At 66.9% G+C, this 53,659-nt stretch carries 58 protein-coding genes and 1 pseudogene (2 of these 59 only partly in view); 14 read left to right on the top strand and 45 right to left on the bottom strand.

The genetic code is table 11. The annotated features are described in order from the left end of the window. Positions 1-501, bottom strand: the 5' portion of a protein-coding gene (locus ACSFB7_RS29535) for an FAD-binding oxidoreductase (protein WP_435475884.1). It extends 939 nt beyond the left edge of the window; 501 of the gene's 1,440 nt are visible here — the first part of the coding sequence; the start codon lies at positions 499-501; its stop codon lies beyond the left edge, outside the window. Further along, positions 498-905: a DUF2069 domain-containing protein gene (locus ACSFB7_RS29540; RefSeq protein ID WP_435475885.1), complete on the bottom strand. Its 408-nt coding sequence runs from the start codon at positions 903-905 to the stop codon at positions 498-500. The genes ACSFB7_RS29535 and ACSFB7_RS29540 overlap by 4 nt, the downstream gene beginning before the upstream one ends. A gap of 61 nt (positions 906-966) precedes the next feature. Between ACSFB7_RS29540 and ACSFB7_RS29545 the strand changes: the two genes are divergently transcribed. Beyond that, positions 967-2,178 carry a YihY family inner membrane protein gene (locus ACSFB7_RS29545; RefSeq protein ID WP_435475886.1) on the top strand — a complete coding sequence of 404 codons (1,212 nt, stop codon included), beginning with the start codon at positions 967-969 and terminating at the stop codon, positions 2,176-2,178. A gap of 10 nt (positions 2,179-2,188) precedes the next feature. Here the strand turns inward: ACSFB7_RS29545 and ACSFB7_RS29550 are convergent, their stop codons facing one another. Beyond that, positions 2,189-2,527 carry an Mpo1-like protein gene (locus ACSFB7_RS29550; protein ID WP_435475887.1) on the bottom strand — a complete coding sequence of 113 codons (339 nt, stop codon included), beginning with the start codon at positions 2,525-2,527 and terminating at the stop codon, positions 2,189-2,191. Positions 2,528-2,629: 102 nt separating this feature from the next. Here ACSFB7_RS29550 and ACSFB7_RS29555 point away from each other — a divergent pair, with 102 nt between their 5' ends. From ACSFB7_RS29555 to ACSFB7_RS29565, 3 genes are read left to right on the top strand one after another with little or no spacing between them, the layout of a single operon-like run. Beyond that, positions 2,630-3,016 carry a thioredoxin family protein gene (locus ACSFB7_RS29555; protein ID WP_435475888.1) on the top strand — a complete coding sequence of 129 codons (387 nt, stop codon included), beginning with the start codon at positions 2,630-2,632 and terminating at the stop codon, positions 3,014-3,016. 14 nt (positions 3,017-3,030) lie between these two features. Further along, positions 3,031-3,693: an NAD-dependent epimerase/dehydratase family protein gene (locus tag ACSFB7_RS29560; protein ID WP_435475889.1), complete on the top strand. Its 663-nt coding sequence runs from the start codon at positions 3,031-3,033 to the stop codon at positions 3,691-3,693. Positions 3,694-3,751: 58 nt separating this feature from the next. Next, complete coding sequence (locus ACSFB7_RS29565) at positions 3,752-4,747, top strand: Bug family tripartite tricarboxylate transporter substrate binding protein (RefSeq protein WP_435475890.1); 996 nt, start codon at positions 3,752-3,754, stop codon at positions 4,745-4,747. 24 nt (positions 4,748-4,771) lie between these two features. On the opposite strand, the gene ACSFB7_RS29570 is transcribed toward ACSFB7_RS29565, so the two are convergent. Both ACSFB7_RS29570 and ACSFB7_RS29575 read right to left on the bottom strand, forming a co-directional pair. Then, the gene (locus tag ACSFB7_RS29570) at positions 4,772-5,587 is read right to left on the bottom strand and encodes an alpha/beta fold hydrolase (RefSeq protein ID WP_435475891.1); all 816 of its coding nucleotides are present in this window, start codon (positions 5,585-5,587) and stop codon (positions 4,772-4,774) included. 1 nt (position 5,588) lies between these two features. Further along, complete coding sequence (locus tag ACSFB7_RS29575; protein ID WP_435475892.1) at positions 5,589-6,899, bottom strand: O-acetylhomoserine aminocarboxypropyltransferase; 1,311 nt, start codon at positions 6,897-6,899, stop codon at positions 5,589-5,591. A gap of 144 nt (positions 6,900-7,043) precedes the next feature. On the opposite strand from ACSFB7_RS29575, the gene ACSFB7_RS29580 reads away from it, so the two are divergent. Further along, positions 7,044-7,499 (top strand): CBS domain-containing protein, encoded by a 456-nt coding sequence (locus ACSFB7_RS29580; protein WP_435475893.1) that lies wholly within the window; start codon positions 7,044-7,046, stop codon positions 7,497-7,499. A 25-nt stretch (positions 7,500-7,524) separates the two neighbouring features. Here the strand turns inward: ACSFB7_RS29580 and ACSFB7_RS29585 are convergent, their stop codons facing one another. The 3 genes from ACSFB7_RS29585 to ACSFB7_RS29595 form a co-directional block, all read right to left on the bottom strand. Continuing rightward, entirely contained in the window at positions 7,525-8,508 is a 984-nt protein-coding gene (locus ACSFB7_RS29585; protein ID WP_435475968.1) for a nucleoside hydrolase, read from the bottom strand. Positions 8,509-8,623: 115 nt separating this feature from the next. Continuing rightward, a complete protein-coding gene (locus ACSFB7_RS29590; RefSeq protein ID WP_435475894.1) occupies positions 8,624-9,601 on the bottom strand; it encodes a Bug family tripartite tricarboxylate transporter substrate binding protein in 978 nt (325 codons plus the stop codon). A gap of 11 nt (positions 9,602-9,612) precedes the next feature. Continuing rightward, the gene (locus ACSFB7_RS29595) at positions 9,613-10,710 is read right to left on the bottom strand and encodes an adenosine deaminase family protein (protein WP_435475895.1); all 1,098 of its coding nucleotides are present in this window, start codon (positions 10,708-10,710) and stop codon (positions 9,613-9,615) included. Between the two features lie 101 nt (positions 10,711-10,811). Between ACSFB7_RS29595 and ACSFB7_RS29600 the strand changes: the two genes are divergently transcribed. Further along, positions 10,812-11,768 carry a LysR family transcriptional regulator gene (locus ACSFB7_RS29600; protein WP_435475896.1) on the top strand — a complete coding sequence of 319 codons (957 nt, stop codon included), beginning with the start codon at positions 10,812-10,814 and terminating at the stop codon, positions 11,766-11,768. Between the two features lie 15 nt (positions 11,769-11,783). Here ACSFB7_RS29600 and ACSFB7_RS29605 read toward each other — a convergent pair whose 3' ends face one another. From ACSFB7_RS29605 to ACSFB7_RS29620, 4 genes are all read right to left on the bottom strand, one after another. Continuing rightward, positions 11,784-12,410 (bottom strand): N-acetyltransferase, encoded by a 627-nt coding sequence (locus ACSFB7_RS29605; RefSeq protein WP_435475897.1) that lies wholly within the window; start codon positions 12,408-12,410, stop codon positions 11,784-11,786. Positions 12,411-12,417: 7 nt separating this feature from the next. Next, a complete protein-coding gene (locus tag ACSFB7_RS29610) occupies positions 12,418-13,326 on the bottom strand; it encodes a universal stress protein (RefSeq protein ID WP_435475898.1) in 909 nt (302 codons plus the stop codon). 205 nt (positions 13,327-13,531) lie between these two features. Beyond that, positions 13,532-13,666 carry a hypothetical protein gene (locus ACSFB7_RS29615; protein ID WP_435475899.1) on the bottom strand — a complete coding sequence of 45 codons (135 nt, stop codon included), beginning with the start codon at positions 13,664-13,666 and terminating at the stop codon, positions 13,532-13,534. Positions 13,667-13,759: 93 nt separating this feature from the next. Next, positions 13,760-14,977, bottom strand: a complete 1,218-nt coding sequence (locus ACSFB7_RS29620; protein WP_435475900.1) for a polyhydroxyalkanoate depolymerase — start codon at positions 14,975-14,977, stop codon at positions 13,760-13,762. Positions 14,978-15,056: 79 nt separating this feature from the next. On the opposite strand from ACSFB7_RS29620, the gene ACSFB7_RS29625 reads away from it, so the two are divergent. After that, positions 15,057-15,713 carry a glutathione S-transferase gene (locus tag ACSFB7_RS29625; protein ID WP_435475901.1) on the top strand — a complete coding sequence of 219 codons (657 nt, stop codon included), beginning with the start codon at positions 15,057-15,059 and terminating at the stop codon, positions 15,711-15,713. Positions 15,714-15,739: 26 nt separating this feature from the next. Here the strand turns inward: ACSFB7_RS29625 and ACSFB7_RS29630 are convergent, their stop codons facing one another. After that, entirely contained in the window at positions 15,740-16,561 is an 822-nt protein-coding gene (locus tag ACSFB7_RS29630; protein WP_435475902.1) for a helix-turn-helix domain-containing protein, read from the bottom strand. 109 nt (positions 16,562-16,670) lie between these two features. Between ACSFB7_RS29630 and ACSFB7_RS29635 the strand changes: the two genes are divergently transcribed. Continuing rightward, positions 16,671-17,657, top strand: a complete 987-nt coding sequence (locus ACSFB7_RS29635; protein WP_435475903.1) for a Bug family tripartite tricarboxylate transporter substrate binding protein — start codon at positions 16,671-16,673, stop codon at positions 17,655-17,657. A 13-nt stretch (positions 17,658-17,670) separates the two neighbouring features. Continuing rightward, positions 17,671-18,996 (top strand): Rieske 2Fe-2S domain-containing protein, encoded by a 1,326-nt coding sequence (locus ACSFB7_RS29640; protein WP_435475904.1) that lies wholly within the window; start codon positions 17,671-17,673, stop codon positions 18,994-18,996. Here ACSFB7_RS29640 and ACSFB7_RS29645 read toward each other — a convergent pair whose 3' ends face one another. From ACSFB7_RS29645 to ACSFB7_RS29670, 6 genes are all read right to left on the bottom strand, one after another. Then, positions 18,997-19,344 carry a DOPA 4,5-dioxygenase family protein gene (locus ACSFB7_RS29645; RefSeq protein ID WP_435475905.1) on the bottom strand — a complete coding sequence of 116 codons (348 nt, stop codon included), beginning with the start codon at positions 19,342-19,344 and terminating at the stop codon, positions 18,997-18,999. A 7-nt stretch (positions 19,345-19,351) separates the two neighbouring features. Next, complete coding sequence (locus ACSFB7_RS29650; protein WP_435475906.1) at positions 19,352-19,993, bottom strand: DUF4166 domain-containing protein; 642 nt, start codon at positions 19,991-19,993, stop codon at positions 19,352-19,354. Next, positions 19,993-21,042 carry an SRPBCC domain-containing protein gene (locus tag ACSFB7_RS29655; RefSeq protein WP_435475907.1) on the bottom strand — a complete coding sequence of 350 codons (1,050 nt, stop codon included), beginning with the start codon at positions 21,040-21,042 and terminating at the stop codon, positions 19,993-19,995. The genes ACSFB7_RS29650 and ACSFB7_RS29655 overlap by 1 nt, the downstream gene beginning before the upstream one ends. A 322-nt stretch (positions 21,043-21,364) precedes the next feature. Beyond that, positions 21,365-22,321: an SAM-dependent methyltransferase gene (locus tag ACSFB7_RS29660; protein WP_435475908.1), complete on the bottom strand. Its 957-nt coding sequence runs from the start codon at positions 22,319-22,321 to the stop codon at positions 21,365-21,367. A gap of 71 nt (positions 22,322-22,392) precedes the next feature. Further along, on the bottom strand, positions 22,393-22,827 hold the full coding sequence (locus tag ACSFB7_RS29665; RefSeq protein WP_435475909.1) for a thiol-disulfide oxidoreductase DCC family protein: 435 nt from the start codon (positions 22,825-22,827) through the stop codon (positions 22,393-22,395). Positions 22,828-22,887: 60 nt separating this feature from the next. Then, positions 22,888-23,481, bottom strand: a complete 594-nt coding sequence (locus ACSFB7_RS29670) for a GbsR/MarR family transcriptional regulator (RefSeq protein ID WP_435475910.1) — start codon at positions 23,479-23,481, stop codon at positions 22,888-22,890. Positions 23,482-23,601: 120 nt separating this feature from the next. Between ACSFB7_RS29670 and ACSFB7_RS29675 the strand changes: the two genes are divergently transcribed. Continuing rightward, the gene (locus ACSFB7_RS29675) at positions 23,602-24,696 is read left to right on the top strand and encodes a PA0069 family radical SAM protein (RefSeq protein WP_435475911.1); all 1,095 of its coding nucleotides are present in this window, start codon (positions 23,602-23,604) and stop codon (positions 24,694-24,696) included. A gap of 31 nt (positions 24,697-24,727) precedes the next feature. On the opposite strand, the gene ACSFB7_RS29680 is transcribed toward ACSFB7_RS29675, so the two are convergent. The 7 genes from ACSFB7_RS29680 to ACSFB7_RS29710 are packed head-to-tail and all read right to left on the bottom strand — an operon-like array spanning position 24,728 to position 30,748. Continuing rightward, on the bottom strand, positions 24,728-25,714 hold the full coding sequence (locus tag ACSFB7_RS29680; RefSeq protein WP_435475912.1) for a Bug family tripartite tricarboxylate transporter substrate binding protein: 987 nt from the start codon (positions 25,712-25,714) through the stop codon (positions 24,728-24,730). A gap of 8 nt (positions 25,715-25,722) precedes the next feature. Further along, positions 25,723-26,475 (bottom strand): amino acid ABC transporter ATP-binding protein, encoded by a 753-nt coding sequence (locus ACSFB7_RS29685; protein ID WP_435475969.1) that lies wholly within the window; start codon positions 26,473-26,475, stop codon positions 25,723-25,725. A gap of 2 nt (positions 26,476-26,477) precedes the next feature. Further along, positions 26,478-27,230 (bottom strand): amino acid ABC transporter permease, encoded by a 753-nt coding sequence (locus ACSFB7_RS29690; protein ID WP_435475970.1) that lies wholly within the window; start codon positions 27,228-27,230, stop codon positions 26,478-26,480. A gap of 12 nt (positions 27,231-27,242) precedes the next feature. After that, positions 27,243-27,941, bottom strand: coding sequence for an amino acid ABC transporter permease (locus ACSFB7_RS29695; protein WP_435475913.1), 699 nt, complete (start codon positions 27,939-27,941; stop codon positions 27,243-27,245). Between the two features lie 27 nt (positions 27,942-27,968). Continuing rightward, positions 27,969-28,787: an ABC transporter substrate-binding protein gene (locus tag ACSFB7_RS29700; RefSeq protein WP_435475914.1), complete on the bottom strand. Its 819-nt coding sequence runs from the start codon at positions 28,785-28,787 to the stop codon at positions 27,969-27,971. Positions 28,788-28,825: 38 nt separating this feature from the next. After that, positions 28,826-30,022: a pyridoxal phosphate-dependent aminotransferase gene (locus ACSFB7_RS29705; RefSeq protein ID WP_435475971.1), complete on the bottom strand. Its 1,197-nt coding sequence runs from the start codon at positions 30,020-30,022 to the stop codon at positions 28,826-28,828. Between the two features lie 60 nt (positions 30,023-30,082). Further along, positions 30,083-30,748 carry an RraA family protein gene (locus ACSFB7_RS29710; RefSeq protein ID WP_435475915.1) on the bottom strand — a complete coding sequence of 222 codons (666 nt, stop codon included), beginning with the start codon at positions 30,746-30,748 and terminating at the stop codon, positions 30,083-30,085. A 125-nt stretch (positions 30,749-30,873) separates the two neighbouring features. Between ACSFB7_RS29710 and ACSFB7_RS29715 the strand changes: the two genes are divergently transcribed. Beyond that, positions 30,874-31,779, top strand: a complete 906-nt coding sequence (locus ACSFB7_RS29715) for a LysR family transcriptional regulator (RefSeq protein WP_435475972.1) — start codon at positions 30,874-30,876, stop codon at positions 31,777-31,779. 27 nt (positions 31,780-31,806) lie between these two features. On the opposite strand, the gene ACSFB7_RS29720 is transcribed toward ACSFB7_RS29715, so the two are convergent. The 5 genes from ACSFB7_RS29720 to gnd all read right to left on the bottom strand — a co-directional run bounded on the left by ACSFB7_RS29720 (position 31,807) and on the right by gnd (position 40,226). Further along, the gene (locus ACSFB7_RS29720) at positions 31,807-33,297 is read right to left on the bottom strand and encodes an efflux transporter outer membrane subunit (RefSeq protein WP_435475916.1); all 1,491 of its coding nucleotides are present in this window, start codon (positions 33,295-33,297) and stop codon (positions 31,807-31,809) included. Then, entirely contained in the window at positions 33,294-34,553 is a 1,260-nt protein-coding gene (locus ACSFB7_RS29725; RefSeq protein ID WP_435475917.1) for an efflux RND transporter periplasmic adaptor subunit, read from the bottom strand. Before ACSFB7_RS29725 ends, ACSFB7_RS29720 begins: the two co-directional genes overlap by 4 nt. Before the next feature lie 4 nt (positions 34,554-34,557). After that, positions 34,558-37,779: an efflux RND transporter permease subunit gene (locus ACSFB7_RS29730; protein ID WP_435475973.1), complete on the bottom strand. Its 3,222-nt coding sequence runs from the start codon at positions 37,777-37,779 to the stop codon at positions 34,558-34,560. 469 nt (positions 37,780-38,248) lie between these two features. Then, positions 38,249-38,797 carry a GNAT family N-acetyltransferase gene (locus tag ACSFB7_RS29735; RefSeq protein WP_435475918.1) on the bottom strand — a complete coding sequence of 183 codons (549 nt, stop codon included), beginning with the start codon at positions 38,795-38,797 and terminating at the stop codon, positions 38,249-38,251. Between the two features lie 7 nt (positions 38,798-38,804). After that, entirely contained in the window at positions 38,805-40,226 is a 1,422-nt protein-coding gene (gene gnd, locus ACSFB7_RS29740) for a decarboxylating NADP(+)-dependent phosphogluconate dehydrogenase (RefSeq protein WP_394476242.1), read from the bottom strand. A gap of 130 nt (positions 40,227-40,356) precedes the next feature. Between gnd and ACSFB7_RS29745 the strand changes: the two genes are divergently transcribed. Continuing rightward, complete coding sequence (locus ACSFB7_RS29745) at positions 40,357-41,328, top strand: AraC-like ligand-binding domain-containing protein (RefSeq protein WP_435475919.1); 972 nt, start codon at positions 40,357-40,359, stop codon at positions 41,326-41,328. 18 nt (positions 41,329-41,346) lie between these two features. Here ACSFB7_RS29745 and arsH read toward each other — a convergent pair whose 3' ends face one another. From arsH to ACSFB7_RS29765, 4 genes are read right to left on the bottom strand one after another with little or no spacing between them, the layout of a single operon-like run. After that, positions 41,347-42,066 (bottom strand): arsenical resistance protein ArsH, encoded by a 720-nt coding sequence (gene arsH, locus ACSFB7_RS29750; RefSeq protein ID WP_435475920.1) that lies wholly within the window; start codon positions 42,064-42,066, stop codon positions 41,347-41,349. Continuing rightward, positions 42,050-42,481, bottom strand: coding sequence for an arsenate reductase (glutaredoxin) (gene arsC / locus ACSFB7_RS29755; protein WP_435475921.1), 432 nt, complete (start codon positions 42,479-42,481; stop codon positions 42,050-42,052). The genes arsH and arsC overlap by 17 nt, the downstream gene beginning before the upstream one ends. Before the next feature lie 29 nt (positions 42,482-42,510). After that, positions 42,511-43,797, bottom strand: a complete 1,287-nt coding sequence (locus ACSFB7_RS29760; RefSeq protein ID WP_435475922.1) for an arsenic transporter — start codon at positions 43,795-43,797, stop codon at positions 42,511-42,513. A gap of 21 nt (positions 43,798-43,818) precedes the next feature. Further along, entirely contained in the window at positions 43,819-44,142 is a 324-nt protein-coding gene (locus ACSFB7_RS29765) for an ArsR/SmtB family transcription factor (RefSeq protein WP_435475923.1), read from the bottom strand. A 136-nt stretch (positions 44,143-44,278) separates the two neighbouring features. Here ACSFB7_RS29765 and ACSFB7_RS29770 point away from each other — a divergent pair, with 136 nt between their 5' ends. Continuing rightward, entirely contained in the window at positions 44,279-45,007 is a 729-nt protein-coding gene (locus tag ACSFB7_RS29770; RefSeq protein ID WP_435475924.1) for an alpha/beta fold hydrolase, read from the top strand. A gap of 14 nt (positions 45,008-45,021) precedes the next feature. On the opposite strand, the gene ACSFB7_RS29775 is transcribed toward ACSFB7_RS29770, so the two are convergent. From ACSFB7_RS29775 to ACSFB7_RS29820, 10 genes and pseudogenes are all read right to left on the bottom strand, one after another. Then, positions 45,022-45,633, bottom strand: coding sequence for a 3'-5' exonuclease (locus tag ACSFB7_RS29775; RefSeq protein ID WP_435475925.1), 612 nt, complete (start codon positions 45,631-45,633; stop codon positions 45,022-45,024). Then, positions 45,630-46,052 carry a TfoX/Sxy family protein gene (locus ACSFB7_RS29780; RefSeq protein WP_435475926.1) on the bottom strand — a complete coding sequence of 141 codons (423 nt, stop codon included), beginning with the start codon at positions 46,050-46,052 and terminating at the stop codon, positions 45,630-45,632. Before ACSFB7_RS29780 ends, ACSFB7_RS29775 begins: the two co-directional genes overlap by 4 nt. 19 nt (positions 46,053-46,071) lie before the next feature. Next, complete coding sequence (locus ACSFB7_RS29785; protein ID WP_435475927.1) at positions 46,072-46,461, bottom strand: VOC family protein; 390 nt, start codon at positions 46,459-46,461, stop codon at positions 46,072-46,074. A gap of 34 nt (positions 46,462-46,495) precedes the next feature. Further along, entirely contained in the window at positions 46,496-46,990 is a 495-nt protein-coding gene (locus ACSFB7_RS29790; RefSeq protein WP_435475928.1) for a GNAT family N-acetyltransferase, read from the bottom strand. A gap of 36 nt (positions 46,991-47,026) precedes the next feature. Further along, positions 47,027-47,905: an S-formylglutathione hydrolase gene (gene fghA / locus ACSFB7_RS29795; protein ID WP_435475974.1), complete on the bottom strand. Its 879-nt coding sequence runs from the start codon at positions 47,903-47,905 to the stop codon at positions 47,027-47,029. Between the two features lie 498 nt (positions 47,906-48,403). Continuing rightward, positions 48,404-48,829: pseudogene (locus ACSFB7_RS29800) on the bottom strand (alpha/beta fold hydrolase); the annotation flags it as partial. Between the two features lie 21 nt (positions 48,830-48,850). Beyond that, on the bottom strand, positions 48,851-49,957 hold the full coding sequence (locus tag ACSFB7_RS29805) for an S-(hydroxymethyl)glutathione dehydrogenase/class III alcohol dehydrogenase (protein WP_435475929.1): 1,107 nt from the start codon (positions 49,955-49,957) through the stop codon (positions 48,851-48,853). Positions 49,958-50,009: 52 nt separating this feature from the next. Further along, the gene (locus tag ACSFB7_RS29810) at positions 50,010-50,660 is read right to left on the bottom strand and encodes a glutathione S-transferase family protein (RefSeq protein WP_435475930.1); all 651 of its coding nucleotides are present in this window, start codon (positions 50,658-50,660) and stop codon (positions 50,010-50,012) included. After that, entirely contained in the window at positions 50,657-51,499 is an 843-nt protein-coding gene (locus ACSFB7_RS29815) for an aromatic ring-hydroxylating dioxygenase subunit alpha (protein WP_435475931.1), read from the bottom strand. Before ACSFB7_RS29815 ends, ACSFB7_RS29810 begins: the two co-directional genes overlap by 4 nt. 11 nt (positions 51,500-51,510) lie before the next feature. Further along, positions 51,511-52,188, bottom strand: coding sequence for a Rieske 2Fe-2S domain-containing protein (locus ACSFB7_RS29820; RefSeq protein ID WP_435475932.1), 678 nt, complete (start codon positions 52,186-52,188; stop codon positions 51,511-51,513). 542 nt (positions 52,189-52,730) lie between these two features. Here ACSFB7_RS29820 and ACSFB7_RS29825 point away from each other — a divergent pair. Beyond that, a protein-coding gene (locus tag ACSFB7_RS29825; RefSeq protein WP_435475933.1) for a LysR family transcriptional regulator crosses the window boundary here: on the top strand, positions 52,731-53,659 show its 5' portion. It continues 40 nt past the right edge of the window; 929 of the gene's 969 nt are visible here — the first part of the coding sequence; the start codon lies at positions 52,731-52,733; the stop codon falls past the right edge of the window.

Here is a 53,659-nt window from a genome sequence, read left to right on the forward strand (position 1 = left end):
GCGCGTGTTGCCGTAGCGCACGACCTGCGTGCCGCCTGCGTTGGTCGCGAGATTGCCGCCGATGGTGCAGCTGCCTTCGGCCGCCAGGCTCAGCGGGAACAGGTAGCCGGCTTTCTCGGCCGTCTCCTGCAGCGTTTGCAGGATGCAGCCGGCCTCGACGGTCATCGTGAGGTTGGCGGCGTCGATGGCGCGGATGGTGTTCAGCCGCTGCAGGCTCAGCACGACCTGCGTGCCGCTGTCGTCGGGCGTGGAGCCGACCGCCAGGCCGGTGTTGCCGCCTTGCGGCACGATGGACGTGCCGGCCGCTGCGCAGGCCTTGACCACATCGGCCACCTGCTGCGTGTTGGCCGGCCGCACCACGGCCAGCGACTTGCCGCGCGAGCGCTTGCGCCAGTCCTGCTCGTAGGCGGTCAGGTCGCCCTCGTTCAGGACGTGCGATGCGCCGACGATGGCGCGCAGTTGGTCGATCAGGGCGGCGGAAGAAGAAGTGGTGGTCGTCATTGGGCGGGAGCCTCCAGGGGGCGGGCAGCGTCTTTGGCATGGCGCAAGCGCAGGCGCACATGCCAGGCGCAGGCGGCGAAGAGCACGAGGCACAGCAGCACCTCGATGAGCGCGAGGATCTGCCCCACGACATTGGTGTCGCTCCACGCGCGCACCACGCCTTCGGTGAAATAGAGCCAGATCATCAGGCTGACCCAGCGGTAGGTGTACATGCGGTTCTTGTAGAGCCCCGCCAGCGGAATCACCAGCGGCAGCACCTTGAGCGCGAGCAGCGAGCCGCCCGGACGCAGCGGTGCCAGCCACAGCTCCCAGGCCAGGCCCAGCACGATGAGGCCGACGAGGCTGCCCACTGCAAGCCATCGGGTGGCGCGGACGGAAGAGGGCGGGAGTGGAGTGGCGGACACGGTGGGCGGCAAGGGAGGGCGCCCGGTGGGCAGAAAAGGGGGCAATGAAAGGGCGGATGGCATGATACCGGCCATGAATCGCAGGCAGCTTTGGAGGGATCTTTCGCGCTTTCCGTGGCGCAACACCGCGGCGGTGCTGGGCGAGCGTTTTCGCGAAGACCGGCTCGGGCTCACGGCCAGCAGCCTGACCTTCACCACCACCATCGCGATGGTGCCGTTCTTCACGGTGGCGCTGGCGCTGTTCACCGTGTTCCCGATGTTCGCCAAGATGCAGGGCCGCCTGCAGCGCTGGCTGATCGAAAGCCTGATTCCCGACAACATCGCGCGCCAGGTGCTCGGCTACCTGAACCAGTTCGCGAGCAAGGCCAGCGGGCTGGGCATCGCCGGCCTGATCGTGCTGCTGATCACGGCCATCGCGCTGATCCTCACGATCGACAAGACGCTCAACAACATCTGGCGCGTGCGCTCGCCACGGCCTCTTGCGCAGCGGGTGCTGATCTACTGGGCCACCATCACGCTGGGGCCGATCATCCTGGCGGTGAGCCTGTCGACCACGTCCTATGTGTTCTCGGCCTCGCGCGACGTGGTGGGCGGCACCATGGTCAAGCTGGCCTTCGACAGCCTCGAATTCGTGCTGCTCGCGGCGGGCATGGCGTCGCTCTATCACTACGTGCCCAACACCAACGTGCGCTGGTCGCACGCGTGGGCCGGCGGCATCTTCGTGGCGGCCGCCATCGAGATCGCCAAGCGCGTGCTGGCCTATTACCTGAGCCTGGTGCCGACCTACTCGGTGCTGTACGGCGCCTTCGCCACCTTCCCGATCCTGCTGGTGTGGATCTACGTGGCCTGGGTGATCGTGCTGCTGGGCGCGGTGATCGCGGCGTACCTGCCGAGCCTGCTCACGGGCGTTGCGCGCCGTGGCGGCGCTGCCGGCTGGCCGATGCAACTGGCGATGGAAGCATTGCAGCACCTGGCGCGTGCAAGGGCCACGCCGGCCAAGGGCATGGGCGCGACCGAACTGGTGACGCGCATGCGGGTCGATGCGCTGCAACTGGCGCCCGTGCTCGAAACATTGGTGGCGCTCGACTGGATCGCGCCGCTGGCCGAAGAGCCCGCCGACCAGGACCCGCGCTACGTGCTGCTGGCCGACCCGTCGACGCCCATCGAACCGCTGCTCAAGGAACTGCTGATGCCGCAGGCCGAGCCGCTCGAAGACCTCTGGCAAAAAGGTCCACTACGTACGCTGCGCTTGGGTGACGTGCTATTGATCTAGTAGCAACTAACTAGATCTTGACCCGGCCCAGCCAAATGTCGCGGTACATCGTCCAGTCGCCCATGAAGGAATAGAGCGGCCGCTTGAACGACGCCGGCTTGTTCTTCTCGAAGCCGAAGTGCCCGACCCACGCAAAGCCGTAGCCCGCCAGCAGCCCGGCCAGCAGCCACCAGGGGTTGAGCGTGACCACCAACGCCACCAGGCACAGCAGCGACAAGGTCGAGCCCGCGAAGTGCAGCCGCCGGCAAGTGCGGTTGGCGTGCTCGGTCAGATAGAACGGATAGAACTCCGCAAAGCTCTTGAAACGGCGCGGATCGACGGCAGATCCCGTGGCAGTCGTGGTGTTCATCGTGCGAGTCTCCTGTGCCCCTGGAGGGGCTTTGTCCATAATAGCCACGACCTTCCGGCCGCACCACCCCGGCCTTCCATTGACACCTTTGCCGCATCCGCCTTGAGCGCTCTTCCCGCCGTCCTCGAATCCGCCGAATCGCCCGGCAGCGATGCGCCCTGGGTCGTGTGCCTGTGCGCCGAATGGTGCGGCACCTGCCGCGACTACCGGCCGCTGCTGGAGCAGGTGGCGCGCGCGCATCCGCAGTTCCGCTTTGCCTGGGTCGACATCGAGGACCACGCCGATATCGCCGATGCCTTCGATGTCGAGACCTTCCCGACCCTGCTGGTCGCCGGTGCCGACGGCACGCGGTTCCTGGGCCCGCTGCTGCCGCATGCCGAAACGCTCTCGCGCATGCTCTCGGCGCTGCAGCAGCCCAAGCCGTCGAGCTTCGACGTCGACCTGCTGCTCGCCGTGCTCAACAAGAAGCCGACCGTCTTCACGGTCTGACCGGAACCTCCTCCATGAACATCCTGATCTTTGGCGCCACCGGCATGGTGGGGCAGGGCGTGCTGCGCGAGTGCCTGCTCGCACCCGACGTGGAGCGCGTCGTGACGATCGGGCGCAGCGCCACCGGGAACACGCATCCGAAGCTGTACGAGCTGGTCCACAAGGACATGTACGACTACACGGGCATCGAGTCGGAGCTGAAGGGTTTCGATGCCTGCTTCTTCTGCCTGGGCGTGTCGTCCGTCGGCATGAAGGAGCCCGACTACAAGCGCGTCACCTACGACCTGACGCTCGCGGCCGCCACGGTGCTCGCGCAGCTCAACCCGGGCATGACCTTCACCTACGTGACGGGCGCCGGCACCGACAGCACGGAGCGCGGCAGCAGCATGTGGGCACGCGTGAAGGGCGCGACCGAAAATGCCTTGCTGCGCCTGCCGTTCAAGGCGGCCTACATGTTCCGCCCCGGCGTCATCCAGCCGCTGAACGGCGCACGCTCCAAAACGCCGCTGTACAACGGCATCTATGTCGTCATCGCGCCGCTGCTCAGCCTGGCCTACCGGCTCTGGCCCGACAGGATGACGACCACCGAGCAGGTCGGCCGCGCCATGCTGATCGTGGCGCGACGCGGCGCCCCCAAGGTGCTGCTCGAAACGCCGGACATCAACGCGCTGCGCTGACTGAGCTTTCTCGGGCGCACCCGGCCGCTGTGCGAGGCTTGACTGCGCGCCATCCGCCATGAAATTCTTCGCCAACGCCTACGTTTCTCGCCGCCAGCTTCTTCTTGGTGCCTCAACCGTCCTGGCCGCTCCTGCCGTGGCCGCTGCAGAGGATGCGTGGCCGCGCCAGGCGATCCGCCTCGTGGTTCCCTTTTCACCGGGCGGCGGCACGGACATCGTGGCGCGGATGATCGGCGAAACCTTGTCGCAGCGGCTGGGGCAGCCCGTCGTCATCGACAACAGGCCCGGCGCGTCCACGGTCATCGGCACCGACATCGTGGCGCGGGCCAGGCCCGACGGCTACACCCTGCTGCTGTCGGGTTCCACCAGCTACAGCGTGAACCCGGCGCTGCGTGCCACGAGTTCCTACAACCCGTCGCGCGACCTCGTGCCCATCGCCATCGTTGCGCACGTGCCGCTGGTGCTGGTCGTGGGCAGTGCGACGACGTGGCGCTCGCTGCCCGAACTGATCGCCGAAGCCAGGGCCAGGCCCGGCCGCATCCGCTACGCCACCTTCGGCAACGCCTCGGGCCCGCATTTCACGGGCGAGCTGTTCGCGCTGGCGGCGGGCATCGCGCTGCAGGACATTCCGTACAGGGGCAGCAACCAGGGACTGATCGCGGTGATCGGCAGGGAAGTCGATCTGGGCATCGACACCGTGGCCTCCGTCGCGCCGCTTGTGCGCTCAGGCAAGCTGAGGGCGCTCGGCATTGTGGGCGCCGCGCGCTCCGGCCTGCTGCCTGGCGTGCGGACGCTGGCGGAGCAGGGGCTGCCCGAAGCCAGCTTCGACGCCTGGTACGGCTTTGCCGCGCCGGCACACACGCCGGTGCCCGTGCTCGCCAGATTGACGCGCGCCATCACCGCGACGATGTGCGACCCCGCGCTGCAGGCGCAATTGCGCGCGCAGGGCATGGAGCCGGTGGCCATCGGCGCGGCGGGATTTCGCCGCCAGATCGACAGCGAGATTCCGCGCTACCGTGCGCTGGCCCACCGCGCGGGCATCGTCACCGAATAGGTCGGTTGGCCGCCTCAGGCCACTTCAGGCCGCAGGGGCGCTGACGAAATCGCGCAGCGCGAACAGCACTTCGTCGGGCGCTTCGCTCATCAGCGCATGCCCGGCATGCACCGTCACCACCTTGCCGCGCCGTGCCTTGCCGGCCAGCGCCTTGATGGCGCGCGGCGGCGTCATCTGGTCGGCGTCGCCCAGCAGGAACAGCACCGGGCATTGCACCGCTTCCATCGCGGCGTCGCCGTTGGCGTAGTCGTTGCAGGCCTTGAAGCCGATGTGGAACACGTTGTGCTCGCGGTTGCTCGCCAGCACGCGGCGCATCAGCGCGCGCGAGCTGCCGTAGAGCCAGGTGCCGGGGCCCAGCGATGAGGGCGGCGGTGCCATCAGCGAATGCGAGAAGGTGTTGACCATCGCGATGGCGCGTTGCGGATCGCTGACCGAGCTTTCGAGCAGCGCGGGCGACACCACCATCGGATAGGCCGTGCCGACCATCGCCAGGTGCGTCACGCGTTGCGGCGCGCGGGCGGCGGCTTCGAGCGCGATCAGCGAGCCGAAGCTGTGGCCGATCAGCGCCGCCTTGTCGACGCCGGCCGCATCGAGCAGGGCGATGACGAACTGCGCCGCTTCTTCCACGCTCGCGGGTGGCGGGCCATCGCTCTTGCAATGGCCGGGCAGGTCGACCGCCAGCACGTTCCAGCCGTGGTTGGCGAACCAGCGGCTTTGCAGGATCCACACGCTGTGGTCATTGAGCACGCCGTGGATGAAAACGACCGTGGGCTTGGCCGCGTCGAAGGGCTTGCCGGCGGTGTAGCAGTAGGTGTTGTGGCCGTTGACGGTGTAGTTCATTTCAGGCCCCCGCCTTTTCCGCCGCCTTCAGCGCCCGCTTCAGGTCGTCGATCAGATCGGCCGGATCTTCGAGGCCGATCGACAGGCGGATCGTGCCTTGCGAAATGCCCGCCCCCGCCAACGCCTCGTCGGTCATGCGGAAGTGCGTGGTGCTGGCCGGGTGGATCACCAGGCTGCGGCAGTCGCCCACGTTCGCCAGGTGGCTGAAGAGCTTCAGCGCCTCGATGAAGGCCTTGCCCTGCGCGCGGCTGCCCTTGATGTCGAAGCTGAACACCGCGCCGGCACCACGCGCGCCGTGGCGCAACAGCTTCTGCGCGAGCGCATGGCTCGGATGCGATTCGATCAGCGGATGTCCCACGCGCGACACGAACGGATGCGTGGCCAGGAATTCGACCACCTTCTGCGTGTTGCCGATGTGCCGCTCCATGCGCAGCGGCAGCGTCTCGATGCCCTGCAGGATCAGCCATGCCGTGTGTGGGCTCATCGAGGCGCCGAAGTCGCGCAGTCCTTCGCGGCGGGCGCGCAGCAGGAAGGCGCCGACGGTGCTTTCCTCGCTGAAGACCATGTTGTGGAAGCCGTCGTAGGCCTGCGTCAGCTCGGCGAATTTGCCGGACTTTTCCCAGTCGAAGCTGCCGCCGTCGACCACCACGCCGCCGATCACCGTACCGTGGCCCGACAGGAACTTGGTCGCCGAGTGATAGACCAGGTCGGCACCCCAGTCGAAGGGCTTGATCAGGTAGGGCGAGGTGAGCGTCGAGTCGACCAGCAGCGGCACGCCGGCCTCGTGGGCGATGTCGCTCACGGCCGGGATGTCGAGCACGTCGAGCCCGGGGTTGCCCACGGTCTCGCCGAAGAAGAGCTTGGTTTCGGGCCGCACCGCCGCGCGCCAGCCGTCGAGGTCGCCGGGCTTCACGAAGGTGGTCTCGATGCCGAAGCGCCGCATCGTGTAGTGCAGCAGGTTCTGCGAGCCACCGTACAGCGCCGTGCTGGCCACGATGTGCGAGCCCGCGCCCATCAGCGTGGCCACCGACAGGTGCAGCGCCGCCTGTCCGCTGGCGGTGGCAATGGCGCCGATGCCGCCTTCGAGCGCCGACACGCGCTGCTCCAGCACCGCGTTGGTCGGGTTGCTGATGCGCGAATACACATGGCCCGCGCGTTCCAGGTTGAAGAGCGCCGCCGCGTGGTCGCTGGACTCGAAGACGAAGGAGGTGGTCAGGTGGATCGGCACCGCCCGCGCGCCGGTGGCGGGGTCGGGCGAGGCGCCGGCGTGCAGCGCAAGGGTGTCGAAACCGGGGTCGGAATAACCGGGCATTTGGGCCTTTCTGTTGTCTCTCGCAATGCCCCGTTACGCCTGCAAAAGCATGCGTGCGCGACAGGGGCGTTCAGGTCGGCGTCGATTGTGGGCTATATTCAAAAACGGCACGCCGCCGAGATAGAGTCCCGAGAGGAGCACACGATGAAAGTCAGCGACATCCTTCGCGTCAAGGGCAACACGCTCTTCACCATCACACCCGACGACCAGCTGGCACAAGCCGCCACCACCATGGCGGAGAAAGACATCGGCTCGCTCGTCGTCATGGAACACGGCGATCTGGTCGGCATGCTCACCTTCCGCGAGGTGATCGTGGCCATCGTCAACAACGGCGGGCAGGTCGGCACCACGCTCGTGCGCAAGGCCATGGACGACGCCCCCGTCACCTGCACGCTCGAGACCGACCTCGACGAAATCCGCCGCATCATGCTGGAGCGCCATGCGCGCTACATGCCCGTGATGGACAAGCGCATGCTGATGGGCGTGATCAGCTTCTACGACGTGGCCAAGGCCGTGGTGGACAGCCAGAACTTCGAGAACAAGATGCTCAAGGCCTACATCCGCGACTGGCCAGCGGAAGACGAGAGCAAGACCGGCTGATCCCGGCCCCGCCGTCGTTGTTCATTCAGGGCAGCCGCGCGATCTGCGTGCGCAGCAGCGCGTAGAAGCCCTCGGCATCGGCCTCGCTGATCCACAGCGTGTTGGGCGTGCGGCGGTTGTAGCCGCGAAAGTCGACCACCGTCGCGCCGGTCGTGAACTCGCCCTTCGTTTCCACATCCACGCTCACCTTCGCGCCCTTGAACAGTTCGGGCTGCAGCAGGTAGGCGATGACGCAGGGGTCGTAGATCGGCCCGACCGCCACGCCCCGGCGGCGCAGGCCGTAGGCCATCATCGAATCGAAGATGTCCGCCACCACCTTGCCGGCGTTGTTGCCCATGGCGCGGAAGGGCCCGATGCGCTCGGGCGTCAGCAGCACGCGACGCGCCGCGTCGTGCGACAGGGCCGTCACCGGCACGCCGCTGCGGAACACGATCGATGCCGCCTCGGGGTCAGCGTAGATGTTGAAGGTGGCCGCCGGCGTGATGTTGCCGCCCACGCCCCATGAGCCGTCCATCACCACGATCTCGGCAATGGCGGGCTTGATGTCGGGCGCCGCATTGAGCGCGGCTGCGAAGTTGGTGAGCGGCGCCAGGCCGACCAGCGTGATGCTCTTCGGCGCGGCGGCGCGCAGCGTTTCGATCAGGTACTGCACCGCATGCGTCGGCATGAGCGGGCCGCGCGGCGCGTGCAGCGTGGGGCCTTCCATGCCGGTCTTGCCATGCACGTCATCGGCAAAGATCGGCTCGCGCACCAGCGGGCGCGGGTAGCCCGCGTACACCGGAATGTCGGGCCGATTGGCCCAGTCGCGCACGATGCGCGTGTTTTTCTCGGTCACGCTGAGCGGCAGGTTGCCCACGCTTACCGTCAGCGCCTTGATGTCGAGCCTGTCGGTTGCGGCCATGGCCATCAGCAGCGCGATGGCGTCGTCCTGGCCGGGGTCGGTGTCGATGATGACCCTGCGCTTGCCCGGTTCGGCGCGTGGCAGTTGCGTGGCCGGCGTGCCGGCCATGGCCTGTGCCAGCGCGGCCGGGGAGCTGGCCTGCGCGAAGGCCATGCCCGCCAGGCTGGCGGCGGCGGAGGCGACGAGCGCGCGGCGGGACAGCAACAGGGTCTTCATGGCGCACTCACTCCTTGATGTTGGCGGTCTGCACGATCTTCTGGTTGCGCGCGTACTCGGCCTGCACGAATTTTCCGAACGACTCTGCCGTGCCGCTGCCCGGCAGCGCGCCTTGTTCCATCAGCTTGCTGCGCACGCCTTCTTCCTGCAGCACCGCGTTGAGTTCGTGGTTGATCTGCGCGACCACGGCCGGCGGCGTCTTCGCGGGCGCGAAGATGCCGGTCCAGCTCACCATGTCGAAGCCCTTGAGGCCGGGCATTTCGTCGAAGGTGGGCACGTTGGGCAGCGCGGCCAGTCGCTTGCTGCTGGTGATGCCCAGCGCCTTCAGCCGCTTGCCGTTCACATGCGGAATGGCGCTGGTGCTGACCAGCATCGCCAGGTCGACCTGGTCGCCGATCACGTCGGTGGCGATCTGCGCGCCGCCGCGGTAGGGCACATGCGTCACGAAGATGCCGCTGCGTTCCTTCAGCAACTCCATGGCGAGCTGCAGCACGGTGCCCACGCCGGAGGTCGCGTAGTTGTATCGGCCGGGCTTGGCTTTCGCGAGCTTCACGAAGTCGGTGAAGGTCTGGGCTTCGAGGCCGGGCCGCGCGACCAGCACCATCGGCGCGGTGTTGAGCAGGCCGACCGGTGCCAGGTCTTTCAGCGGATCGAAGCGAAAGGCGGTCGGGTTGACCAGCTTGCCGATGGCAATGGCGCTGTCGGGGCCCACCACCAGCGTGTAGCCGTCGGGCGTGGCGTTCACGGCCTTGGCCACGCCGATGGCACCGCCCGCGCCGCTCACGTTCTCGATCACCACCGATTGCTTGAGCCGCTCGCCGAGCCGCTGGGCGACGAGCCGGGCGTTCACGTCCACGCTGCCGCCGGCGGTGTAGGGAACGATCAGCGTGATGGGCTTGGCGGCGGGCCATGCCTGCGCGAGCGCAGCGGTGGGCAGTGCTGCGCAGAGCGCGGCGGCGAGGAGCAGGCGGCGGGGCGTATTCATGGCGTGGGCAATCAAAGAGGAGAGGAAGTGGGTTCTGTGTCGAGGCGGGCGCGCAGCGTGTCGAACGCCTCGCTCCACTGCGTGCGCCACGTGCGGCGCTGCGTGTCGTCGATCCACGCGCCATCGAGGCCGTTGTGCATGAAGCCGCGCAGGTCGTCGAGGTTGAAGCCGAAGTCGCGCACCATCATCAGCCAGGCCTGCGTGGGCGTGACCTTGTGCAGTGTCGGATCGTCGGTGTTGGGGTGGATGCGCAGGCCCAGGCCGGGCATCTTGCGGATCGGATGGTCGAGCGCCCAGCGCTCGGGCGGCAGCGTGCGCAGGTAATAGGAGTTGGTGGGCACCACCGTGAAGATCACGCCGCGCTCGGCGCACTGGCGCGCGAAGTCGGGCTGGTCGACCACCGTGTAGCCGTGGTCGATGCGGTCCACCTGCAGCACGTCGAGCGCGGTGCGCACGTTGGTCCAGGGCATGCCGAACTCGCCGGCATGCGCAGTGGTCTTGAGGCCGGCTTTCTTCGCATCGGCATAGGCCTGCGCGAAAAGCTCGGGCGGCCGGTCGTTCTCGCGGTAGTCGATGCCGATGCCGATCACTTCGTCGCAGCGGTGGGCCTTGACCCACTCGACCATTTCCACGGCCGCCTCGGCGCTGGCTTCGCGGTCGATGGCGGCGATGAGCCGGCCCGTGATGCCGAACTCCTGCTGCGCATCGTGGATCGCGCGGACGATGGCGCTTTGGGCCATGGCGTAGGGAATGCCGGAGCCGTGCACCGTGCCGGTCGGGTTCCAGAAGAACTCGGCGTAGCGCACGTTGTGCGAGGCCGCGTCCTGCAGGTATTCGAGCGTGAGCTGGTAGAGATCGCCGGCGCCGCGCACCAGTTGCGCGTCGAGCGCACGCAGCACGCGCAGCACGCCCACCGGCTTTTCTCCGCGCGTGTAGAAGCTTTCGATCTCATCGGCGGCCAGCGGCGCGCCGGCGCGCAGGTTGAGCTGCTTGAAGGTCTCGTGGCGCACGGTGCCGAACAGATGGCAATGCAGCTCGGCCTTGGGAATCGCACGGAGCATGGATTCCAGCGTGAGAGGTGCAGAGGTGGGGGCGGTGCTGCTGGTCATGCTGACCAGTCTAGGGAGGGATGCGCCATAAGGAAAATTTTGAATTTCTATAATTTGATTCACTGAATCAATAACCGGACTCGACAACCGGAACGACGCCCATGGCCACCTTGCCCCTGCGTGCGCTCACGCTGCGCCAGTTGCAGTTCTTCTCGGTGCTGGTCGAGGAAGGCCAGTTCGGGCGCGCCGCGCGGCGACTGGCGATCACCCAACCCGCCCTGAGCAATGCCATCAAGCAGATGGAAAAGCTGCTCGGCGCCGAGCTGCTGACCCGCTCCACCCACCGGCTCGAACTCACGCCCGTGGGCGCCGAAGTGCTGGCGCGCACCGACTTTCTCGTCAACACCTTCGAGGTGGCGCTGCGCGACATCGAGAGCACGGTGCAGCGCGGGCGGGCCTTCGTGCGCATCGGCGTGATTCCCTCGGCCAGCGCCCGCGTCGCGGCTGCGGCCAGTGAATTCCTGAAAGGCGGCCAGCGCGACGTGGAACTGGCCTGGCGCGATGCGCCCTCGACCACGCTGCTGGCCGAGCTGCGCAGCGGCCAGCTCGACATGGCGGTGGCGGCCATCACCGAGCCGCCGGGCGGGCTGACCTGCATCGACCTGTTTCGCGACCCGCTGGTGCTGGTGGTGCGGCGCGACCACGCACTGGCCGCCGCAGGCGACGCGAACTGGGAAGCCATCGGCAAGGAGCGGCTGGTGTTGTTCGAAAGCGGCAGCATGCCGGCGCTGGGCAATCCGGCGCGCGCCCAGTTCGCACAGGGCGCGGAGCCCTACCGCGTGAGCTATTCCGAAACCCTCTATGCACTGGTGCGCAGCGGGCAGGCGCTCGGGTTGATGCCGCGCCTGTACACCTCGTCGTTGCGCGACGACCCCGAACTGGTGGTCGTGCCGCTGCTGAAGCCGCTTGTCGAGCGCCGCGTGGTGCTGGCCTACCTGCCGGGGCCGATGCGCAACGTGGTGGCGCAGGAGCTGATCGCCTTCTTGCGTGAGCGGCTGCCGCAGGCCGGCGAGGTGACCGTGCGGCGCATGACCAAGGGCACGCGGGCGAAGCGATAGGCCGCCTCGGACGGTTCAGGTCATCTGCACCTCCTGCCTGAATCTCTCCAGCGTCCAGCCGTTGCCGAGCAGAAACATCCGCGTGTGAAGTTCGCCGAGCGTGGCATCGTCGATCTCGGTCCCGAGGTAAGTCAGGCGCTTGTTGCGCAGGTCGACGAACCCTGCCTCGTGGTTGCGGGCAAGGCGCTGCCAAAGCGCATTGGCACCCGGTGATTGCCGCGCGCCGCTCATCAGGCAGATGCCGCTGCCGAGCGCCCAGCGATACACCGCCGTGGCGAGCCCGCGCCGCCGATAGGCCGGGTCGTACTGGGAGTGCGGTGCCCTGACGTGGCGGTCGGCCCTGCGGCCCAGCTCGATCAGCCGGTTGAACACGGTGTAGCCGACGAGGCGTTCGTGGCGAACGTCTTCGATGTAGACATAGAGCTCGCCATCCGCTTCGCGGTAGCGGGCGCGCAGGTCGGGGTCGTCCTGTGTCGGCAGGTGCAGCGGCTGCAGGCGATCTTCCAGCGCGCGCATGCGTTCGTGGACGGGCGTCAGCGGCTCGCTCGGCCTGCCTTTGCCGGGATCGACGTCGATGCGCAGCTCGGCCGGCTGCATGGTCCGGGAGGGGCGCGAAGCGAAGAGGGGCAATGCAAATGCCATGCTGCCCTCACTGCTTCAAGGCCGGCGGCAACGCACCCTGCGTTGCCGGTTCCGCATTGGCGGGCAATGAGATGCCGCTGCCGCGCGGCACGACCAGCACATCGCTTGCGGACCACTTCAGCACGCGCTGTGCCACGCTGCCGAACACGAAGTCGGCGATGGCCGAGTGCCCGTGCTTGCCGACCACCAGAAGCTCCGCTTTCGAGTACTGCTGCTGGACGGCCGCCTGCCGTGCCGGGTCGCCCTGGCCGATCGCGGAGACGACGCGGTTGCGCCGCGCCGTCGACGAGTCGGACAGCGACAGCATCCTCTCGCGCGCATGCCGTGCGCAGGCGTGGCGCAGCGACTTGATGGTGTAGTCGGACACGTCCGCGTAGCGCAGCTTGCCCTCGTGCAGGGTGTTGAGTGCGTGAAAGAGCTCGACCTCGGCGGTGCTGTCGAAGGCCCAGGCCAGCTCGACCAGATGCCTCGATGCATCCGTGAGGTCGACCGCCACCAGAATCCGCTGGTAGCGCGTGGCCGCATCGAGGCGCGCGACCAGGACCGGCTTGCGCACGGCGCGCAGCAATCGCTCCACGGGCTGTCCGTGAAAGACGGCGAGCGTGCAAGGGTCGCGCGCGTCGCCGACCACCAGCAGGTCGGACCAGCGTGCCTCCTGCGCGATGGCTTCGAGGCGGCCGCTCAGGTCGTCAATCTTCTTGACGAGGATGCCGAAGCCTTCGGCCATCTCGATGGCCAGGCCGGCCAGATGGCGCGCGGCATGCGCGCCCGTTTCGGTCGCACCGGCGAATGCCATGGGCGCGTACATGATTTTCAGCAGCGCGCCGTGCGCCGCGGCAATCGATGCCGCGCGGAGAACCGTGCGATGGCCCCGCGCGGACAGGTCGGTGATCGCGAGGATGGATTGGATATGCATGCTTCTGTTCCTTCCGCAGGAGAAAGCAGGCCGCGCGGCCACAGCGGTGCTGCGGCGGCGAGCCGGAAGATCGGAGGGCGAGAGCGCGACCGTGCTGTGCGCGAACGCAACCCGTCGCGAGGGGCGGGCGGGTGCTACCGAGCGGGGCTGTGGTGGCCCGGCGGTCGGTGGATGGCGCTGTAGAAGGGGAGGCTGACCGCCGGGCTCAGGGATGTGCGAGGGTCAGCTCTGACCCTGCCATCACCGCCGCATGTGCGACCGCGCGCGATTCGCTCCACGCCGGCGACTCGAGGTCGACCGGAGAGCGGTTCTTGCTGCGGATGAAAGCCTTGCGTTGCATGGGGCCCGAGTGTAGGAAGGCCTGCGCCTGTCTGCAATCAAAGGCCCCGCACCCTCTGCCAGATTGCGAGGTTGAATGAAAGGGGCCGTGGCCTCAGTGCAGCTCGGCCGCGGCGTAGATGGTCTCGCGCACCCGCGGATAGATCTGCGCGTTCCACTTGCTGCCGCTGAACACGCCGTAATGGCCCACGCCGGCCTGCAGGTGATGGGTCTTGAGGTAAGGCCGGATGCCCGTGCAAAGGTCCTGCGCCGCCACCGTCTGGCCGACCGCGCAGATGTCGTCGCGCTCGCCCTCCACCGTCAGCAGCGCGGTGCGGCGGATGGCTGCAGGGTTCACCGTGCGGTCGCCCACGGTGAGCACGCCGCGCGGCAGGTCATAGGTCTGGAACACGCGCTCGACGGTCTCCAGGTAGAACTCGGCCGGCAGGTCGTTCACCGCAAGGTACTCGTCGTAGAAGGTGCCGATGGTGCGGGCCTTCTCGATGTCGCCTTCGACGAGGTGGGTGAACATGTCCTGAAACTGCTTCTTGTGGCGCTCGGGGTTCATGCTCATGAAGGCCGAGAGCTGCAGGAAGCCGGGGTACACGCGCCGCATCACGCCCGCATGCGGCCACGGCACATGGCTGATGAGGTTGCGGCGGAACCATTCGATGGGCTTGCTGGTGGCCAGCGTGTTCACGCCGGTCGGGTTGATGCGGCAATCGACCGGCCCGGCCATCAGCGTGAGGCTGCGCGGCGTTGCGGGGTTGTCGTCTTCCGCCATGAGGGCGGTGGCGGCGAGCGCGGCCACGCAGGGCTGGCACACCGCGACCATGTGCCCGCCCGGGCCGATGGCTTCGAGAAAGCGGATGAGCTGCAGCGTGTAGTCATCGAGGCTGAAGCCGCCATGCCACAGCGGCACGTCGCGCGCGTTGTGCCAGTCGGTCAGGTACACGTCGTGGTCGCGCAGCAGGGTGCGCACGGTTTCGCGCAGCAAGGTCGCGAAATGGCCCGAGAGTGGTGCAACCAGCAGCACAGGCGGGTGCACGGCCTTGATGTCCTTGCGGAAATGCAACAGCGTTCCGAAAGGCGAGATGAGGGTTTTCTCTTCGTGGACAGCCACTTGCGCGCCGTCGACCGTCACGGTGTCGATGCCGTAGGGCGGCCTCGAATGGGTCAGCCGCATGCGCGAGAACACCTCGAACTGGGCGGCCATGCGCCGCATGATGGTGCGCTCGGTGCCGTCCTGCCAGAGTGCCTTGCCCAGGTACTGCGCCGTGAGCCGCGAGGGCGAGAGAAGGTCGGCTTGGTTCTGATAGGCCCGGTACAGCATGCAAGGGGTGCAGGCAAGTTGCGGGCCAGCCGGGTGGCATGGCGCTTGCACGCAGCCTTGCATCGTCAAGGAGCGTCCGATGGCCAAACCCGTTCTCACCATCAGCAGCAAGAACTACGGCGCGTGGGCGCTGCGCGGCTGGCTGATGTGCAGGCTGGCCGGCCTGGACTTCAGCGAGAAGATCATCCCGCCCGACGATCCGGCCATGAAGGCCGAGATGCTGCTGCTGTCGTCGTCGATGCTGGTGCCCTCGCTGCAGCACGGCAGCGTGAAGGTGTGGGACACGCTGGCCATCGGCGAGTACCTCAACGAGATCAAGCCCAAGGCCGGCTTGCTGCCGGCCGACATTGCGGCCCGCGCTCATTGCCGCGCGATCTGCGGCGAGATGCACTCGGGCTTTGGTTCGATGCGCGGTGCGCTGCCGATGAACATCAAGGCGCATTTCAAGAGCTTCAAGGTGTGGTCGCGGGCGCAGGCCGACATCGACCGCATCGTCGCGATCTGGCGCGAATGCCTCAAGGCCTATGGAGGGCCTTTCCTGTTCGGCAAGCAGCCGGGCATGGCCGACGCGATGTACGCGCCGGTGGTCACGCGTTTCCTGAGCTACGACGTGGCGCTCGACAGCGTGTGCGCCGCGTATTGCAAGCGCGTGATGGAACTGCCGGCCATGCAGGAGTGGGTGGAGGCTGCGAAGCGGGAACCCGAAGAGATCGACGAACTCGACGCGGAGTTCTAGAAGGCCTTCTCAAGAGTCCTAAAGCCTCAGGCAGGCGGTGGCCCGAAGCCGGCCTGCTGGAGCTTGCGCTCGATGCCCTGCGCCGCCCGCTGCATGTCGGCCAGATGCGCCGCCACGATCTCGCGTTCGCTCTTCACGGCTGGTAGCCATGCGCAACTGAGACAACCCACGACGAGGTCGCCAAGACGCACCGGCACCGAGACCGCGCCGAAGCGGTCGGGTGAGTCCATGCGCGTCGAGGTCGGATCGCGCGCGACGTACCCGAGGTCGCGCGCATGCGCCACCATGCGGCGGACGTTCTCCGGCCGCCGTGCGTTGCGGTCGAAGTCGTTCGGCGAACGCGCCAGCGCCGACAGTATCTTTCGCCGCTCGTCTTCGGGGCAGAACGCCAGGTAGCAACGCCCCAGCGACGACAGCAGCATCGGCGGGCGAAAGCCCAGCACCCGGTAGTTGACCGCCAGGCCGTTGCGAGGCCGGTCGGTATCGAGGATCAGCATGGCCGTGCCGTCCCGCACGCCCAGGTCGATGGGCCACGGCACCACGCGCTGCAGCGTGGCGCGCGACTGCGCGGCGAGCGCTGAAAGGCGCGTGCGCCATGCCACGGCTGGCCCCGATTCTCCCGTTGCCGAAGTGGGCACATAGCGCTTGTCGATTTCGCTGCGCTCGGTCCATCCGGCCTGCTGCAGTGTCTTGAGGATGCGCAGCAGCGTGGCTTTCGACAGCCCGGTCTGCCGGTGCAGCTCGGAGAGCGTGACGGCCGACGAACGCTGGATCGCCAGCATCACGTCGAGCCCGCGACGCAGCGCATCGATGGACTTGACGCTCTGTGCACCGGTGATGTCTGACATGCCGTCTCCAGAAAAATGGTTCACCTGGTGAAACTATATCTTCTGCCTTCAAAGCCGCGTTCCTACAGTGCGTCGACCCACCACAGTCGTTCCCACAGAAGGAGACAACATGAAGTTAACCCGTCGAAACGCGGTTTGTGCCGCTGCTGGAGCCGGTCTTTCGTTGCTGCTTGCCGGCACCGCCATCGCCCAGCCCTGGCCGGCCAAGCCCATCACCATCGTCGTGGCCTATCCGGCGGGCGGCGACACCGATGCCATTGCGCGCACCTATGCCGAGAAGCTCTCGCAGCGTGTCGGCCAGCCCGTGCTGATCGACAACCGGCCCGGTGCGAGCGGCATGATCGGCAACGTCTGGGTCGCCAAGGCACCGGCGGACGGCTACACGCTGCTGTTCACGCCCAGCACCTTCCCCATTGCGCAGCACGTGCTGCGCGTGGGCAGCGGCGTGGCGCACGACGTGGTGAAAGACTTCACGCCCATCGTGAAGACCGGCAACATCCCGCTGCTGCTCGTCACCGCGCCGTCGACCGGCATCAAGAGCGTGGCGCAACTGATCGCCGACGCAAAGGCCGGCAAGGTGCTGACCTACGGCACGCCAGGCGCGGGCTCGCCGATGCACATCGCGGGTGAGCTGCTGAACAAAGATGGCGGCGTCGCGATCACGCACGCGCCGTACCGCGGCGTGGCACCGGTCGTCAACGACGCGCTGGGCGGGCACGTCAGCGTGGGATGGATCACGCCGGGCGCCGTGGCGGGCCAGATCGCCACCGGCAAGCTCGTGCCGCTCGCCGTCGCGGAACGGCAGCGAACGAAGCTGATGCCCACCGTGCCCACGCTCATCGAGCTGGGCTACAAGGACGTGGACGTGAGCGCATGGATGGGGCTGCTCGGCCCCAAGGGCATGCAGCCCGAGGTCGTGCAGCTGCTGAACCGGCACTTCAACGACATCCTGCGGATGCCCGACGTGCAGGCCAAGATGGCCGCGCTCGGCATCGAGCCCGTCGGCGGTGCGCCGTCGGTGTTGGCGCAGCAGATCGTGGACGACGACCAGCGCTTCGGCAAGCTGGTGCGCGAGTTCGGCATCCGTGCCGATTGAAGGGAGACCACGCATGCTGAGCGAAGAAAAGAACCGCCTGCTGACCGAAGTGGGCCCCGGCAAGCCGATGGGCGACTACCTGCGCCGCTACTGGCACCCGATCGCGGGCGCGAGCGAGTTCGACGACAAGGCGGTCAAGCCGTTGCGAATCCTGGGCGAAGACCTCGTGCTCTACAAGGACCTGAGCGGCAACTACGGCCTGGTCGATCGGCGCTGCCCGCACCGCAATGCCGACATGTCCTACGGCTATGTCGAGCAGTGCGGCCTGCGCTGCAGCTACCACGGCTGGCAGTACGACCAGAGCGGGCAATGCATTCACCAGCCCTTCGAGGAAACGCTGGACCCCGATGCGCGCATGCGCAAGAACACGAAGATCAAGGCCTACCCGGTGCAGGAGAAGGCCGGGCTGCTGTGGGCCTACATGGGCCCGCAACCCGCGCCGCTGCTGCCCGACTGGGAGCTGTTCAATGTCAGGAATGGCTTTGCGCAGGCCGTGTTCGCGCAGATCCCGTGCAACTGGTTCCAGTGCCAGGAAAACTCCATCGACCCGGTGCACTTCGAGTGGACGCACAACAACTGGACCACGCGCCTCCAGGGCGAAGAAGGCCCCTACGTGCCCACGCACCTCAAGCTCGCCTTCGAAGAGTTCGAGCACGGCTTCGTCTACAAGCGGCTGCGCGGCGGCGAGCGCGAAGACAACGTGATGTGGACCACCGGCCGCGTCACGCTGTGGCCCAACGGCTTCTTCCTCGGCCATCACTTCGAATGGCGCGTGCCCATCGACGACCACCACACGCTGAGCGTGCTGTGGGTGCTCAGCCGCGTACCGACCGAGCAGGAGCCGTATGTGCAGCCGCGCATTCCCTCGTGGTACGGCCCCATCAAGGACCCGGTCACCGGCCGCTGGATCACCAGCCACGTGGCCAACCAGGACTTCGTGGTCTGGGTCGGGCAGGGCACGGTGACCGACCGCACGCGCGAGAAGCTGGGCCAGAGCGACAAGGGCGTGGTGATGATGCGCCGTCGTTTCTTCGAGGAACTCGAGGCGCTGCAGGCCGACCCGGCGCACGAGCCCAAGGGGCTGATTCGCGATCCGGAAAAGAACCGCGACGTGCATCTGCCATCGGCCTGCCGCGACGAGATGCTCCACGGCCTGCCGCGCGCGGAACTGGCTGCGCATCCGCTGCTCGGTCCCTACCTGAAGGACTTCTTCGGCCAGGCCGGGCAGCCCGACGATGTGCGCGCAGCCTACGAAGAGGCGATCGGCCAGAAGGTCGAGGGCGCGCGATTCTTCAAGGTGCACGGCGCGCCGGCCGGGGAAGAGCAGCAGACGGGCTAGTTAGTGCCGGAACATCCGCAGGTCGAGCACGCTTTCATTGCCCAGCCACATCGCATGGGTGGTGTGGTCGGCAAAGTCGTCGCCCGTCACGCCGTGCACGAAGACGTCGAGGCCGTCGCGGTTGGCTTCAAGCCAGCCGATGACCTGGTCGAACTCGGCGGCATCGAAGGCCAGTTGGCAGCTCCAGTGCGGATGCGGCCCCACGAGCCGTTCGTGCACGCGGCCCACGACCACCATCAGTTCATGGCCCGCCCGCTCGCAGAGCGCGCGGGCCTGCGCCAGCGTGGCGGGGGCGAAGTAGACGTGGGCGTGGTATTGGGCGTAGAGGTTTTCAGGGCGGCGCGGCATGGTGCGCTCATTGTGGCCCCAAGCGCGCCAATCGGAATCGCCCGCTGTAGCGGAAGACATCGCCGAACCAGCGATGGCGCAGCAGCATCTTCATCGTGAAGTGGTCGGGGTCGGACGGATCGGGCCGTTCCTCGACGTAGGCCGTGCCCAGTAGCAGGCCCAACGGCAGCGGAATGCGCAGGCCGGCGATGCGCCAGATGTAGCCCAGGTCGCGGAACACCAGCGCGCCTTCTTCGGCGCTCACCGCCAGCCGCATGCCGATGCCGAAGCGCACGTACTCGATCACCTCGCTGCCCTGCGCGGGCGTGTGCTCCATGTGCGAGCGGAAGTGGAAGTCCGGGCGGCCCTTGAAGTGGAAGACGCGGTCCCAGTACAGGTGGGGGTTGTCGGGGTGGCAGCGGTAGTGCACTTCGATCGGCACGTCGGTGCCGGTGTGCGGCACCAGCGCGCCGAAGATGCGGCCGAACGGCATCAGCAGCGCGGCCCAGGGTGCGTGATGGACTTCGCTCATCGTGCCGCGAACGCACACATGGTCGTCGGAGAAGGGCGCCATCGTGTAGTGGCGCCGGATCACGTCGCCGAGCTGGTCCCATCCCGGGCCCAGCGCCTGCTGGAAGACGGGTTGCGTGTTGTTGTTGTTCTTCGTCATCATCCTGCGGCTGCCATGGTGCTTTCGCTGCGCGCCTTGTAGAAGCGCAGGATGTGTTCCGCGCCGTCACCCAGCAGGAACTGCAGGACCGGGTCGGCATACCAGTTGAAGCGCGTGCTCACCCGCCATGAGACGTCGATGCGCAGCTCGGTGCCGCCGTTGCGTGGTGTCAGCGTGTAGGTGGAGTCGCGCAGGTCGAAGTACTGGCCGCCGATCATCACGTGATCGTCGAGCGCGCCGGCGGGGAAGGAATCAGGCGTGAAGCGGTAGCGCCACTTCAGCACGCGGCCGGGCTGCCAGTCGGTGATGAGTTCGTCGAAGTGCACGTTCTTTTGCCACTGCACCTGACGCACGCGGCCTTCGGGCGTATCGACGGTCACGCCGGACACCGGCATCGGCACGCCGATGCGGTAGGCCCAGGCATCGCCGACTTCGCTCGGGCGGATGTCGCGTGCATCGTTCAACTCGTGCCACACGCGCTCGGCGGGCGCGGCGATGAAGAGCGTGCGCGAGGTGTAGGAAAACTGGTCGGGGTCGGGCAGTTGCGGCTCGATGGCGCCGAGTATCAGCGGCAGCATCGCGAAGCTGTACAGCGCGGGCTTGGGCCAGTTGGTGATGCGGCACACGATGCCCATTGCAAGGCCGCCGACGCTGCCCATGATGGCGAACAGCGGGATGATGACGATCGCGCAGATCAGGCCTTCGATGAAGATCGCGAGGGTGCCGGTGACGAACAGCGCCGTGGAGACCCAGGGCGCCCAGAGGTAGTAGCCCCAACTGCGCCGTTCGATGCGCTCGGCCATGTAGACCGTGACCGCGCCGCAAAGCGAGGGCACGAAATAGACGAAGGCGCCGAGCATGGGCGAGAAGCGATGGCCCGGTCCGCCGCTGAAGGCGATGCGCAACAGCAATGCCACCGCTGCGCCGGCCAGCAGGGGCCAGAACCAGGCGAAGGGCATGCGGCGGCGGGGTTCGTCGGTCGGCTCACTGTCATCGGGTGTGGCGGGCGCGAGTTCGGACAGGCGGGTGTCTTCGTGTTCTGTGCTCATGGGCTTTTGTGCTCCTTTGTCGTCTGTTTTGTTGCGTTGTGTTTGACGGTTGTTGTTCAGGGCGACGCTCCCGCCGACACGGTGCTCTTTTTCGCGAATGTCCCCCGCTTCGCTCCTCCTTTATTTCGCGAAAAAGAGCCCCGTATCGGCGCGAGCGTTGGACAGAGCGGTTGTTGATCGGCTGCACGCCAGCAGCGCGTCCATGTGCGAATGACACCAGGTGCTCCCCGCAGCGAAATAAAGGAGGAGCGAAGCGGGGGACATTCGCGGAGGGGAGCACCTGGTGTCATTCGCACAAGCCTTGAACGACAGCACCAAAGACTCACGCGCTGCGAGTAGCAGTCACCATCCCGTAGTCGAAGTCGCGCCAGAACATGCCCAGCGCCAGCGCGCAGTAACTCGCCACGATGTGCTTGCGGCGCCAGGGGCTCAGCTGGCCGCGCGCCTTCCAGAGTTCGGCCAACGTGAAGCGCGTGGCCAGCACGGGAATGTGCAACGCACTGGGCGCGATGCGCCAGCGCAGCGACTTGAACTGGATGTCCTCGAAGCCGTTGTTGCGCAAGGCTGCAGTGAAGTCTTCACGCACGGCCAGCGTCGGCACGGCCCAGCTGTCGGCCCACAGGCGATGCAGCCAGCCGGCGACGCGGCCGGGCTTCTTGCGCAGCAGGAAACCGTCGATCACCACCAGCCGCGCGCCGGGCTTCAGCAGGCGCGCGGCCTCGCGCACGAAGTCGACCTTGGCGGTGCCCTCGGCGTAGCAGGCGCTTTCGAGGGCCCAGGCGCCATCGGCCTGCGCGGCGGGCAGGCCGGTGCGCGTGTAGTCGGCCTCGATGTGCGCGACGCGATCGGCCACGCCGGCCCTGGCGTCGAGCCGTGCGGCGATGCCGTTCTGCACCGGCACGTTGGTCACGGTGACCGCGTAGAGCGAAGCGTCGTCGCCGACCAGCGTGCGCGCGGTGGCGCCGGCGCCGCAGCCCAGGTCGAGCACGCATCGGCGCTGCGAATGGCTTGCCGGTTCATCGAGCCTGAGCGCCCGTCCGACCATGCGGTTCATCTCCACCAGCATGCCTTCGCGCCGCAGCGGGTTGAGGCCCAGGCGCCAGAAGCCGAAGTGCATGTTGTAGCTCGGGCTCCAGGCGCTGTAGTCGACGGCGACCTCGGTGAAGTAGTCCTGCGTGTCTTCGCGTGTGATCGACGAAGTGGCCGACGAGGCCATCGCGGGCCGTGCTGCTTCGGACGTGCCGGGCATGCGGAAGTCGGGCTGGAAGACGTTGGGCATCGAGGCTCCTTCGGACGTTGGTTTCTTGTGATTCCCTGGGGGCGTGACAGCGTGATTCGTTCGTTCGCTTTTCAGATGCGGCAGTTGCTGTCATCTGCGCAGGTGGCCGGCGCGATGGCGCCACGCCCCACGAGCCGTGCGACGAGCCAGCGCGGCAACCGGTAGCGGTTGCGCGCGAGCCCGGCATAGGCGCGGTCGGCCAATGCGCCGACGAGCGGCAGGTCGAGCAGGAAGCCGCCGGCCGGCAGGCCCACCGCTGTGCGGCAGGCGCGAATGGCACCGACGCCGGACAGCACGCGGCCGCTGGCATCGACTGCATGCATCGCCGTCATCAGCGCTTCACGCGAGGCCGGGCCCCCGGAGAAATCGGCGGGCGAGCAATCGATGAGATCGAGCCGGCCGGCCGCATCGCGTGCCTTCATGGCACCCATTTCGGCCACGCAGAGCGGGCAGGTCGCGTCGAAGTAGACGGTGAGCGGGTACGTTGTGAGGGCGGCGCTGGACATGATGTTCTTTGTTCTCGATATTTCAGTTGAAACAGAAATTGATAGGCAAAAAAAGAGAACTCAGATCATCGGCAGGCTGGCGTGGTGCGCGTCCGGGTCTTCGCCCTTGCCACCCTTGTCCGTGGGTGCCGCATCGCCGCGCACGAACTTCTGCACGCTGGCACCCAGCGTCAGCACCTTGTCGAGCGTGCCGGGCGACAGCCGCAGCATCTCGTCGGCCCAGGTCGCGAGCTTGTCCATGAGTTCCATGGTGGAGCGGATGCGGTCCTGCGCGTCGGCCGGTTCCTTCTGGAAGTCGGGGCTGGTGACCAGCTCGCGCAGCATGCGGACCGTGGGGTCGAACTCGCGTTCCTTGCGCTCGCGCACGACCGTGCGGAACAGCTCCCACACGTCGACGCTGGTCTCGAAATAGTCGCGACGGTCGCCCATGATGTGGGTGATGCGCACGAGGTTCCAGGCCTGCAGCTCTTTCAGGCTGTTGCTGACGTTGGAGCGCGCAACGCCCAGCGTGTCGGACAGCTCTTCGGCATGCATCGGCTTGCCGTGGGCGAAGAGCAGGGCGTGGATCTGCGAGACGGTACGGTTGACGCCCCACATGGACCCCATTTCGCCCCAGTGCAGGACGAACTTGCGTTGAATGTCGGTGAGTTCCATGGCCGCGAGTTTAGGATTTCCTATATTTCTGTCAATAGAGAAATGTAAAAACGCAGTGGTGTTGGTGAATCGGTGGAATACTGTATGAATAAACAGTAAATTCCATCCAAAGGATTTGCCATGCCCGCTGCCCAGGTTCCCATTCACATCATCAAGGGCCGTGGTGCGGCCACTCGGCTGGCGCACCGTTTCTCGAAGGACGAGCGCAATGCCTTCGACGACGGCTGGGGCACGCTCGAAGAAGGCGTGGCCGAAGCCGAAGAGCTGATGCCGATTGCGACCGAAGTGCGCTTCGAGGACGTGAAGTCGGTGCTCACCGAGAACGACTCGCCCGACATCTACTTCGACCGCGCGCTCAACCCTTATCGCGGTTGCGAACACGGTTGCATCTACTGCTTTGCGCGCCCCACGCACAGTTACCTGAACCTCTCGCCCGGGCTCGACTTCGAGACCAAGCTGATCGCCAAGCGCAACATCGTCGAGGTGCTGCGCGCCGAACTCGGGCGCAAGAACTATCGGCCGAGCCAGATCGCCATCGGCACTGCCACCGACTGCTACCAGCCCATCGAGCGCGAACTGCGGCTCACGCGCTCGGTCGTCGAGCTGCTGAAAGAAGTGCGGCATCCCTTTGCGTTGGTCACCAAGTCGAGCGCGATCGAGCGCGACCTCGACCTGATCGCGCCGATGGCGGCCGAGCATCTGGCCGCCGTGTACATCACGATCACCACGCTCGACGGCGAGCTGGCCCGCAAGCTGGAGCCGCGCGCGGCCGCGCCGCATCGGCGACTGCGCACCATCCGCACGCTGGCCGAGGCCGGCGTGCCGGTGGGCGTGAGCGTGGCGCCGCAGATTCCCTTCGTCACCGAAGACATGGAGCATGTGCTCGAAGCGGCGTGGGAGGCCGGCGCGCGCCGTGCCTTCTACACGGTGGTGCGGCTGCCGTGGGAAGTGGCGCCGCTGTTCAAGGAGTGGCTGGCGCTGCACTACCCGCAGCGCGCGGACCGCATCATGGCGCGCATCCACGAGATGCGCGGCGGCAAGGACTACGACGCCGACTTCGCCACGCGCATGAAGGGCAGCGGCCTGTGGGCCGACCTGATCCACCAGCGCTTCCAGAAGGCGACGAATCGCCTGGGCTTCAACCGCGAGCGAATTCCGCTCGACCTCACCGCGTTCCGACCACCTGGCGCTGTGGGGCAGGGCAACCTGTTTTGACGCTCGCAGGCCGCCGGTCGCGCGCGCAAGCTCACTCCATCGTGGCGCCCGAGTTGCGAACCAGTTCCGCAGCCTCGGGCATCTGTTTTCTGACGAACAGCCAGTATTCGTCGATCGACAGCGGCCTGGCCGCAAGCGCGCCCTGGTCGGCGAACTGCTTCTGGATCTCCCGGCTCTCGATGGTCTTGATCAGCGCGGCGTTCAGCGTGTTCAGCGCGGGGCGCGGCGTGTTGGCGGGCGCGACGAGCCCGTACCAGCTGTCTGTGTAGAAGCCTGCCACTCCCGCTTCCTCGAAGGTGGGTACGTCGGGCAGGGCAGGCAGACGCTGCCGGGCCGCCACGGCCAGTGCACGCAGCTTTCCCGAATGAACGAAAGGCGTCGCTCCGGTGGTGATGATCATGTCCACACGGCCCGCGATCAGTTCGACCATCGCCGGGGCGGTGCCCTTGAACGGTATGTGCGTCATATCGGCGCCGGTGAGCTTCCTGAACATGGCGGCGGCCATGTGCTGCGAAGAGCCGACGCCGGCCGAGCCGTAGTTCAGCTTGCCCGGGTTCGCCCGCGCGAACTGGACGAGGTCGCGCACCGTGTGGAACGCAGACGCCGCGGGCACCAGCAAAGTCCCGGGCGACGTGCTGATCATGCCGACGGGAGCGAAGTCTTCCATGGGGCTGTAGCCGAGCTTCGGGTACAGCGCCGAGTTCCACCCGTGCGATGCAACCGTGGCGAGCATGAGGGTGTAGCCATCGGGCCTGGCCCTCGCGGCGAACTCGGAGCCGATGTTTCCGCCCGCACCCGGCCGGTTGTCCACGATGAACTGCTGACCGAGCAGCACCGACATCCGCGCGGCGATCGGCCTGGCCACGTTGTCCGCCGGGCCGCCGGCCGGCCATCCCACGACCAGGGTGATGGGGCGCGTGGGGTAGCCGGTCTGTGCGCGGACGCTCGCATGCGCTGCGCCGAGGCTGGCAAGGGCCACGCAGACCTGCCTGCGATTGAATCCGGAGGTGGTTTTCATGTTGTCTCCTAATGCGAACGCAGGTCCGCCAGAAATTTGCGTGCGCGCTCGGTGCCAGGGTTGGAGAAGAAGCTCGTCGGTGTGCCGGTCTCCAGCAGGCAACCCTGGTCCATGAACCAGACCCGGTCTGCCACCTCGCGCGCGAAGTTCATCTCGTGCGTCACGCACATCATCGTCATGCCGTCGCGTGCCAGCGACTTCATCACCTGTAGCACCTCGCCGACCATCTCGGGGTCGAGCGCGCTCGTCGGCTCATCGAAGAGGATGGCCGGCGGATCCATCGCAAGGGCCCGGGCGATGGCCACGCGTTGCTGCTGGCCGCCCGACAACTGGCCCGGGAATGCGTCCGCCTTGAAGGCCAGGCCCACGCGCTCGAGCAATTCGAGTGCGCGAGCCCTGGCCTGTGCGCGCTTCTGCTTGCGAACGTTCACGGGGCCCAACATGATGTTCTGGGCCACCGACAGATGCGGAAACAGGTTGAAGCTCTGGAACACGAAGCCCACGTGGCTGCGAAACCTGTTGATGTCGAGCGACGGCGCATTCACGTCCTGGCCGTCGAAACGGATGGTGCCGCCCTGTATGGTCTCCAGGCGGTTCACGGTGCGTATCAGCGTCGATTTGCCGGAGCCCGAAGGGCCGCAGACCACGACGACTTCGCCCTTGCGAACCTCCGCGCTGATGTCGTTCAGTGCGCGGTAGTCGCCATACCACTTGTTCACGAGATCGAAGGCGATGAGGGCGGGAGTGGGGTTCGAAGACATGTTCATGCGGCTTGCTCGGGTGCGATGGGCCCGGCGGCAGCGGGCGCGAGACCCGTCGCCTGCCGGAGGGTGCCTTCGCGCCGTGTGGCAATGCGGCGCTCCAGGAAGCGTGCCAGCCGCGTCAGCGAGAAGCACAGGCAGAAGTAGACGGCCGCAAGAATGAAGTACACCTGAAACGGCTGCGTCATGAGCGAGCTGTTGATCTGGTTGGCCGAGAACGTCACTTCGTTCACGCTGATCACGTAGCCCAGCGAGGTCTCCTTGATGGTGGAGACGAACTGGCTGACCAGCGCCGGCACCATGTTGTAGAGCGCCTGCGGCAGCACGACCTTCGTCATCGTCTGGATGTAGCTCAGCCCCACGGCGCGCGCCGCTTCGGTCTGCCCGCGCGGCAGTCCCTCGATGCCGGCGCGCACGATCTCCGCCAGGTAGGCCGCCTGGTAGATCACCAGCGTGATCACCATGGTCGTGAAGCCGCTCACCATGCGCCCGGTCAGCACGGGCACGAAGAAATAGACCCAGAAGATGAACATGAGCAGCGGCACGCCGCGCACCACGTAGATCACCGCCATGGCAGGCATGCGCAGCCAGCCGAAGGGGCTGATGCGTGCCAGCGCAATCGCAACGCCGAGGGGAAAAGCCAGCAGCAGGCCCAGCGCGGAGAGAACCAGCGTGATCGCCAGCCCGCCCAGCGGCCCGTTCGGGTACTGGCCGACCAGCAGCAGGACGCCGTACTCGCGCAGGATGGAGAAGATGCTGTCCACGGCTTATCTCGCGCTGATGCGGTAGCGGCTTTCCAGCCGGGCGCCCGCCGTCATGATCAGCAGGGACACGCCCAGGTAGATCACCGTCGACAGCAGATACACCTCCACCGTCTTGAACGACTGGCTCTCGATTTCCCGCGTGGCATAGGTCAGTTCCGCAACACCGATGGTCATGGCCAGGCTGGTGTTCTTGAACAGCAGCACCGTGTGGCTCACCAGGGTAGGCAGCGCGATGCGCAGCGCCTGCGGCAACACCACCAGGCGCGACGCCTGCAGGTAGGACAGGCCGATGGCACGCGCCGCTTCCAGCTGCGACTTGGGAATCGACCGGATGCCGGCGCGCAGCCCTTCGGAGACATAGGCCGCCATGCACAGGCCGATGGCGATCAGGGCCAGCAGGAACTCGCTGTCGTGGGCATTGAGCCATTGCTGCGCCGCGTGCGGCAGCAGCGCCGGCATGCCGAAGTACCAGAGGAAGACCTGCACCAGCATCGGCACGTTCTGGTGGTACTCGACATAGCTCGCGACGAAGGCCTTTGCCAAGCGGTTGTCCGCCATGCGTATCACGGCCAGCGCCGTGCCGAGGATGAGGGCGAACAGCCACGCGGCCAGCGTGAGCTCGAACATCGTGAGCACGCCATGCCATATCCATTGCGGATATTCGCCGCGCGTCAGTACCGAAAAGTCGATCTTGCTACCCACGTCGTGCGCCTCGTTGCATTGCCGTGCTCAACCCTTGATCGGCTCGATCCTGAAGGCGCGCTGCATCTTGTAGGAGGTTCCCGCGCCCAGCCACCGGTTGAAGATCTGCTGCGCCTCGCCGGACTTTTCCATCGCCTGCAGCGTGGTGTTCACATGCTTGATGAGGCCCGCTTCTTCCTTTCGCATGCCGATGCCCCAGGGCTCCAGCACCAGGGAGGGTTCGAGCACGACGATGGGCACGGTGCTCTCGGATTGCTGGCGAAACTTCGCGAGATTGAGTTCGGAGGCGGCCAGGCCCTCGACCTTGCCTTGCTGCATTGCGAGGAAGGCGCTGGGTGGGTCCTGGAAAGTGATGGTCGCAGCACCCGGAATCACCTTGCGCACCAGCATCTCGGAGCTGGAGCCCTTGACCGCACTGACGCGTTTGCCCGCCAGGTCCTTGAGGGCCGTGAAGCCGCTGTCCTTGCGCGCGGCAACCTTCTGCTCGCTTGCGAAGTACTGGTCGCTGAAGGCAATCTGCTCGGCACGCTCGGCGCTCCATCCCAGGTTGGCAATCACGGCGTCGACGCGGCCTTGCTGCAGCTCGGGGATGCGCGCAGCCACCGAGATGAGCTTCAGCTCCAGCTTGACACCCAGCGACGTGGCCAGCGCCTTGCAGAAGTCCACGTCGTAGCCCTCCACTTCGCGCGTCTGGGCATTGGAAAAGCTGAACGGCTCGGCCGTCCCGAGGGTGCCGCAGGTGAACACACCCTTGGCCTTGATGTCGGCGAGCTGGTCCGCGCAGGCCAGGTTGGCCAGCAATGCCAGGCAGGCGCCGGCGATACGGGTCGATGCGCTCTTGTTCATGGAACTACTCCGAAAAAGTTGTACGGAACGATGAAACGTCAGGACAGTTCGCGCAATGCGGCTTGCAGCAATTGCCCGCCCTGGTCGATCACGTCGACCCCCGTGGCGAAGGACATGCGCAAGTGGTTGGGCATGCCGTAGGAGGTGCCGTCGATCGCGGCCACGCCGGCGTGCTCCAGCAGGTAGTGCACGACGTCGATGTCGGAAGAAAGAACGTTTCCCGCGGGCGTGGTCCGCCCGATCAATCCGGCCACGCTGGGGAACACATAGAACGCACCGTCCGGCGGGGCGCACTCGAATCCCGGCAGCGCCTGCAGCATCCGCACCATGCGGTCTCTGCGCTGCCCGAACAGGGCCGCGGCCTCGGCCACGCTTTGCTGCGGCCCGTCGAGCGCAACCACGGCGGCCGCCTGGCTCACGGAACTGGGGCACGAGGTGCTCTGGGAGAGCAGCATGGTGATGGCCCTGATCAGCGCCGCCGGCCCCGCGCCGTAGCCGATGCGCCAGCCCGTCATGGCATAGGCCTTGGAGACGCCGTTGATTACCAGGGTGCGCTCGGCCAACTCGGGCGTCACGTTCAATGGAGAAAGGTGCTCGGCGCCGTCATAGACGAAGTGCTCGTAGATCTCGTCGGTCATCAGCCAGACCTGCGGATGCCGCTTCAGCACCTCGCCGAGCGCGGCCAGTTCGGCGCGGGTGTAGACCGCGCCTGTGGGGTTGTTGGGCGTGTTGAGCACCAGCCACCGCGTGCGGGACGTGATGGCCGCCTCGAGGGCCGGGGGCGTCAGCTTGAAGCCCTCGCCGGCCAGGCTCGGCACCACGACCGGTGTGCCGCCATGCAGCGCCACCATGTCCGGATAGGACACCCAGTACGGCGCGGGCACGATCACTTCGTCGCCTTCGTTCAGCGTGGCGGCGAAGGCGTTGTAGATGATGTGCTTCGCACCGTTGCCCACCGCGATGTTCTCGGGCCTGTACGACAGTGCGTTCTCGCGCTGCAGCTTGTCGGCGATGGCCTGCCGCAGGGCCGGCGTGCCGTTGGAGGCCGTGTAGCGGGTGTGTCCGGCCATGAGGGCGGCCACCGCGCCTTCGACGATGTGGCGCGGCGTCGGGAAGTCGGGTTCGCCGATGGTGAAGTCGACGATGCGGCGGCCGGCCGCGCGCATGGCGTCGACGCGTGTCTTCGCCGCCATGCTGGGCGAGGGTTTGACGCCGCCGAGGCGTTGGGCCAACAGGATGCTCACTGAGTTGTCTCCAGGCAAGTCGATGGGAATGAGGCCGTGCGCTTCACGGGTTCAGAGGCCGTGCGGCGCAAAGGCCTTGGTGAGCCAGGACTGCCCGGCCTTTCCGTTCGCGATCTCGGCCTTGATGGCGGCCTCGAACCGGGCGGTCTGCTCGATGGCGTCGAGCAGCCGTGGTGCCTCGGAGAGCGGAAAGCTCACGATGCCGTCGTCGTCGCCGACCACGATGTCGCCGGGCTGCACGATCTGCCCACCCACGCAGACGGGCACGTTGACCGCGCCGGGTCCGTTCTTGTAGGGCCCGCGATGAATGGCGGCACGCGCATAGCAGGGAAAGTCGGCCTCGCGAAAGGCCGCCGAATCGCGAATCGCACCGTCGATGACGATGCCGGTGCAGCCGCGCTGCTGTGCATAAAGCATGATGAGTTCGCCCACCAGTGCGTTGGTGGTGTCGCCACCGCCGTCGACCACCAGCACATGGCCGGCAGAGGCATCCATCAGCGCCTTGTAGATCAGCAGGTTGTCGCCGGGACGGGTCTTGACCGTGATCGCCGTTCCCACCAGCTTGCGCTGCCGGTGGAATCGCTGCAGGCCGACGATGCCGCTCAGCCGCTGCAGGTTGTCGCTGATGTGCGGGGTGGCCACTTCCCGGAAGGCGGCCAGCACCTCCTGCGGTGCGACGGCCGGCGTCGGGTGAACTGCAAAACTGGAAGCAACCATGACAAAACGCCTCAACATCCATTCGATGACGCGATTGTGAAAGTTGCCTAAAATTTCAAAAAGCGAAAAATTCCGGAGGAATCGGTGGAGAAAAAGGAAACCAACAAGGGTTTTTCCTGACCATGATGACGTTCAAGCAATTGGAGGCCCTCTATTGGGTCGTGCAGCTCGGAGGCTTCTCCCAGGCTGCACAGAAGCTCCACACCTCCACATCCGCCGTCTCCAAGCGCGTGCATGAACTGGAAGCCGGCTTCGACCTGGAACTGTTCGACCGGTCCCAGCGCACGGCCCGCCTGACGGAAAAGGGCGAAGAGATGTTCGTGCTGGCCAGGAAGCTGCTCGAACACAGGGACGCCGCCATCGACCAGATCGGCAAGCCGGAAGTCATCGAGCGCCGCGTGCGTATCGGCGTGACCGAGTTCACCGCGATGACGTGGTTGCACAGGCTGGTCGAGGCCATCCAGCGCTACTACCCCAAGGTCACGATCGAGCCCGACGTGGACGCGAGCGGCAACCTGCGGGAAAAGCTGCTGGCGGACGAGCTCGACCTGGTGCTGGTGCCGGATGTGTTCGCACAAGCGCATCTGCCGAGCCATGTGGTCGGCGAGTTCTCCAGCGTGTGGATGTGCAAGCCGGGCTTCGTCGAGCCGGGCAAGATCTTCAGGCTGCACGAGCTGGCGTCGCGCCGGCTGCTGCTTCAGGGAAGCAAGTCGGGCGCCGGCATGGCGCACAACAGCTGGATGAAGTCGCAGGGCGTGCAGCCGTCCGACGTGATCATCGTCAACAACCTCGTGGCGATGATGGGGCTCACTGCCTCGGGCCTGGGCATCGGCTGCATGCCGGAGAAGTGCCTTGCGCCCATGGTGGCCAGGGGCGCGCTGATGGTCGTGCCGTGCACGCCGGCGCCGCCGGTCATGAAGTACGTCGCCATGTACAAGGGTGACCAGCGCAGCACGCTGATCTCGTCGATCGTCATGCTCTCCCAGGAGTGCTGCGACTTCACGCGGATGTTCGAGATATCTTCCTCATGATCCCCGTGGCGGTTGATCCGGACTGGTTCAACCCGCCTTTGCAGTCCGGTCGGTCGCGGCGGAGGGGCAGGATGTGGAGAGCTTTGCGGCTGCACCAGCCGCGCCCGTGCCGCACCAGTCGCCGCCGAGCGCCTTCACGAGAAACACCGAGGTCAGCAGGCGTTGCCCCTGCAGTTGCGCGGCCTGTCGCTCCACCGTCAGCAATGACTGCTGCGCGGTGATCACGTCGAGATACGTCGAGGCACCGCCTTCGTAGCGGCTGGTCGCCATGTCGAGCACACGGCGCGCAGCAGCCACGGCCGACTGAGCCTGCGTATTGGCACTGTCGAGCGCCGACAGCCCCGTGATGCCGTCCTCCACTTCCTGCATCGCCGTCAGCACCGTGCGGCGGTAGTTGCCCACGGTGACGTCGTAGCCGGCCTTCGCAAAGTCGACGTTCGCGCGCACGCGGCCGCCGTCGAACAGCACCTGCGTGGCCGACACGCCGACCGACCACAGCAGGCTGGGGCCGTTGAACAGGCTCTCGATCAGCCGGCTGTCCACGCCGACGGTCGGCGAGATCATGAAGCTCGGATAGAAGGCCGCGGTGGCCACGCCGATCTGCGCATTGGCGGCGGCCATCGCGCGCTCGGCGGCGGCCACGTCGGGCCGGCGCTGCAGGATCTCGGAAGGCACGCCCAGCGGCACCGCCGGCGGCCTGATCTCGCGCAGATCGACCGCCAGCGCGAAGCTCGGCGCCGGCGTGCCGGTGAGGGTGGCGAGCGCATGCTCGTACTGCGCGCGCTGCTTCTTCAGCACATCGACCTGCGTCAGCGTGGTTTCGAGCAGCGCCTGCTGTTGCGCCACATCGAGCCCCGACACGGCGCCCAGGTCATGGCGCGCGGTGACCAGTTCCAGCGCGCGGCGCTGCAGGCCGATGGAGCGCGCGACCACGTCGAGTTCGATGTCGGTCGAGCGCAGGTTGAAGTAGTTGCTGGCGACATCGGCGCCCAGCAGCAGGCGCGTGTTTTCCAGGTCGGCCGCCGATTGCTCGGCCGACGCCGTCGCGCCTTCGACCGTGCGCTGCACGCGCCCGGCCAGGTCCACCTCGTAGCTCGCGTTGAGCGACAGCGCAAAGTCGTTCTGCACGGTCGACGAGTTGGCGGTTGCATAGCTGGTCAGCGGCCGGTTGGCGGAAATCTTGAGCCGCGAGGCGCGTGTGCCAAGGCCAAGCTGCGGGTACTGGCTGGCCGCACTGCCCGCGAGCGTGGCGCGTGCCTGCGCCAGCCGCGCATTGGCGATCGCCAGCGTGGGGCTGCCGGCCAGCGCCTGCTCTTGCAGCGTGTCGAGCTGTGTATCGCCGAAGCGCTTCCACCAGGGGCCCTTGTCGGCGCTGTCGTTCGGCGCGCTCACGCGCCAGGGTTCTTCCAGCTTCCAGCTGACGGGCAGCGGGGTGGCCGGCGTCTTGTAGTCGGGGCCGACCGCGCAGCCTGCCGCGAGTAGGGCGGCGAGCGCCGTGGCGAGCAGGCGCGGTGTCACGCGGGGGCCTTGGGCGTGGGCGCCTTCGGGGCAGCCGCCGGTGCGGGCGCTTCGGGTGCGACCGCCACCACGTCGCCTTCGGCCAGCGAGTCGGAGGGGTTCAGCACCATGCGGTCCTTGCCGTCGAGCCCATCGATCACCTCGACGTTCTCGCCATAGTTGCGGCCAAGCGTCACGGCGCGCAGGCCGACGCGGCCCTGCGCATCGACCACCGCGATGCGCGTGCCCTCGGCACGGAACAGCAGCGCATTCGATGGCACCGTGAGCGAGCGGCTCGCCGCCAGCGGCAGCGACACCTGCACATAGGCACCCGGCAGCAGCGCGCCGTCGCTGTTGGGTAATGAGACCTCGACCTGCATCATCCGCGTGGTCGTGTCGATCGATCCGGCGGTGCGCGCCACCTGGCCCTTGAAGTTCTGGCCGCGCAGTTCGGCCTGCGTCACGACCACCGGCTGGCCCGGCTTGACGAGTTGCGCGTAAGCCTGCGGCACGTTGATGTACACGCGCAGCGGATCGGTCTGCGCCAGCAGGAACAGCGCCCGCCCGGCACCACCGCCCGCGCCCGCATCGATCAGGTCGCCCACGTCGACATTGCGCCGCGTGATGACGCCCGCAAACGGTGCGACCACGCGCTTGAAGCCTTCGGTCTGCTTGAGCCGCTGCACATTGGCATCGGCCGCCGCCACGTTCGAGGTGGCTTGCGCGACGGCGCTGCGGCGCTCGTCGAGGTCTTGCTGCGAGACCACGTCCTTCTTGCGCAGCGCTTCCCAGCGCTCGGCCGTGCTCTGCGCGAGCTGCAGTCCCGATGCGGCCTGCGCGCGTGCGGCCACGGCCTGCGAAAGCTGCTGGTCGATTTCCGGCGTCTCGATCTCGGCCAGCAGCTCGCCCTTTTCGACGCGGCTGCCGATGTCCTTGGTCCAGCGCTTGAGGTAGCCGCTGGCGCGCGCCGAGATCGGCGACTGCACGAAGCCTTGCAGCGTGCCCGGCAGCGCAAGCGTCTGGCCGGCGGTGGGCGTGCGGGGCAGGGCGGTCTGCACATATTGCTTGGCGCGCTCGGCGGTGCCGGTTTCGAGTGCGCGCGCGTTGGCGATGCGCACGACCACCGTGCGCGCCGCGCCCAGCGCCAGCAGCACGAGGACGATCAGCACCAGCCAGCGCGTGCGCCGCACGATCTGCCGGCGGCGCAGCAACTCGCCTTCGCCTTCTTCTACAGCGATGGGGTGGATGGCCAATGCCGAGTGGCGTTGCTCCGTCATGGAATCAGTTCTCCTGGGGCGTTGCGCCCGCTGGCGGTTGGGGAGGCTGCGAGGCTTCGCGTGCCGCCCGGCGATGCGCAAGCCGACTGTGCACCCCCGCGAACACGGCGGGCACGAAAAACAATGTCGACACCGTGGCGAAGATCAGCCCGCCGATCACGGCGCGGCCCAGCGGCGCGTTCTGCTCGGCGCCTTCGCCCAGGCCCAGTGCCATCGGGATCATGCCGATGATCATGGCCAGCGCCGTCATCAGCACTGGGCGGATGCGGGTGGCGCCGGCTTCCAGCGCGGCCGACAGCGGCGGAATGCCCGCCTGCAGCCGTTCGCGCGCGAACGACACCAGCAGGATCGAATTGGCCGTGGCCACGCCCATGGTCATGATCGCGCCCGTGAGCGCGGGCACGCTCAGCGTGGTGCCGGTGATGAAGAGCATCCACGCGATGCCCGCCAACGCGGCCGGCAGGGCGGTGATGATGATGGCCGCGTCCAGCCACGACTGGAAGGTGACCACGATCAGCAGGTACACCAGCACGATCGCCATCGCCAGGCCCACGCCCAGGCCGATGAACGACGACTGCATGGTCTGCACCTGCCCGCGAATCTCGACCCGGCTGCCGCGCGAGAGCGTGGGGCGCATCTCGTCGACCAGCTTCTGCACCTTCGATGCCACGCTGGCCAGGTCGGTGCCCTGCACGCTCACGTACACGTCGATCACCGGCGCGATGTTGTAGCGCGACATCACGGCCGGCTGCCGGTCGGCCTGCGTGCTCACGAGGTTGCCCAGCAATTGCTGCGAGCCGGCCCCGCCCGCGCCGATGCCCGCGCCCACCGGAATGTTGAGCAGCGAGTCGAGCGAATCGACGGTGTACTGCGGCGTCTGCACCGCGATGCTGTAGACCACGCCGTTCGCCGGGTTCAGCCAGAAGGCGGGCGCCGTCTGCGAGCTGCCCGACAGCGCAATGAGCACGTTCTGCCCCACGTTGGCGGCGGTCAGGCCGTACTGCTGAAGCCGCGTGCGGTCCATCTGCAGGCTCAGCGAGGGGCCGTCCAGCCGCTGGTGCACGTGGGCATCGACCGCGCCGGGAATCTGCCGGATCGCCTTGGTCAGTTCGGCCGCGCGCAGCGCGTTGCCGGCCATGTCGTTGCCGCTGAACTGCACGTCGATGGCCGCGGGCAGGCCGAAGTTCAGGATCTGCGTGACGATGTCCGCGGGCTGGAAGAAGAACTCGATGCCCGGAAAGCGCTTGGGCAACTCGGCCCGCAGCAGCGACACATGCTGCTCGGTCGGCTTGTGGCCTTCTTTGAGCGACAGCAGCAGCTCGCCGTCGAAGGTGCCGATGGTGCCGGCATTGCTGTACGACAGGTTGATGCCGCTGTTGGGCACGCCCAGGTTGTCCAGGATGGTCTCGAGCTGATCGGGCGGCACCAGCTCGCGGATGGCGGCCTCGACCTGGTCGGTCAGGCGCGCGGTTTCCTCGATGCGGGTGCCGGTGGGCGCGCGCAGGTGCAGGCGGATCTGGCCGGCATCGACAGTCGGGAAGAAGTCGCGGCCCAGCGCCGGGTAGAGCAGGCAAGACAGCAGGCAGAAGCCGAGGAACAGGCCGATGAAGCCGGCGCGCTTGGACAGCACCGCCGACAGCACCAGCGTGTAGGCGCGGCGCACGCGCTCGAAGCGGCGATCGAAGGCGCGGTACAGGCGCTGCAGCGCGCTCTGCTTCGCGCCTTCGGCCGGTGCGTGTTCGCCGTGCGAGCCGCCCATCAGCAGCATCACCAGCGTCGGCACCAGCGTACGAGAGAGCAGGTAAGAAGCCAGCATGGCGAACACCACAGCCTCGGCCAGCGGCACGAACAGAAAGCGCGCCACGCCCGAGAGAAAGAACATCGGCACGAACACGATGCAGATGCACAGCGTGGAGACAAAAGCCGCCGAGCCGATCTCGCCCGCGCCGACCTCGATGGCCTCCTTCAGCGGCGTGCCCATGTGCAGGTGCCGCTCGATGTTCTCGATGGTCACGATCGCCTGGTCGACCAATATGCCCACCGACAGCGCCAGCCCGCCCAAGGTCATGAGGTTGAGCGTTTCGCCCAGCGAATACAGCACCAGGATCGAGGCCAGGATCGACAGCGGAATCGTCAGCCCGATGATGAGCGTGCTGCGCCAGTTGCCCAGGAACAGCAGCACCATCGCCGCCGTGAGCGCGGCGGCCAGGATGGCTTCGAACACCACGCCCTTCACCGCCGCCTTCACGAACACCGACTGGTCGAACAGCGGCGTGATCTTGATGTCTTCCGGCATCGTCTGCGCCGCGATGGGCAGCATGGCGCGGATGTTCGACACGATGTCCAGCGTGGACGCGCCGCCGTTCTTCAGCACCGACAGCAGCACGCCGCGCACGCCGTCCTGGCGCACCACGTTGGTCTGCGGCGAGAAGCCGTCGCGCACGTAGGCCACGTCGCGCAGGTAGGTGGTGGCGCCGTTCACGGTGCGCACCGGCAGGTCGTTCAGGCCCGCGATGGCGTCGGGCGAGCCGTTCATCTTCACGTTGTATTCGGTGGCGCCGAACTTGGCGGTGCCCGAGGGAAGAATCAGGTTTTGCGTGTTCACCGCGTTCACCACGTCGGCCGGCGAAAGGCCGCGCGCCTGCAGCGCCTGGGTGTCGAGGTCGACCGAAATCAGCCGGTTCTTGCCGCCGTACGGAAACGGAATGGCCGCACCCGGCACCGTGATGAGCTGCGGCCGAAGCTGGTTGACGGTGGAATCGAACAGCGAATTTTCAGAGCGCGTGGGGCTGGACAGCGCCAGTTGGATCACCGGCACGCTGGAGGCCGAATACTTGATGACCAGCGGCGGCGTGATGCCCGGCGGCAGTTGCCGTACCTGCGCCTGCATCGAGGCCACCACTTGCGAGATGGCCATTTCGATGTTGGCGGTCGGCTGGAAGAACACCTTGATGATCGACACGCCCGCCAGCGACTGCGATTCGATGTGCTCGATGTCGCTCACGGTCGTGGTCAGTCCGCGTTCGACCTGGCCGGAGATGCGCTGCCCCATTTCCTGCGCCGGCAGGCCGGTGTAGCTCCAGATGACGCTGACCACCGGGATGTTGATTTCCGGAAAGATGTCGGTGGCCATGCGCGCCAGGACAAATGGCGTGGCCAGCACGATCAGCATCGCCATGACGATGAATGTGTACGGGCGACGCAATGCGAGCTGGACCATGGACAGGGCTCTCTGCTTCCGACGGAAAAAGGTTTCGCATCATAAGGAAGTAGATTTAAGTTTGCTGGTGCTGCTTTTTAGGGCGTGGCGCTTTACCAAAAGAGTGCATGTGGACAGCGTTGGGCTGGTAGTGGTGGGGGTGTCGGGGCGCCTTCGGGTTCGGGTGCGGGTTCGGGTGCGGGTTCGGGTTCATTCGGGGCGAGTGCGAATGACACCAGGAGCTCCCCTCCGCGAATGTCCCCCGCTTCGCTCCTCCTTTATTTCGCTGCGGGGAGCACCTGGTGTCATTCGCACATGGACACGCTCTGCGTTTGCGGCCGATCAACGACTGCTCTGAGCGCTCACGTCGATACGGGGCTCTTTTTCGCGAAATAAAGGAGGAGCGAAGCGGGGGACATTCGCGAAAAAGAGCACCGTGTCGGCGTGAGTGCCGCCCTGAACAGCAGCGCCAGTTTCCAGCGACTGACAGCGCAACTCAGCGTTCGCCCAATGCCAGTAGCAGCCGAGTGACGTTCGGATTACCCGGATCGCGTTGCAACTTGAAGCCCAGTTTGCGTGCCAGCGCCAACATGCCCATGTTGTCGTAGAGCGTGATGTCCGACAGTTGCTTCACGCCAGCCTCGGCGGCTGCATCGATCAGCTTGCGCATGAGCTTGGCTGCGACGCCGTGGTGCTGCCACGCGTCGGCGATCACGACCGCGAACTCGGCCGTGGCCGCGGTTTCGGGTGTGTCGCCGCGTACATAGCGAACCACGCCCATCTGCTGCTCGGTGCCATCGACTTCGGTGGTCGCGATGAGCGCCAGTTCTCGGTCGTAGTCGATGTGGGTCATGCGCCAGAGTTCGTCGGGCTGCGGCTTGCGCGGCGACAGCAGGCGATGGAAACCCGTTTCGTTCGACAGCCCCGCCACGAAGGCGGAGTGCATGTCGAAGTCTTCTGCGCGGATCGGACGGATGCGCACCGACGTGCCGTCGCTCAGTTGCCAGTCCTCGACCAGATGGCTGGGATAGTCGAGGGTCGGCATGGCGGCATCAGCCGATGACTTCGGGCCAGTCCGTGTGGAAGAACTGGCCTTCGGGCTTGTCGATGCGCTCGTACGTATGGGCGCCGAAGAAGTCGCGCTGCGCCTGCAGCAGGTTGGCCGGCAGGCGCTCCGTGCGGTAGCTGTCGTAGTAGGCCAGCGACGCGCTGAAGGCCGGCACCGGAATGCCGTTGCTCACCGCCAGCGCCACCACTTCGCGCCAGCTTTGCTGCGTGCGGTTGAGCAGGTCCTTGAAGAACGGATCGAGCATCAGGTTGCCCAGCGCCGGATCGGTGCGGAAGGCGTCGGTGATGCGGTTCAAAAAGCGCGCGCGGATGATGCAGCCGCCGCGCCAGATCGACGCGATGCCGCCCAGGTCGAGCTTCCAGTCCTTCTTGTCGCCCATCGTCTTGATGAGGTCGAAGCCCTGCGTGTAGCTGATGACCTTGGAGGCATAGAGCGCGTCGTGCACCTTGGCCACCAGCGCCTTCTTCTCCAGCGACAGTTCGATCTTCGGCCCCTGCAGCAGCTTGCTGGCCACCACGCGCTGCTTCTTCTGCGACGACAGCACGCGCGCCTCGACGGCGGCGTTGATGGTGCTGATGACCACCGCGTTCTCGGCCGCGTTGATCAGCGTCCACTGGCCCGTGCCCTTCTGGCCGGCCTTGTCGAGGATCAGGTCGACGATCGGCTTGCCCGTTTCCGGGTCTTTCTGCTCCAGCGCCTTGGCGGTGATCTGGATCAGGTAGCTCTGCAGTTCGCCGTCGTTCCATTCGTTGAAGATCGCGGCCATTTCGTCGGTGCTGAAGCCGGCCGCCTTGAACAGGCTGTAGGCCTCGCAGATGAGCTGCATGTCGCCGTACTCGATGCCGTTGTGCACCATCTTCACGTAGTGGCCCGCGCCGCCGGGGCCGATGTGAATGACGCAGGGCTCGCCGTCGACCTTGGCCGCGATGCTCTCGAAGATGGGCTTCATCACTTCCCAGGTGGACAGCGGGCCGCCCGGCATGATCGACGGGCCCTTGCGCGCGCCTTCCTCGCCGCCCGAGACGCCCGCGCCGATGAAGCGCAGGCCCTTGCTCGACAGGTAGGCGTCGCGGCGCTCGGTGTCGGTGTAGAGGCTGTTGCCGCCGTCGATGACGATGTCGTCCTTGTCGAGCAGCGGGATGAGCTGCTCGATCACCTGGTCGACCGGTGCGCCGGCCTTGACCATGATCTGGATCTTGCGGGGCTTGGCCAGGCTTTGAACGAACTCTTCGAGCGTCTTGGCGCCGACCAGCTTCTTGCCGGGGTTGGCGGCCACGAAGGCCTCGGTGGTGGCTTCGGTGCGGTTGTACACGCTGACCTGGAAGCCGCGGCTTTCCACGTTCAGCACGAGGTTTTGGCCCATCACGGCCAGGCCGATCAGTCCGAAATCGCTTTTGTTGCTCATGGCCCTACTTTCGTGTGCGGTTGGAGACGGTTGGAGATGGCGGTCATTGTGCCGGGGGGCGTCTGGGGGCGGCGTCGGAGAGCGTCTATACCCGCTTGGCAAATGAGCCCGGGCTGGCTATGTTCGCGGCATGAGCGCCATCGCCTCCGCCCCTGCCTCTTCAGCGATCCACACCTGGTCGACCGACAACGTGCCGCCTGCGCAGCGGCTGGACTACTGGGTGGGCGCGGTCTGCGAAGGCTTCCTGGAGATGGACGTGACCAGCCCGGCAGCAGGGGATTTCGGCGCGACGCTGTTGTCGGCGCCGCTCGGCCCCATCGTCGTCAACCAGGTGCGCGGCAGCGCGCAGGACGTCTATCGCACGCGCCGGGCCATCGCCCACAGCCGCCACAACTACTTCTACCTGCTGTGCAAGACCGATTCGGCCTGGGTCGCCGTGCAGGACGGCCGCGCCGCGCGCCTGCTGCCGGGCGACGCGGTGCTGGTCGATTCGCGCCGTCTTTATGAATTTCATCTGCTGCAGTCGGCCGACACCATCTCGCTCGAACTGCCGACCGCCTGGGTCGATGCATGGCTGCCCGACGCCGGCGACCAGGTGGCGCGCCGCATCGATGGGCAGGCGGGCTGGGGCGGCGTGCTCAGCAGCTTCGTGCGCCAGTTGACGCCGGCGCTGGCTGCGAACCCGCCGCTGCCGGCCGAACTGCTGGGCGACCAGCTCGGCGGCCTGCTGGCACTGGCCGTGGGGCATGGCCCCGCGCAGGTGCCGGATGCGGGGCGTGCCGTCTTGCGGCAGCGCGTGCTGGAAGCCACGCGCGAGCGCCACGCAGAGCCCGGCCTCACGGCCGCCGGCGTGGCGCGCGGGCTGGGCATTTCGGAGCGCAGCCTGCACCGCTGCCTGGGCGAGGGCGGCACCACCTTCGCGACCGCGCTGGCCGGCTTTCGCATGCAGGTGGCGCGGCGCATGCTGGGCGATGCGCGCTTCGACCGCCTGAGCATCGCGGAGATCGGGTTTCGCGTCGGGCTGGCCGACGCATCGCACTTCGTTCGCCAGTGCCGCCGGCATTTGGGCGGCACGCCCGGCGAATTGCGCCGCCGCCGCTGACGTCGAGCAGCCTTGCGCTCAGATGCTGCGCAGGTTGACCCGCTTCGACAGTTCTTGCGCGCTCTCGCGCCGTTCGCTGTAGCGGTCGACCAGATGGTCCGCGCAATCGCGCGTGAGCAGCGTGAACTTGACCAGCTCTTCCATCACGTCGACCACGCGCTCGTAGTACGGCGAAGGCTTCATGCGGCCGTCATCATCGAATTCGAGAAAGGCCTTGGCCACCGACGACTGGTTGGGGATGGTGAGCATGCGCATCCAGCGCCCGAGCACGCGCAACTGGTTCACCGCGTTGAAGGACTGCGAGCCGCCCGACACCTCCATGACCGCGAGCGTCTTGCCCTGCGTGGGCCGCACCGAGCCGATGGCCAGCGGTATCCAGTCGATCTGCGCCTTCATGATCCCGGTCATCGCGCCGTGGCGTTCCGGCGACGTCCACACCATGCCTTCGGCCCATTGCGCAAGGTCGCGCAGCTCCTGCACCTTCGGATGGTCGTCGGGTGCGCCATCGGGCAGCGGAAGGCCGTGCGGGTTGTAGATGCGGGGCTCTGCCCCCATGGCCTGCAGCAGGCGCGCGGCCTCTTCGGTCAGCAGGCGGCTGTAGGAGCGCTCGCGCAGCGATCCGTAGAGCAGCAGGATGCGCGGGGCGTGGGTGGCGCGCTTGGCGGGCAGCAGGCGTTGCAGGTCCGGCTTGCGGAACGCTTCGGCATCGAGGTTGGGCAGTTCAGGGCTTGGCGACACGCTGGCCCTTTGCGTCGATGACCATCTCGCCGTCTTCCTTCGTGAAGGCGCCGCGCTGCGGGTGCGGCAGGATGTCGAGCACCGCCTCGGACGGCCGGCACAGGCGCGTGGCGATCGGCGTCACCACGATGGGCCGGTTGATGAGGATCGGGTGCTGCAGCATGAAGTCGATCAACTGTTCGTCGCTCCACTTCGGGTCGTCCAGGCCCAGTTCGTCATAAGGCGTGCCCTTGCGGCGCATTACCTCGCGCACCGGCATCGCCATCGCGGCGATCAGGCGCTGCAATGTGGCGCGGTCGGGCGGGTGCTTCAGGTACTCGATGACCTCGGGCTCGTCGCCCGTGTTGCGGATCAGTGCGAGCACGTTCCTGGACGTGCCGCAGGCGGGGTTGTGATAGATCGTGATGTTGCTCATGGGCGTGAAGTCCTTGATGGGTTGATGTGTCAGCCGATGCTCAGCCGCAGCGCCAGCGCCGCCAGCGTGACCAGCAGCACCGGCACCGTCAGCACGAAGCCGACCTTGAAGTAGTAGCCCCAGCCGATGGTGGTGCCCTTCTTCGCGAGCACGTGGAGCCACAGCAGCGTGGCAAGGCTGCCGATGGGCGTGATCTTCGGACCCAGGTCGCAGCCGATCACGTTGGCGTAGACCATGGCCTCTTTCACCACGCCGCTCGCGCCCGATGCGTCGATGGACAGCGCGCCGATGAGCACGGTCGGCATGTTGTTCATGACGGACGAGAGCAGGGCCGAGAGAACCCCGGTGCCCAGCGCGGCGGTCCACACGCCGCCCCTGGCGAACACATCGAGCAGCGATGCGATGTGGCCGGTCAGCCCGGCATTGCGCAGCCCGTAGACCACGAGGTACATGCCCAGCGAGAAGACGACGATCTGCCATGGTGCCTCGCGCAGCACCTTGCGCGTGTCGATCGCATGGCCGCGCGCCGCCACCGCGAACAGCACCACGGCACCGAAGGCGGCCACGGCGCTGACGGGCACGCCAAGCGGTTCGAGCCCGAAGAAGCCGACGAGCAGCAGCACCAGCACGACCCAGCCCGCGCGAAAGGTCGCGAGGTCGCGCACGGCGGTGGCGGGCGCCTTGAGTTGCGCCACGTCGTAGCGCGCGGGAATGCCGCGGCGGAAATAAAGCATCAGCATCACGAGGCTGGCGAGCACCGATGCGATGTTCACAGGGACCATGACCGCCGCGTAGTCGCGAAAGCCGATCTTGAAGAAGTCGGCCGACACGATGTTCACGAGGTTCGACACCACCAGCGGCAGGCTCGCCGTGTCGGCAATGAAGCCGGCCGCCATCACGAAGGCCAGCGTGGCGGCGGGCGTGAAGCCGAGCGCGAGCAGCATCGCCATCACGATGGGCGTGAGGATCAGCGCGGCACCGTCGTTGGCGAAGAGCGCCGACACCGCCGCGCCCAGCAGCACGATGAACGCGAACAGCAGCCGGCCGCGCCCGCCGCCCCAGCGCGCCACGTGCAGAGCGGCCCACTCGAAGAAGCCGGCCTCGTCGAGCAGCAGGCTGATGACGATCACCGCGACGAAGGTGGCGGTGGCGTTCCACACGATGCCCCAGACGACGGGTATGTCCGCAAGGTGGACCACGCCGAGGGCCAACGCCACCAGCGCGCCGAGCGAAGCGCTCCAGCCGATGCCCAGGCCGCGCGGCTGCCAGATGACCAGCACGAGCGTGCAGACGAAGATGAAGACGGCAGTCAGCATGTCGGGGATCGCAACAAGGGGTCAGCAGCCGCAGCCTGCTGCGCCGTCGGCAAGGCAGGGCTCGCCCTGGCAGCAGTTTTCCGTGAGGTAGCCGAGCAGGGCGTTCATGCGCTCGAAGGCCGCGCGGTAGACGAGGTTGCGGCCCTGCCGCTCCTGCGAGATCAGCCCCGAATTCGTCAATTCCTTGAGGTGGAAAGACAGGCCTGTGGCCGGCACGCCGAGCGCCTCGGTCAGTGCACCCGGCGTCAGGCCCTCGGGCCCGGCCACCACCAGCGCGCGAAACACCCGCAGGCGGATTGGCTGTGCGAGGGCAGCCAAAGATCGAACGACGTCGTTTTCTTCCATTGTTCAAGTATCGTTGAATTATTGAATGAAGGCAAAGGCGGGCGCGAATCGGCCATCGGGCTGGCAGGCAGCGGCCATCGGCACTGCGTTGGTTTTTCTACAGTCGTGCTCCTTCACCCACCAGAAGGAGACACCCATGTCCGACACCTATGTTCTCGTCCACGGCGCGTGGCACACCGGCGCCGAGATCGAAGCCGTGGCCGATGGCCTGCGCGAAGCCGGCCACACCGTGCATTGCCCCACGCTCGCGGGAAACCGCGCCGGCGACGACCGCGCGCGCACCGGCCTCAGCGATGCCATCGACTCCGCCGTGCGCTTCATCGAAGAGAAAGACCTGACGCAGGTTCGCCTCGTGGGCCACAGCTATGGCGGCATGGTGATCTCGGGCGTGGCCGACCGCATCGCGCAACGGCTGCGGCGGCTGGTCTACATCAATGCCTTCGTGCCGCTCGACGGCGAATCGCTCAACGACATGGTGCCGCCGCACTACGTGACGATGTTCGATGCCATCGCCGCAGCCAACGGCAACGCGGTGACGCTGCCCTTCGAGATCTGGCGCGAAGCCTTCATCAACGATGCCGACCTCGCGCTCGCGCAGGCCGCCTACGAGAAGCTGAACCCGCACCCGTACCGCACCTTCACCGACAAGATCAAGCTGCAGAAGCCGCTGGCCGAGCTGGCACTGGGCAAGTCCTACGTCAACTGCCAGCAGGACACCGCGCTGCCGCACAGCCTGCCGTGGCATCCGCGCCTGTCGGAGCGGCTGGGGCTGTTCAGGCTGGTCGAATGCCCCGGCAGCCACGAGATGTTTTTCTCGAATCCGCGGCGGCTGGCGCAGGCCATCGTGGAGGCGGGCCGGGACTGATCCCGCCTGGCGGCTCAGGCGCCGGGGAACAGCGCGTCGAAGACGCGGATCGACGCGTAGGCGTCGTTCGCCGCATAGCGGATCTGCGCTTCGGTCAGTTGCTTGTTGGCCCAGTTCGAGGTCGTCGCCTTGCGCGACTTCACGAAGCGGCGGTTGAACACCAGCGCCACCGCCGCCTTCACGCCCACCGACTTGCGGTAGCCGCGATGGCGGAACTCGGTGTCGATGTCGAACACCGCCTGCGGCTCGATCTGCAGCTTGTTGCGGATCAGCGTGAGGTCGCCCGAGAGGCCGAAGCCGACCTTGCGCAGCTCGGTCGATGCGATCAGCTCGGCCACCAGCGGGTTGCATTCGGTGCGATGCAACTGGAACAGCCAAGCCGTGTCGCGCGTGGAGAACTGCACCACGTGCGGGCCGCCCGAGACTTCGTTCTTGGCGAAGGTGGGCTTGGATTCGGTGTCGAAGCCGGCCACGCGCGCGGCCAGCAGCGTGTCGGCGGCGCGTTCGGCGTCTTGCAATGTGGCAACGACGACGATGTTCTTCAGGCCGAGGCCGTCGAAGGGTTCGAGCAGTGCGATCTGTTCGCGCTCGGGCAATGGGGGCGGCGCGGGGTTGTTGCTGTTCACCGGGGAACTGCTTTCTTGGTCTTCTTCACTGCGGCTTTCTTTGCGGGTGTTTTGCTGGCCGCCTTTTTCTTGGCCGCCGGCGTCTTGTTCTTCGGTGGCTGGCCCGAGCGCAGCGCGGCCTCGTACGCGCGGCGGCCCCACAGCGCGGCTTCCTCGCGGTCTTCGAACAGGTCGGCGGGCGCCTGCCGGTACGACATCGGCATCGACTTGCCCTGCCGCTCGTAGGTGAAGGGCGGCAGGTTCTGCTGGTCGAAGTGCGTGGCGCTTTCGGCGTCGGCCTTCAGGTAGAGCGTGTCGCGGGCCACCAGCGCGATCATGCGGCCCTCGTGCCACACGCCGTGGCCGCCGAACATGCGGCGGGTTTCGATGCGGCCGAGGCGCTCGAAGATTTCGTGCAGGCTCTGGACGAAGGCACTCATGGTGCGGGCCTCGTGTTGTTCATGCGGTGATCTCGATGCGGTTGCCGTCGGGGTCGAGCACCACGCTCTCGTAGTAGCCGTCGCCGGTGCGGCGCGGGCCATCGAGCAGCGGATAGCCGTCGTTCTTCAGCCGTTGCGTGAGTTCGTCGACGGCGGCGTCGGAACCCACGCTGATGGCCAGGTGCGTCCAGCCCATGCGCTGCGCGCCGGCTTCGATGGAGACGGGCGAGAGCGTGCTGGTGGTCATGGCCTCGATGCGCGCGCCGTCGCCCAGGCTCAGGAAGCACGAGGCGAAACCCTTCGCCGGATTGACATAGCCCGCGCCCGCCGTGGCGCCGAAGTAGTCGATGTAGAAGCGCTTGCAGCGCTCGAGGTCGGTGGTCCAGAGTGCGATGTGGTCGATGCGCATGGAGAAGAAAAAATCAAGGAGTCTTCACACCGTGTCAGCCGACGCGCCACGGCGGGCGCGAAGGTGACCAGTGGTAGGCAATGCGTTCGCGGCCGCTGCTCGGATGCCGGTCGACCGTGCCGCGCTCCAGGCCATAGCGTTCGTAGAAGCGCTGCGCCGAGGTGTTGGTGGTGGCCACATGCAGCCGCCAGCCGGTAGGGATGCGAACGCAGGCTTCGTCGAGCAGCGCCTTGCCCAGTCCCTGGTTGCGCAGGTGCGGCTCGACAAAGAGCTGAGCCACGTACTCGCGCCGCTCCAGCAGCACCATGAAGGCAAGCACCTGTCCATCGCGTTCGGCCAGAACGACTTCGGCCGGTGGCACGAATTCGGTTCGCACGCGCTGCAGCCAGTGGCCGATCGGCTCGATGGTGGCGGCGCCCCGGTTGGCGGAAATCCACGCACGGCGCCAGATGCCGGCCAGCACCATGCTCTCTTCGGTGGAGCCATCGCGCGACCGCAAATGGAAGGCAGGAATTTGAGCTGCGGACATGCGTTCCATGATACGGCGCACACCCGCCGCGGTCGATCAGCCGTGCAATGTTTGCGCGTGATGCGCAATGTGGTCGGCCATGAAGCTCTGGATGAAGTAGTAGCCGTGGTCGTAGCCCGCATGGCGGCGCAGCGTGAGCGGCTGGCCGGCCGCGAAGCAGGCCGCCTCGAACACTTCGGGATGCAGTTGCTCGGCCAGGAATTTGTCGGCGAGGCCCTGGTCGATCAGGATGCCGTGGGGATACGGCGCGACAGTCTGCGACTGCATCAGCGCGCTGGCGTCGTGCGCCAGCCACTGGGCACGGTCGTCACCGGGCGCGCCCAGGTAGCCGCTGAACGCTTTCTTGCCCCACGGGCATTGCGTGGGCGCGCAGATCGGCGCGAAGGCCGACAGCGACTTGAAGCGCCCCGGGTGCCGCATGGCGAGCGTGAGCGCGCCGTGGCCGCCCATCGAGTGGCCGAAGATGCCCAGGCGCTGGCCGTCGATGGCGAAGTGCTGTGCCACCAGCGGCAGCAGCTCATGGACGATCCAGCTTTCCATGCGCCAGTGGGTGGACCAGGGCTCGGCGGTCGCGTCGAGGTAGAAGCCGGCGCCGATGCCGAAGTCCCAGTTGTCTTTTGCGCCCGGCAGGCTTTCGGGCTCGGCGCCGCGCGGGCTGGTGTCGGGCGCGATCAGCGCAAGGCCCAGGCTCGCGGCCATGCGCTGCGCGCTGGCCTTGGTCGCGAAGGTTTCCTCGTTGCAGGTCAGGCCCGCAAGGTAGAGCAGGGCGGGCACGCGCTCGTGCGCGGCCTGCGGCGGCAGGTAGACCGAGAAGCGCATCGGCAGCCCGATCTCGTGCGAGCGGTGCTCGTGAAAGCTCTGCACGCCGCCGAAGGCGTGGTGCTCGGAAAGGGTCTTGAGGGTGGTGTCGGTCATCGGGATGGGTTGTGCAGTGCGGGCACCAGTTCGAGCACGGCGTCGGCAAAGGTGCGCGGCGCTTCCTGCGGCATGTTGTGGCCCACGCCCGGCACGAGCCGGTGCGAGCGCGGTCCGCTGAAGCGGTGCGCGTGGGCCGAGGCCTCGGCCGGCGGTCGGCGGTCGCACGCCGTCGTCGATGCCGTCGAAGGTGATGGTGGGCACGGTGATCGCGGGTTCGGCCGCGAGGCGGCGCTCGATGTCCGCATAGGCCGGGTCGCCGGGCACGAGGCCGAAGCGATGGCGGTACGACTGGATCACCACGTCCACGAAATCAGGATGGTCGAAGGCGGCGGCGCTGCGCTCAAAGGTGGCGTCGTCGAACCTCCACGTGGGCGACCACAGCTTCCACAGCAGCTTGGTGAACGCCTTGCGGTCTTTCGCGAGCCCGGCGCGGCCGCGTTCGCTGTGAAAGTAGTACTGGTACCAGAGGCTGTGCTCCTTGGCCGGCGCATCCGGCTCCATCGCCTGGGCGATGTTCTGGATGTTGTAGCTGTTGAAGGACACCAGCCCCGCGCAGCGTTCGGGCCACAACGCAGCCACCACGCAGGCAGCGCGCCCGCCCCAGTCGTAGCCGGCCAGCACCGCGTGTTCGATCTTCAGCGCATCGAGCAGCGCGAGCAGGTCGGCGCCCAGCGCGGCCTGTTCGCCCGAACGCGGCGTGGCGTCGCTCAGAAAGCGCGTGGTGCCATAGCCGCGCAGGTACGGCACGATCACGCGGCAGCCTTGCGCCGCGAGCATCGGCGCCACTTCGGCGTAGGTGTGGATGTCGTACGGAAAGCCGTGCATCAGCAGCACGGGTGGGCCGTCGGCGGGCCCGGTCTCGAAGTACGCGATTTCGAGGACGCCCGCCTCGATCTTGCGCAAGGGTTCCATGCGGTTCATGGCGGGCGCCTCCCGTCAGTCTTAGTAGAGGACCACGCCGCGAATGGATTCGCCGCGCTTCATCAGGTCGAAGCCCTTGTTGATGTCTTCCAGCGGCATGGTGTGCGTGATCAGGTCGTCGATGTTGATCTTGCCTTCCATGTACCAGTCCACGATTTTCGGCACGTCGGTGCGGCCACGTGCGCCGCCGAAGGCAGAGCCTTCCCACTTGCGGCCGGTGACCAACTGGAACGGCCGCGTGCTGATTTCCGCACCCGCCTCGGCCACGCCGATGATGATGCTGCGGCCCCAGCCCTTGTGCGTGCATTCGAGCGCCTGGCGCATCACCTTGGTGTTGCCGATGCACTCGAAGCTGTAGTCGGCGCCGCCGTCGGTCAGCTGCACGATGGCATCGACCACGTTCTCGGTGTTCGTCGGGTTGATGAAGTGCGTCATGCCGAACTTGCGCGCCATGGCTTCGCGCTCGGGGTTCAGGTCGACACCGATGATCTTGTCGGCGCCCACCATCTTGGCGCCCTGGATCACGTTCAGGCCGATGCCGCCGAGGCCGAACACGACCACGTTGGCGCCGGCTTCCACCTTGGCCGTGAAGATCACCGCGCCGATGCCGGTGGTGACGCCGCAGCCGATGTAGCAGACCTTGTCGAAGGGTGCGTCTTCACGGATCTTGGCGAGCGAGATTTCGGGCGCGACCGTGTAGTTGCTGAAGGTCGACGTGCCCATGTAGTGGGCGATCGGCTGGCCGTCGAGGCTGAAGCGCGAGGTGCCGTCGGGCATCTGTCCCTTGCCCTGCGTGCCGCGGATCAATTGGCACAGGTTGGTCTTGCGGCTCAGGCAGAACTTGCACTGGCGGCACTCGGGCGTGTACAGCGGAATGACGTGGTCGCCCTTCTTGAGCGTGGTGACGCCGGGGCCGACGTCGACCACGATGCCCGCGCCTTCGTGGCCCAGGATCGCGGGGAAGATGCCTTCGGGGTCGGCGCCCGAGAGCGTGTAGTAGTCGGTGTGGCAGATGCCGGTGGCCTTGATCTCGACCAGCACTTCGCCGAAACGGGGGCCGTCGAGATCGACGGTTTCAATGGTGAGCGGGGCTCCGGATTTCCAGGCGACGGCGGCTTTGGTTTTCATGGCGGGTTCGGGGAAAAGAGGGAGAGAAAGAGGCGCGAAGGCCCAAGGATACTCAGGCGGGGCCGGCAGGGAAGATACCCGACATGCCAATGAACCCGGACAGGTGTCGGAAATCCCAGCCCCAGTTTCGCAGGGCCGGAAATTCGTCCAGCGAAATGCCGCCTTCGCCAGCCAGCGCGACATACGGAAAGCAGGCCAGGTCGGCAATCGTCGGCTTGGGTGCCGAGGCCAGCCAGCGCAGGCCCATGCTGGCCTGTTCGGCGAGGTGGTCGTCGAGCACGCGGAACACGGCGCGCGCGCCGGTGCGGCAGGCGTCGATGTCGAGATGGTGATAGCCGAGCGCATCGTGCAGCCGCGCGGCCGAGGCGGTGCGGGTGATGTCGTCGGCGGTGGCGAGCCACATCGCGATCTGGCCGCGCAGCTTCGGATCGTCGGGATACCAGTGGCCCCGCGCGTCGTGGCGGCTCGCCAGGTAGACCAGGATGGCTTGCGCATCGCGTAGCAGGAAACCGCCGTCGTCGATCACCGGGAGCTGGCCGAGCGGGTTGACGTTCGCCAGGAAGGCGGCCGACTTGTGCTCGCGTCCGGGGTAGAAATCGACCGGGACGGTTTCATGGGCGACGCCGAGCCACGCCAGCATTTGCCGCACCTTGAAGCAGTTGCCCGAGAGCGGGTAGTCGTAGAGCTTCAGTGTTGTGGTCATGCGGCGGCCCTCACGCCGAAGCGCATGCCGCGCTCGCGCAACCAGCGGCGGTAGGTGACGGACGAGGTGTCGCCGCGCGTGGGCGTCTCGGCGCGGCCTTCGAGCGGCATGCGCTTGAAGGCGTGGTTCTCCAGGATCGGCTTGTCCTGCCCGAAGATCGTGTGCTGGAAAGCGATGAGTTCGGCGTCGGTGGAGTCGTCGTCGTAGCAGGCGAGGATCGTGTGGGCGATCACGTGCTCATCGTCGATGGGCTGCAGGAAGAGCCCGATGGCATCGAGTTCGCCCGCGCGAAAGCTCGACTTGTAGAGCATGGCCGAGAAGGGCTGCATCACGCGGTACTTGTAGAGCACCTCGCTGCCCGAATCGTGCGCGGCCGAGGCGCGCGGCTGCCAGAAGCGGCAGTCGGTGGCCCAGATTTCGCCGGTGGTGGGCTCGACCTGCACCTGGTATTGCGCCACCTCGGTGTGCGGTACCTTGCCGAGATAGTCGGCGTGCACGAAGGGGAAGTGCGCCATGTCCAGGAAGTTCTCGATCACCCGCAGGCCCGACACCGCGACGCCGATGCCGCCGCAGTCGATGGTGCGGCGGCCGGGCTCGCTGTATTCGGGGAAGTCGAACAGCGGGCGCGCGGGCTGGCCGCTGGGGCAGACCCAGAGGTAGCCGTAGCGGGATTGCACCGCGAGCGGCTGGTCGCCCATGCGGCATTGAGGTGTGCCGTCGGCATCGATCCAGAGCCGCACCGTTTCGCCGAGCAGGCGGGTGGTGCGCACTTCGGTCGTGGCCGGTCCGACGACCAGCCAGTCGTCGCGCATGTTGGGGTCGTCGGTGACGAAGGGCATGGTTTCTTCTTTCAACCTTTGGGAAGGGCTTCGATCTCGCTGCGCAGGCGGCGGACGGCGGTGTGCAGGGCCGCCATTGCATCCGAGGCGGGATTTGCATCGCTCCAGAAATGAACAAAGGCGAGGTGGGGCTGGGCGTCGAGGACGAGGGCGACGGTGCTCACGTCGTTGAGTTGGCCGCGCCATGCACCCGACGCTCCATCGGCGGCCAGGCCGCGCCGGGCCAGCATTTCGCGCACTATGCCGGCGGGGGCGCGCACGGTCAGCGTGCGGCAGAAGCTCCAGCCGGTGGGGACGGCATCAGCCAGTTCCGCTGGCGCAATGTGCGTCTCGGGCGACAGGTGAACCCACAGCATTCCCGAAGCCTCGGCCACGTTGAACGTCTTCGCGCAGACGTTGCGCGGCGCCTGCATGGCCGGGTGCGCCGGGATGCTCGTGCATTGCCCGCTGCCGGCCGCGTACTGCCAGCCGTGGTAGGCGCAGGCCAGCCGGTTCTCGATCACCTGGCCGAGCGTGAAGCGCACGCTGCGGTGCGGGCAGCGGTTCTCCCAGGCTTGCGCGGTGCCGTCGGCCGAGCGCCAGAGGGCGAGTTCCTGTCCTTCGGCAAAGCCGGCGACGATGTTGGCGCCGGGGCGCAGGTCGGCCGACCGTGCCACGGGATGCCAGGGGGCGGTGTTGCTTGTGTTCATGGTGCGTGGGGCGCGGGGGCGTGAGGCTCGGCGCCGGTGATGGCATAGCATTGACGCCACCCCGGCCATGCCGCCTACCGTACCGCGTCTGCCGCACCGATGAAAGCCACATGAAGAGACGCAACTTTTCATTCCTGAAACGCTGGATGAAATGACGCCTTGCTGTTTTGTTTGTCGCGTTGTGTCTGGCGTGCGTTCTTGGCGCTGCTGTTCGTTCAGTTCAGGGCGACGCTCACGCCGACACGGTGCTCTTTTTCGCGAATGTCCCCCGCTTCGCTCCTCCTTTATTTCGCGAAAAAGAGCCCCGTATCGGCGCGAGCGCTCAGAGCACTGGTTGATCGGCGATCACCAGCAGCGTGCCCATGTGCGAATGACACCAGGTGCTCCCCGCAGCGAAATGAAGGAGGAGCGAAGCGGGGGACATTCGCGGAGGGGAGCACCCGGTGTCATTCGCACTCGCCCCGAACAACGGCGTTCAAAAACGGCACCTCGACCAGTTTCACGTGTCGTGGATCAAGCGATCGCACCGGGGAGCAACTGGCATGAGCCGCATCGATCTCGCATTGGTCGAGGCCTTCGTGCTGGTCGCGAAGGGCGGCAGTCTCACAAAGGCCGAAAGCCTCTCGGGCGTGTCCAAGGCCACCTTGAGCCGGCAGCTCACGCGACTGGAAAAGCTGCTGGGTGCACAACTGCTGATGCGCAGCCCGCGCCGCATCACGTTGACCGAAGCCGGCCGTGCGTATTTCGCGCGCTGCGAAGGGCTGCTCGACGAAGTGACGGGCCGGCTCGAAGCGGCCAGCACCGAAATCCACGAGCTGACGACCGGCGTGTCGGGCAGCCTCTCGCTGCTGTCGGACACGCAGTTCAGCACCTCCTTCGTCTGCCACGTGGTCAAGCTGTTCCTGGAGTCACATCCGAATGTGCGCTGCCAGCTCGACGTGGCGAACGGCTTTCACGCGCCGCAGGTCGGCGATGTCGATTGCTATGTGTGTTCGGAGCCGCCCGATGCGCCGAACCTCGTGGCCAAGTTGCTGGGCAAGTTGAACTACGGGCTCTACGCGAGCCCGCAATACCTCGCGCGCCACGGCACGCCGCAGGCGCCGGATGAACTGGCACGGCACCAGTCGATCGTGATGAAGGCGCCGTCGGGGTTGTCGCAGGTGCTGCTGGTGTCGGGGGCGTCGAGCTTCGCTTTCCGCCCCGAGCCCGCCTTCGAGACCAACGACCACTGGGTCATGAAGACCTTTTGCATCGATGGCCTGGGCATTGCGCTGCTGCCGGCGTTCTTTGTGCGGCCCGAGGTGGAGCAGGGCGTGCTGATGCCGGTGCTGCCGCAGTGGCAACCCGAGCCGCGCCGCATCTACTGCGCCTACCAGCGGCAGCGCTACATGGGCCAGAAGCTGCGCGATTTCGTCGACCTGATGGCGCGTTGCGTGGTGGACATCGACTCGTACAACTACTACGTCGGATC

This window comes from Variovorax raffinosi (assembly GCF_051216615.1).
Lineage (GTDB): Bacteria > Pseudomonadota > Gammaproteobacteria > Burkholderiales > Burkholderiaceae_C > Variovorax.

Excerpts from the sequence above, each read along its gene's own strand:
- ACSFB7_RS29820 (WP_435475932.1), bottom strand. The coding sequence starts at position 52,188 with ATGAACACAAGCAACACCGCCCCCTGGCATCCCGTGGCACGGTCGGCC.
- ACSFB7_RS29655 (WP_435475907.1), bottom strand. The coding sequence starts at position 21,042 with ATGAGCACAGAACACGAAGACACCCGCCTGTCCGAACTCGCGCCCGCC.
- ACSFB7_RS29815 (WP_435475931.1), bottom strand. The coding sequence starts at position 51,499 with ATGCCCTTCGTCACCGACGACCCCAACATGCGCGACGACTGGCTGGTC.
- ACSFB7_RS29790 (WP_435475928.1), bottom strand. The coding sequence starts at position 46,990 with ATGTCCGCAGCTCAAATTCCTGCCTTCCATTTGCGGTCGCGCGATGGC.
- ACSFB7_RS29780 (WP_435475926.1), bottom strand. The coding sequence starts at position 46,052 with ATGAGTGCCTTCGTCCAGAGCCTGCACGAAATCTTCGAGCGCCTCGGC.
- ACSFB7_RS29650 (WP_435475906.1), bottom strand. The coding sequence starts at position 19,993 with ATGACGAAGAACAACAACAACACGCAACCCGTCTTCCAGCAGGCGCTG.
- ACSFB7_RS29630 (WP_435475902.1), bottom strand. The coding sequence starts at position 16,561 with ATGTCAGACATCACCGGTGCACAGAGCGTCAAGTCCATCGATGCGCTG.
- ACSFB7_RS29745 (WP_435475919.1), top strand. The coding sequence starts at position 40,357 with ATGAGCGCCATCGCCTCCGCCCCTGCCTCTTCAGCGATCCACACCTGG.
- ACSFB7_RS29585 (WP_435475968.1), bottom strand. The coding sequence starts at position 8,508 with ATGGCCGGCACGCCGGCCACGCAACTGCCACGCGCCGAACCGGGCAAG.
- ACSFB7_RS29570 (WP_435475891.1), bottom strand. The coding sequence starts at position 5,587 with ATGAACTACACCGTCAACGGCCACAACACCTACTGCTACACCGCCGGC.
- ACSFB7_RS29615 (WP_435475899.1), bottom strand. The coding sequence starts at position 13,666 with ATGCAACGCAAGGCTTTCATCCGCAGCAAGAACCGCTCTCCGGTCGAC.
- ACSFB7_RS29715 (WP_435475972.1), top strand. The coding sequence starts at position 30,874 with ATGACGTTCAAGCAATTGGAGGCCCTCTATTGGGTCGTGCAGCTCGGA.
- ACSFB7_RS29635 (WP_435475903.1), top strand. The coding sequence starts at position 16,671 with ATGAAGTTAACCCGTCGAAACGCGGTTTGTGCCGCTGCTGGAGCCGGT.
- ACSFB7_RS29805 (WP_435475929.1), bottom strand. The coding sequence starts at position 49,957 with ATGAAAACCAAAGCCGCCGTCGCCTGGAAATCCGGAGCCCCGCTCACC.
- ACSFB7_RS29640 (WP_435475904.1), top strand. The coding sequence starts at position 17,671 with ATGCTGAGCGAAGAAAAGAACCGCCTGCTGACCGAAGTGGGCCCCGGC.
- ACSFB7_RS29725 (WP_435475917.1), bottom strand. The coding sequence starts at position 34,553 with ATGACGGAGCAACGCCACTCGGCATTGGCCATCCACCCCATCGCTGTA.
- ACSFB7_RS29580 (WP_435475893.1), top strand. The coding sequence starts at position 7,044 with ATGAAAGTCAGCGACATCCTTCGCGTCAAGGGCAACACGCTCTTCACC.
- ACSFB7_RS29680 (WP_435475912.1), bottom strand. The coding sequence starts at position 25,714 with ATGAAAACCACCTCCGGATTCAATCGCAGGCAGGTCTGCGTGGCCCTT.
- ACSFB7_RS29770 (WP_435475924.1), top strand. The coding sequence starts at position 44,279 with ATGTCCGACACCTATGTTCTCGTCCACGGCGCGTGGCACACCGGCGCC.
- ACSFB7_RS29620 (WP_435475900.1), bottom strand. The coding sequence starts at position 14,977 with ATGCTGTACCGGGCCTATCAGAACCAAGCCGACCTTCTCTCGCCCTCG.
- ACSFB7_RS29575 (WP_435475892.1), bottom strand. The coding sequence starts at position 6,899 with ATGCCCGGTTATTCCGACCCCGGTTTCGACACCCTTGCGCTGCACGCC.
- ACSFB7_RS29785 (WP_435475927.1), bottom strand. The coding sequence starts at position 46,461 with ATGCGCATCGACCACATCGCACTCTGGACCACCGACCTCGAGCGCTGC.
- ACSFB7_RS29595 (WP_435475895.1), bottom strand. The coding sequence starts at position 10,710 with ATGACCAGCAGCACCGCCCCCACCTCTGCACCTCTCACGCTGGAATCC.
- ACSFB7_RS29660 (WP_435475908.1), bottom strand. The coding sequence starts at position 22,321 with ATGCCCAACGTCTTCCAGCCCGACTTCCGCATGCCCGGCACGTCCGAA.
- ACSFB7_RS29685 (WP_435475969.1), bottom strand. The coding sequence starts at position 26,475 with ATGTCTTCGAACCCCACTCCCGCCCTCATCGCCTTCGATCTCGTGAAC.
- ACSFB7_RS29675 (WP_435475911.1), top strand. The coding sequence starts at position 23,602 with ATGCCCGCTGCCCAGGTTCCCATTCACATCATCAAGGGCCGTGGTGCG.
- gnd (WP_394476242.1), bottom strand. The coding sequence starts at position 40,226 with ATGAGCAACAAAAGCGATTTCGGACTGATCGGCCTGGCCGTGATGGGC.
- ACSFB7_RS29590 (WP_435475894.1), bottom strand. The coding sequence starts at position 9,601 with ATGAATACGCCCCGCCGCCTGCTCCTCGCCGCCGCGCTCTGCGCAGCA.
- ACSFB7_RS29700 (WP_435475914.1), bottom strand. The coding sequence starts at position 28,787 with ATGAACAAGAGCGCATCGACCCGTATCGCCGGCGCCTGCCTGGCATTG.
- ACSFB7_RS29600 (WP_435475896.1), top strand. The coding sequence starts at position 10,812 with ATGGCCACCTTGCCCCTGCGTGCGCTCACGCTGCGCCAGTTGCAGTTC.
- arsC (WP_435475921.1), bottom strand. The coding sequence starts at position 42,481 with ATGAGCAACATCACGATCTATCACAACCCCGCCTGCGGCACGTCCAGG.
- ACSFB7_RS29610 (WP_435475898.1), bottom strand. The coding sequence starts at position 13,326 with ATGCATATCCAATCCATCCTCGCGATCACCGACCTGTCCGCGCGGGGC.
- ACSFB7_RS29605 (WP_435475897.1), bottom strand. The coding sequence starts at position 12,410 with ATGGCATTTGCATTGCCCCTCTTCGCTTCGCGCCCCTCCCGGACCATG.
- ACSFB7_RS29760 (WP_435475922.1), bottom strand. The coding sequence starts at position 43,797 with ATGCTGACTGCCGTCTTCATCTTCGTCTGCACGCTCGTGCTGGTCATC.
- ACSFB7_RS29665 (WP_435475909.1), bottom strand. The coding sequence starts at position 22,827 with ATGTCCAGCGCCGCCCTCACAACGTACCCGCTCACCGTCTACTTCGAC.
- ACSFB7_RS29625 (WP_435475901.1), top strand. The coding sequence starts at position 15,057 with ATGGCCAAACCCGTTCTCACCATCAGCAGCAAGAACTACGGCGCGTGG.
- ACSFB7_RS29810 (WP_435475930.1), bottom strand. The coding sequence starts at position 50,660 with ATGACCACAACACTGAAGCTCTACGACTACCCGCTCTCGGGCAACTGC.
- ACSFB7_RS29550 (WP_435475887.1), bottom strand. The coding sequence starts at position 2,527 with ATGAACACCACGACTGCCACGGGATCTGCCGTCGATCCGCGCCGTTTC.
- ACSFB7_RS29560 (WP_435475889.1), top strand. The coding sequence starts at position 3,031 with ATGAACATCCTGATCTTTGGCGCCACCGGCATGGTGGGGCAGGGCGTG.
- ACSFB7_RS29765 (WP_435475923.1), bottom strand. The coding sequence starts at position 44,142 with ATGGAAGAAAACGACGTCGTTCGATCTTTGGCTGCCCTCGCACAGCCA.
- fghA (WP_435475974.1), bottom strand. The coding sequence starts at position 47,905 with ATGACCGACACCACCCTCAAGACCCTTTCCGAGCACCACGCCTTCGGC.
- ACSFB7_RS29545 (WP_435475886.1), top strand. The coding sequence starts at position 967 with ATGATACCGGCCATGAATCGCAGGCAGCTTTGGAGGGATCTTTCGCGC.
- ACSFB7_RS29710 (WP_435475915.1), bottom strand. The coding sequence starts at position 30,748 with ATGGTTGCTTCCAGTTTTGCAGTTCACCCGACGCCGGCCGTCGCACCG.
- ACSFB7_RS29645 (WP_435475905.1), bottom strand. The coding sequence starts at position 19,344 with ATGCCGCGCCGCCCTGAAAACCTCTACGCCCAATACCACGCCCACGTC.
- ACSFB7_RS29670 (WP_435475910.1), bottom strand. The coding sequence starts at position 23,481 with ATGGAACTCACCGACATTCAACGCAAGTTCGTCCTGCACTGGGGCGAA.
- ACSFB7_RS29565 (WP_435475890.1), top strand. The coding sequence starts at position 3,752 with ATGAAATTCTTCGCCAACGCCTACGTTTCTCGCCGCCAGCTTCTTCTT.
- ACSFB7_RS29735 (WP_435475918.1), bottom strand. The coding sequence starts at position 38,797 with ATGCCGACCCTCGACTATCCCAGCCATCTGGTCGAGGACTGGCAACTG.